The organism is Castellaniella sp. (assembly GCF_004321985.1).
Classification (GTDB): Bacteria; Pseudomonadota; Gammaproteobacteria; order Burkholderiales; family Burkholderiaceae_B; genus Castellaniella.
The window spans coordinates 1-57,079 of sequence record NZ_SCQN01000048.1 but is presented as its reverse complement, the minus strand read 5'-3'; the positions used below and the strand labels follow the sequence as shown (position 1 = coordinate 57,079).

The following is a 57,079-nucleotide window of genomic DNA, read 5'->3' as shown; positions in this document are numbered from 1 at the left end:
TTCGTTTCTCTCGACCCGTGGTTCGTATCCGGCCAAGTCGATTTTGTTATAGACCTGAATCTGCGGAATTTCGTCGGCCTGGATGTCGGCCAGAACCTTGCTGACCTCGGCGGCCTGTTCCTCGCGCTGCGGACTGGCGGCATCAATCACGTGCAGCAGCAAATCGGCGTGAATGGTTTCCTCGAGCGTGGCGCGGAAGGCTGCGATCAGTGTGGGCGGCAGCGCACGGATGAACCCCACCGTATCGGACACAACCACCTGGCCCGCGCCCTCGATCCAGATCCGCCGCGTAGTGGTATCCAGCGTGGCGAACAACTGATCGGCCGTATAGGCTCCGGCACGCGTCAGCGCGTTGAACAGCGTGGACTTCCCGGCGTTCGTGTACCCCACCAGGGACACCGACAGGGTCTGGCCACGAGCCCGCGCTCGGCGCTGCGTGGCGCGCTGGCGCTGCACCCGCCCGAGACGCTCGCGCAGCGCCTTGACCCGGGCTCCGATCAGCCGCCGGTCGGTTTCCAGCTGCGATTCCCCTGGACCGCGCAGGCCGATCCCACCCTTCTGGCGCTCCAGGTGGGTCCACATGCGCGTCAGGCGCGTGGCAAGGTGCTGCAGCTGGGCAAGCTCCACCTGCAGCTTGCCCTCGTGACTTTTGGCGCGTAGCGCGAAGATGTCCAGAATCAGGGCCACCCGGTCCACGACGCGAACCTCGAAATGCCGCTCCAGATTGCGCTGCTGCGCGGGTGACAGTGGTCGGTCGAACAGCACGATCTCGGATTCGGTGGCCTTGACCAAGGCGGCTGCTTCCTCGATTTTGCCCGATCCAATGAAGCCGGCCGCGTCGGGACGCAAGCGCCGGACCGTCAGGACCTGCTGGATCTCGGCGCCGGCGCCAGTCGCCAACATGACGAATTCTTCGGCGTGTGCGGCAAAGTCCGGTTCGCCCAGGTCCACGCTGATCACCAGGGCCTTCATGCACGGCCCCAAAAAGGAATGCCCGCCTGCGCGGACCGCGCGGCGGGCGGAATCGGAAATAACCCGGAGCCAGTGCTATTCAGCAGAATCATCTACCTGGAAGGTCACCGGACGCGCGGGAACGACCGTGGATATGGCATGCTTGTACACCATCTGGGTGACCGTATTGCGCAGCAGCACCACGTATTGATCGAAGGATTCGACCTGGCCCTGGAGTTTGATCCCATTGACCAGATAGATCGAGACAGGCACATGATCCTTGCGCAAGGCGTTCAGGAAGGGGTCTTGAAGAATTTGCCCTTTATTGCTCATGAACGAGACTCCGGTTATATAAGTTATAAGAAGCTATTTTAATGCGATTCGACCCGCGCAAGCAGTGCGGCATGGCGGCCTACGCCTCCAGAATCGCCCTCAGAGTATCGCACAGACGCGTGCATTGCTCGTCAGTACCCACGGTGATACGCAGATATTGACCAATGCGCGGGGCCTGAAAATGGCGCACCAGAATGCCCCGGTCGCGCAACGCCCGCGCGATGATCGCGGCCTCTTCGCGGCGGTGGCGCGCGAACACGAAATTCGTCTGTGACGGCAGCACATCGAAACCCAGTTCCTGCAGCCCTGCCGACAGGCGGCTGCGCGAGTCCATGACGGCCTGGCGGGTATGATCGAACCAGGCTTCATCCTCGATGGCTGCCTGGGCACCGGCAAGCGCCACGCGATCCAGCGGATACGAATTGAAGCTGTCCTTCACACGGAGCAGGCCCTGGATGATCTCTGGGCGAGCCATGGCATATCCTACTCGCAGTCCGGCCAGCGAGCGCGACTTGGAAAAGGTCTGGATCACGACCAGATTCTCGAAGCGGTCAATGAGCGGAACGGCGCTCTCCGCACCAAAATCGACATAGGCCTCGTCCACCACCACGGCGCTGTCCGGACGAGCCTCGGCAATGGCGGCAATCTCATCCAGAGCCAGCGTGCAGCCCGTCGGCGCGTTGGGATTGGCAAAGATGATGCCGCTGGGTTCCTGATCGACTTCGCCGGTGTAATCGGACACGCGCAGCGTGAAGTCGTCAGCCAATGCGATCAGCCGGTGCGGAACGTCATACAGCCTGCACCAGGTGCGATAGAAGCTATATGTCACATCGGGCAACCAGAGCGGGCGCCCGCCGCGCAGGAACAGCGCATTGAAGACATGCGCGAGGATTTCGTCCGAGCCATTGCCCAGGAATACCTGATCAGGCGTGATCCGGTGGTGCCTGGCGATCGTCTGGCGCAGTTCCTGACCGTGCGGGTCCGGGTACAGCCGCATGTCGTCGCCCACAGCCGCCTGCATCGCCTCGATGGCCCGGGGCGATGGTCCATAGGGATTCTCGTTGGTGTTCAGCTTCAGCAGATCCGGGATGTGCGCCTGCTCGCCAGGGGTATACGGTTCCAGACCCGCGACATGGTCACTCCAGAGCATGCTCAAGACGTTTCGTCCTTCAGATAGGGATTGCGCGAGGATTTGAACTCGACGCTCAGCGGCGTGCCGGCAAGCTTGAAGGCCTCGCGGAACTGGCCTTCCAGGTAGCGCCGGTAGGAATCGGGCACGGCATCCAGTGCATTGCCATGGATGATGATGCGTGGCGGATTCTGCCCACCTTGGTGAGCATAGCGCATCTTGGGCCTGAAAATGCCCTTGCGCGGCGGAGGCTGCTGCTCGACCGCCGCCTGCAGTGTACGAGTGAGCTTGGGGGTGGACAGCTTGGCAAAGGCTGCCGCGTGGGCGGCCTCCACCGCCTTGAGTACGGCTGCCACGCCCTGCCCCTTCAGGGCCGACAGATGCAACACCTGGGCAAACGACAGGAATCGCAGCTTACGGTCATATTCGCGCTGCACCCAGTCGCGCTTCTCACGATCGATGGCGTCCCACTTGTTCAGTCCCACCACCAGGGCGCGCCCTGCCTCCAGCGCGAAGCCGGCAATGTGGGCGTCCTGGTCCGAAATGCCGGATTCGGCATCGATGAGCAGCAACACCACATTGGCGGCCTCGATGGCCTGCAGCGTCTTGATGACGGAGAACTTTTCAACGGTTTCAAAGACCTTGCCGCGCCGTCTCAAACCCGCTGTATCGATCAGCGTGTAGCCGCGCTCGCCACGCTGGAATTCGATCTCGATGGCATCGCGCGTGGTGCCCGGCAGATCGTAGGCAATGACCCGTTCTTCGCCGACCAGCGTGTTGATGAGCGTGGACTTGCCCACATTGGGGCGACCCGCGATGGCGAGCTTGATCCGGTGGCCCAACGGCCCTTCAGCCGCATCGGCCGGGTCCGGCACTGACGCCTGATCCGCCACCAGAGGCGCCAGGGCTTCTTCGACCAGGTCGGAGATGCCATCGCCGTGCGCGGCCGAAATCGGGTGCGGTTCACCCAAACCCAGTTCGTGAAACTGGGCCAGCGCAGCGTGATCGCGCATACCTTCGGTCTTGTTGACCGCCAGCATCACGCGCTGGCCGGATTTGCGCAGCAGGCGGGCGATCTCGTGATCATGGGCATTGATGCCGTCACGGCCGTCAACCAGGAAAACCACCACGTCGGATTCAGCGATCGCTTGCTCAGTCTGACGCGCCATCTCGACCAGAATCCCGCGCGTGGCGACCGGCTCGAAACCGCCGGTGTCGACCACGATGAACGGGTGATCACCGACCCGCCCCTCGCCATAATGGCGGTCACGCGTGAGACCCGAAATATTGGCCACCAGCGCCGCTCGCGACCGCGTCAGGCGGTTGAAGAGGGTGGACTTGCCAACGTTGGTGCGACCCACCAGGGCCATCACCGGCTTGAAGCGGAAATCAGCCACGAACACCCACCAGTAGAAGCTTCCCATCCCCTGTCTGCACCAGCACGCCCTGGGGACTGGCAACGAGTGCGGACTGAATGGGACCACTGCCCACTTGCAGGCGAGCCATCAGCTTGCCGTCCGTGCGTGACAAAAAATGCACGTAGCCCTGATAGTCGCCGACCGCCAACGCGGGGCCGACCACGGCCGGCGTGGAGAGGCGCCGGTTGAGGAGCGCAGACTGCTGCCACAAGGGGTGACCGTCCTTCAGATCCAGCGCACGTACCACATCCCGCTGGTCGGCGAGATAGAGATGTTGGCCATCGTTGGTCAGGCCCGTGGCCGAGGAGATGTCCTGAGACCAGACGGCGCGCCCGCCCTGGGAGACGTCAAAGCAGGTGGTGTGACCCTGATAGCTGACGCCGCATAGCATCGGACCGATGATCTGCGGTTTGCCCACCACATCGCTGATGCGCTCCAGATCCGAAGCGCCACGCGACGCGGATATCGTGCCTTCCCAGCGAACGGCGCCGCTGGCCGCATCCAGCACCATCAGGCGCCCGCTGGGCATGCCCACCACCAGCAAGTGCGGCTCCACCGCCATTTGCATGCTGGTGCGCAGTGCCAGCGCCGGCCCCGGGCGCTGCACGTTCCAGCGCAGCTTGCCGCTGGCGGCATCGAAAGCCTGAACCCGGTAGTCCGTGGTACGTACAGCCACGATTCCGTTCCCCACGGCAGGCGGAACATTTACCGCGCTGGCTGCCTGCGAGGCCCACAGCTGCTTGCCCTGGGCATCATAGGCGACCACCATGCCTTCCTGAGTCACCACGGCGGTCACATGGCCATCGCTGCCCACCCCGGCCGACAAGGGCTTGGTAGCAACCTGCCAGCGCACCGCCCCCGAGGCCAGATCCAGCGCAACCACCGAGCCCGACGGAGCAGCTGCATAGACCGTATCGCCCACGACCTGGGGTGCGAAACCATAGCCGCCGCCACTGCCGATAGACGCAGTCCAACGGGCCGCCACCGCCAGAGAAGGCGCGTATTCAGTCAACGGCGCCGGGTCGAAACGGGCATCCTTCTGGGTGAACAGGCCGCAGCCAGCCAAGCTGACCGCCGTCAGACAAAGAACTGCCGCACGCAACAGACGAGTCGTTGATCGCATAAGATGTCAGGCCCCCAGGGCATCGATTTTGAGCTGGACGATCTGGGCCGCCGGATCGGTGCCCAGCGCCTTCAGTGCGTCTTCCCAGGCCTGTCTGGCCTGGGGTTTCTGCCCCTGCGCGGCCAGAATGTCGCCGCGCCGGTCCGCGTAAAGCCCCGCAAAGCCGTCAGGCACCGTGCCCTTCAGCTGGTCCAGCGCCGGTCCGTATTGCTTCTGCGCCAGCAGCACGCCGGCCAGGCGCAGGCGCGCCACCGCCTGAAAGGCGGGGTCCGCCTTGTCGCTCACCAACCACTGGAGCTGCTCGCGCGCACCGTCCAGATCCTTGCGCTGCTGTAGGGCCCAGGCAGCGACGAGTACACCGCGTGCGGTATAGCCCGAACGCGCGTAGTCGTCACGCAGGGCCGTACTGGCGGCCTTGATGCGGGCGACGGCGTCGTCTCCCTGCTGGCCGGCAGCCGATTCGAGCGCCTCGTAGTAACCCATGGCCTGCCCGGCCTGATGCGCCTGGTACCACTGCCAGCCGCGCCAACCTGCGAACGCCACCACGATGGCCAGCAACAATGCCATGCTGGCCGTGCCGTAGCGTTCCCACCAGGCCTTGAGGGCGTCCAGCCTATCCTGTTCTTCGAGATCGAATGCCATGCCAGAGTCAGATCCTTTGTTGCAATTGTGCCGCCAGATCGCCAAAAGCGATCGTTTCCTGTTGCCCTTCGCCCGCCGCATCAGTGCGCAGCCATTTCACCGTAGCGGCTCCGCGCAAGAGCTCGTCGCCGCCGATGACGACCGCCACTACGGCACCACTGGCATCCGCCCGGCGAAACTGTGATTTAAACCCAGTCGAGCCGGCATGGACAAGTACCCTCAGCCCGACATCGCGAAGGGCTTCGGCCAGACGGGCCGCCTGGCGCTGGCCATCGTCGCCCTGGTGCACCATGTAGACTTGGCATTCGGCGGGTGCCTGGGCGTCCGAGCCCTGCTGCCACAAGTCCAGCAACCGTTCCATGCCGATGGCAAATCCCACCGCTGGCGCTGGCTTGCCGCCCAGCAGTTCGATCAGGCCGTCGTAGCGGCCACCGCCGCAGACCGTTCCCTGAGCGCCAAGCCGGTCCGTCACCCACTCAAAAACGGTCAGATTGTAATAGTCCAGCCCGCGCACGAGGCGCGGATTGAGGGTATGAGCGATCCCGGCGTCGTCCAGGCGCGCGCAAAGACCGCGATAATGCGCCAGCGACTCCTCACCCAGGAAATCGAACAGGCGCGGCGCACTGTTGGCCATGTCCTGCATGGCCGGATTCTTGGTGTCCAGCACGCGCAGCGGATTGGTTTGCATCCGCCGGCGGGCTTCTTCATCGAGCACATCGACGTGCTTTTCCAGGTGCGCGACCAGCGCGGCCCGGTGAGCAGCACGTTCCGCCGCCTGCCCCAGGGAATTCAATTCCAGCCGGATGTCGCTCAGGCCCAGCAGCCGCCAGAGCCGGGCCAGCATCACGATCAGCTCGGCATCCACGTCCGGCCCCGGGAAACCCAGCGCCTCGACGTCGATCTGGTGAAACTGACGGTAGCGGCCGCGCTGCGGGCGCTCATGCCGGAACACCGGCCCCATGGAATAGACGCGACGCGGCCGATCATACAGGAAATTGTGTTCAATGGCAGAACGTACGACACCAGCCGTAAATTCCGGCCGCATGGTGAGGCGGTCTTCATTCAGGGGATCGACGAAGGAATACATTTCCTTTTCGACAATGTCGGTGACTTCGCCGATGCCGCGCGTGAACAACCGCGTGTATTCCAGCACCGGCGTGCGCAGGTTCTGATAGCCATAGCCTGCGAGCCACTCCCGCACCAGCGCTTCGAGTTGCTCCCAGCGCCCGCTTTCGGGGGGCAAAGCGTCCTTCATGCCGGACAGACCGGCGACCTTCTTGAATGCAGTCATGGGTTAACCCGCAGAGCGGGCGACAACGCCCGGATGGCGCGCGGCCGGCTCGGCCACAAGGTCCGGCACTGGCTCATGGCCGTAACGCCGCGCCACATAATTTTCGACGATGGCCTGAAATTCGCGCGCGATGTGATCGCCCTTCAGGGTCACGGTGCGCTTGCCATCCACATAGACAGGTGCGGACGGGACCTCGCCCGTCCCGGGCAGACTGATGCCGATGTCGGCGTGCCGGCTTTCGCCCGGACCATTGACCACGCAACCCATCACGGCCACGTTCATGGTCTCCACCCCTGGGTACTTGGTCTTCCAGACTGGCATCTGGGTGCGCAGATAGGCCTGGATGTCGGCCGCCAGTTCCTGGAATACCGTGCTGCTGGTGCGCCCGCAGCCCGGGCAGGACACGACCATGGGCGTAAACGCCCGTAGCCCCATGGTCTGCAGGATCTCCTGGGCCACCACGACTTCACGCGCACGATCGCCGCCCGGCTCGGGTGTGAGGGAAATCCGGATAGTGTCGCCAATGCCCTGCTGCAACAGGACGGCCAGGGCTGCGGTAGAGGCCACGATGCCCTTGGAGCCCATGCCGGCTTCGGTCAGCCCCAGATGCAGTGGATAATCGCAGCGCTGCGACAGGTTCCGATAGACTGCAATCAGGTCCTGGACATGGCTGACCTTGCAGGACAACACGATGGCGTTGCCTGACAGCCCAAGTTCTTCAGCGCGCTGCGCATTGCTGATCGCCGACACCACCAGGGCCTCGCGCATCACCGCGTTGGCGCCCAGTGGCTGCGCGCGCTTGGCGTTTTCGTCCATCATCTGCGCGAGCAGGATCTGATCCAGGCTGCCCCAGTTCACACCGATGCGAACCGGCCGGTCGTTGCGGCAGGCAACCTCGATCATCTGCGCGAAGTTGTCGTCGCGATGCTTGCCCGCCCCCATGTTTCCAGGATTGATGCGGTATTTCGACAGGGCCTGGGCGCACTCCGGAAACTGGGTGAGCAGCTTGTGGCCGTTGTAGTGGAAATCCCCCACGAGCGGTACGGGGACGTTCATGCGATCCAGGCGCTCGCGCAGCGGTGCGACTTGGGCCGCGGCATCCGGCGTGTTGACTGTCACCCGGACGATCTCGGAGCCGGCGTCCCAGAGCTCGCGCACCTGCTGAGCCGTGGCATCCGGGTCGGCCGTGTCAGTATTGGTCATGGACTGCACGACTACCGGTGCACCGCCGCCAATCTGGACGGCATGGCCACCCCAGCGGACGGTCACCGCCCGTGTCGGCCGGCGAGGGGCAACGGATGGCTCAGTGCTTTCGGAAGCGTTGCTCATGACCGCAAGGCCTTCAACCAGTCAAAGATCAGCCACCGGTCCGGCACCCAGCCACGATCGATGGCGTAAAAACCCACAGCACAGAAAAGAATCAGAATGAGCAACAGCCAGGCCCAAGTCCGATGCGCCGGCTCGCCGGCCGGCGTCAGGTCGGCCTGCTGCAAGGCTCGGCGCGCCCCCAGGGCCGTGACCGTCGGGCGCGGGCGCGTGGAACCCACCGCACCATCCAGCGCGCGCAAGATGCCATTCACATCGGCCCCGAGAAAGCGCGCATAGTTGCGCACCAGCCCGCGCAGCGGAACGCCATCCGGCAGCTTGTCCCAGGAGCAGGACTCCAGATGGCCGAGCTGCACTGCGGAATACTTGATACGTGCGGAGACATCGGAAAGCGTCAGCCCCCTGGTTTCACGTAATGCCTTCAGCGTCTCGCCCACGGAATCCACCGCCGGGACCCCGGCGTCAGGGTGATGCAGGCCGTCCTTCAGGAGTTCGCTCATCCATGCTCCTTGTTTCGTATGACGATACGTGCCCGATCGGGCTTGCGCTCGTTGATGCGCGTGCGGTCGCGGACTTCTCCAGCCAACTGTCCGCACGCGGCATCGATGTCGTCGCCCCGCGTCTTGCGCACTGTCGCCACCAAGCCCGCATCAGTCAGCTGCTGCGCGAACAGCCGCACGCGTGCGGGTGGCGATCGCTTCAGGCCCGACTGCGGGAACGGATTGAATGGAATCAGATTGAATTTGCAACGAACCTGCCGGGCCACATCCACCAGGCCACGGACCTGCTCGTCACCGTCATTCACACCATCGAGCATAATGTACTCGAAGGTAATGAAATCACGCGGTGCGACCTGCAAATAGCGGTTGCAGGCCGCCAGCAATTCAGCCAGAGGATACTTGCGATTGAGTGGCACCAGCTCGTCACGCAACTCGTCAGTGGGCGCGTGCAGCGACACCGCCAGCGCCACCGGACAATCCTGGGCCAGGCGGTCGATCATGGGCACCACACCGGAGGTCGATACCGTGACCCGGCGCCGCGACAAGCCATAGGCATGATCGTCCACCATCAGCCGCAGGGCACCCACGACCTGGTCGTAGTTCAACAACGGCTCGCCCATCCCCATCATGACCACGTTGCTCACGGCCTGAGGGGATTCCACCGGTGCACCATCGAGCCGGGCGCCGGCCGGATCCATACGCAACGCCCGATTGGCGTACCAGAGCTGACCGACGATCTCGGCCGTGGTCAGGTTACGGCTGAAGCCCTGGTAGCCCGTCGAGCAGAAGGGACAGCCAACGGCGCAGCCAGCCTGACTGGAGATGCACAGCGTGCCACGATCGTCCTCCGGAATGAAGACGGTCTCGATGGCATTGCCCATGCCCATGTCGAAGAGCCATTTGCGCGTCCCGTCGGCGGAGCGCTTCTCGATATTCAGACGCGGTGCCTGAACGATGCAGTCCGACTGCAAGCGGGCACGGAAGTCCTTGGCCAGGTCGCTCATGTCCTGGAAGTCGTCCACGCCGCGCTGGTGCACCCACTGTGAGAGCTGGCGCGCCCGGAACGGCTTGCCGCCCCACTGCCCGACCAGGGCCGCGAGCGCAGCAGGGTCCAGACCCAGCAGGTTGGTCAGCGCACCCCGTACAGTGGGCGCCTTGGGAGCGTCGCTTAGGACTTCGGCAATCGCCGTATCAAGAGCAGACATGGAGCAGAGTCATCCAGAAAAAAAAGGCTGGCGGCACTTTGCCGCTGGCCCCGCAGCGATCAACGGCTGTGAATGTTGCTTTCCGGGAAGAAGAAGGCAATTTCCACCGCCGCCGTCTCGGGCGCATCGGAACCATGCACAGCATTGGCATCGATGCTGTCGGCAAAATCGGCACGGATGGTACCGGCAGCGGCCTTTTTCGGATCCGTCGCGCCCATCAGGTCGCGGTTCTTCGCAATCGCGTTCTCGCCTTCCAGGACCTGTACGAACACCGGGCCGGAAATCATGAAGTCCACCAGATCCTTATAAAACGGGCGCGCCTTGTGCACCGCGTAGAAGCGCTGGGCCTCGTCGCGCGAGAGCTGCTGCATGCGGGCGGCGATGACCTTCAGGCCCGCCTTTTCGAAACGCGCAACGATCTGGCCGATCGCGTTCTTGGCAACCGCATCGGGCTTGATGATGGAAAGGGTACGTTCAATAGCCATAAAGATTCCAGTGAATGGACGAAGAATGGTGTCTCGCCAACCGTTCAACACGACGATCAGCCAGCCAGGCGAAACGCCGGATGCGTTTCCCAATGAAAACAAGGGTCTTATTCAAACTGACGATAACCCGGCATTTTAACATGCGCAGCTTTTGCACCAAGCGCCTAAAATGGGCGTTTTTCGTGAGCATACCCGCCACCCCGAGCGGCGCCGGCTGGCCGGCGCGGCCACCAGACCCAGACTTTCAAGACCCATGAGCGATTCCCCCACCCCCTCCCTGCCCAAAAGCTTTGAACCCCAGGACATCGAGTCCCGCTGGTATGACGAATGGAATCGCCGAGGCCTGTTCGCCGGGGGGCAGCATGTGGCTACAACCCAGGGCCGGGCTGCCCAACCCTTCGCCATTCAGTTCCCGCCGCCCAACGTCACTGGCACCCTGCACATGGGGCATGCCTTCAACCAGACCATCATGGATGGCCTGATCCGCTATCACCGCATGCGCGGCGATGACACAGTCTTCATCCCAGGCACCGATCACGCGGGGATCGCCACACAGATCGTGGTGGAGCGCCAGCTCGATGCGGAGGGGGTCTCGCGCCACGACCTGGGGCGGGAAAAGTTTCTGGAACGCGTCTGGGCGTGGAAAGAGAAGTCCGGCAGCACCATTACCGGGCAATTCCGCCGGCTGGGGTCTTCGTGCGACTGGTCGCGCGAATACTTCACCATGGACGACAACCTGTCGCGCGGCGTCGTCGAGGTCTTCGTCAAGCTGTACGAACAGGGGCTGATCTACCGCGGCAAGCGGCTCGTCAACTGGGATCCCGTACTGGGTACAGCCGTCTCCGACCTGGAGGTCGTGAGTACCGAAGAAGATGGCCACATGTGGGAGATCCGCTACCCGCTCACCCGGCCGGTGAACGGGCTGACGCACCTGGTGGTGGCCACCACGCGGCCCGAAACCATGCTGGGCGACGTGGCCGTCATGGTGCACCCGGAAGACGAGCGCTACGCGCACCTGGTGGGCCGCACCGTGACGCTGCCGCTGGCCGGCCGCGAGATCCCCATCATCGCCGACGACTATGTAGACCGGGAATTCGGCACCGGCGTGGTGAAAGTCACTCCTGCGCACGACTTCAACGACTACGCCGTGGGACAGCGCCACGACCTGCCCATGATCAGCGTGCTCACCCTGGATGCGAAGATCACGGACGACGCACCTGCCGCCTACTGCGGACTGGACCGCTACGATGCGCGTACGCGCATCGTCGCCGACCTGGATGCCCTGGGCCTGCTGCAGCGGGTACAGGGCCACAAGCTCATGGTGCCGCGAGGCGACCGCACCAACAGCGTGATCGAACCCATGCTCACGGACCAATGGTTTGTCGCCATGAGCAAGCCCGCCCCGGCGGGCAGCCTGCACCCCGGCAAGAGCATCACACAAGTCGCCCTGGAAGTCGTGGCCGACGGCCGGGTGAAATTCGTCCCGGAAAACTGGACCACCACCTACAACCAGTGGCTGGAGAAAATCCAGGACTGGTGCATCTCGCGGCAACTGTGGTGGGGCCACCAGATCCCGGCGTGGCACGCGGCGGACGGCCGGATCTTCGTGGCCCGATCGGCCGAAGACGCCCAGGCGCAGGCCCGTGCCGCCGGCATCACCGGCGCGCTCACCCGCGACCCGGACGTGCTGGACACCTGGTTCTCCTCGGCGCTCGTGCCCTTCACGGATCTGGGCTGGCCGGAAAAGACGCCGGACCTGGCCCGCTACCTGCCTTCGGGCGTGCTGGTCACGGGCTTCGACATCATCTTCTTCTGGGTCGCGCGCATGATCATGATGAGCATGCACCACACCGGCCAGGTACCCTTCCGCACCGTCTATGTGCACGGGCTGGTGTGCGACATGGAAGGCAAGAAAATGTCCAAGTCCAAGGGCAACACGATCGACCCCGTGGACCTGATCGACGGCATTGCGCTAGACCCCCTGATTGCCAAGCGCACCGTAGGGCTCATGAACCCCAAGCAGGCAGACAAGATCGGCAAGCGCACGCGCAAGGACTACCCCGACGGCATCCCGGCCTACGGCGCGGACGCCCTGCGCTTCACCATGGCAGCCTACGCCACGCTGGGGCGCAACATCAACTTCGATCTCAAGCGCTGCGAAGGCTATCGCAACTTCTGCAACAAGCTCTGGAACGCCACGCGCTTCGTACTGATGAACGTCGAGGGCCACGACCTGGGGCAACCCACGCCGGGTGACCTGTCATTTGTCGACCGCTGGATCATCGATGGCCTGCAGCGCCTGATCGACGACGTACACGCGGGGTTCGAACAGTACCGCTTCGACCAGGTCGCCGACCGGCTCTACCACTTTATCTGGGACGAATACTGCGACTGGTATGTGGAGCTGGCCAAAGTCCAGCTCCAGACTGGCAACCCCGTGCAACAGGCGGCCACTCGGCGCACACTGATTCATGTGCTGGAGACGCTGCTGCGCCTGATTCACCCCATCATGCCCTTCATCACCGAGGAACTCTGGCAGAAGGTCTCGGTGGCGGCGGGCGTGCGCGGCGCGGATGCCGAGGCCAGCGTCAGCACCCAGCCCTACCCCGAAGCGCGGGAATCGCTGCGCGACAGCTCTGCTGCGGACCACATGGCGCAGCTCAAGCGGCTGACCGATGCGATCCGCACCCTGCGCGGCGAGATGAATCTGGCCCCCAGCCAGAAGGTTCCGCTGCTGGTGCAGGGCAACTCACCTGACCTGGGCACCATGGGGCCATACCTGATGGCGCTGGCTCGCCTGGAAAGCGTTCAATCGGTGGCTCAGCTACCCGATCTGGGTGCACCGGTTCAGGTCGTGGGCACCACCCAGCTCATGCTGCACGTCGAAATCGACGTGGCAGCCGAGCGGAGCCGGCTGGACAAGGAAATCGAACGCCTGGAAAAGGAAATCGCAAAAGCCACCGCCAAGCTGTCCAACGAAAGCTTCGTGGCGCGCGCACCAGCGGCTGTGGTGGAACAGGAAAAGACGCGGATCGTGCAATTCGGCGAAACGCTGGAGCGCGTGCGCGCACAGCGTACCCGGCTCTGAGCGGATGGCGTCGCACCGCCGGCGTCATCCACGCCGAGCGGTGATTCCCTGCGGTGACCAGACCGTCAGAACGTCGAGGCGCAGTGCCCACCGCTGGGCGCAACCCCCGAGCCGGCCGCGATGAGCGGCGGCTCGGCGCGCACGTTGACCGACGCGCTATGCGCCCAATCCCAGGCAAAAAATCCCACGAAGATCAGCCAGAACACTGTCGCCCAAAATCTGGAGTTCATCACGGGCTCCTATGCGAAAACCCGGCGGCGCACGCGCACCCCGATCAACGATCCCAGGAAGGCCATGGGCACCCAGATCCAGCCGTGCAGGCTGCCGGTGGAGATACCGCTGACCATGGCGCCAATGTTGCAGCCAAAGGCCAAGCGCGAGCTGTAGCCCAGCAGCAACCCGGCTCCCAGCCCGACCGCCCATTGCGTCGCATTGAGCCTTTTGGCCGCCTTCACCGGCTTGCCCAGGCCCACCCAAAGCGCGCCAGCCAGAATGCCGATGTTGGTGATGGAAGTCACGTCCAGAAACACCGACTGCGCCAGCGTCGTGGCATTGGTGGCTTCGCTCCAGAAGGCATTGGCGGCCGGATTGAACAGATGGCCGGCAGCGGCGATCTTGGCCGCCCACAAGCCAAAACCATACACGATGCCCCAAGGCTGGCCCGCAATGACCAAGTTCAGCGCCGCCAGCGCGGCCAGCAGTACGGCCCCGACCAGCAGCTTGCGGTCCCAGAGCCCTGGAAGGACGCGGGCGGTCCCGGCCGGCTGAACGCCGCCGGAGCCGACACCCGCAGCCGTCGTCTTGCCGCCCGCGCGCCGCGTCCAGCGGACGGTACCAAATCCCACCACTGCCAGGCCGGCCAGCGTAATCGCCAGTGCCTCGGGCGCGCCAAAATGCGCGACCAGCCCGTAGGGCGGCAAGGCCCCCAGCGAAAGCCAGTTCTCGAGCGTTGCCGACCCCAGGAAGCTGCCAATGGCAAACAGCGGCAGAATCGCCATATTCATCGTGAAACCCATGCCGGCCTTGTAGAGCGTCCCCGAACCGCAACCGTCCGCCACCTGCATGCAGGCGCCAAACACGAAAGCACCCACGATCAGGCTGATGCTGGGTGGCCCCAGGGCCGCTCCCAAATCAGTCGGATAGGCCGCCAGCAGCGGCATGGAGATGGCGGCCGCAAGCGCCAGCAGCACCAGTTGCGCCACGACACCCGACGGATCACGCTGCTCGATGAGCTTGCGCCAGCCGGTGGTAAAACCGAAACGGGCGCCGGCCAACACCAGGCCCAGGCCGAGCCCCACCAGAAATAGCAAGGCCTGTCGTAGAGCCACCGACCAAGCCAGAAAAAAAGTGAAGGCGACGATTACCGCCGCCAGGGGAATCCGCTTCATGTCAGCCCAACGCGCCCTTGAGTTTGTTCAGGATCTGCGATCCGCGGCTGGGAACGTGGTCCATGGGGCGGGAAGCGTCCTGTGACCACTCAGCCAGCGATTCGGGATAGAGCCGCACGTTCTTCTGGCCCAGGACCTCAGACAGCGCGAACCAGTCCGTGGCCGCCCAGTGCCCGGTATTGCAGAAGGAAATGGTTTCCTTGACAGCCGCGTGAGGCACGATCTGGGCGGCGATCTTGCGCGCCTGGTCCGGCGGCACGAAGATTGACGTTCCCGGCTCGAACCAACGGCCATTTTCCACGTTGACGGCACCCTTGATCGTGCCCGGCACCTGGGCCGTCGGGGCCTTCACCTTGCCCAGATAGAAGTCCAGCGGACGAGCATCAACCAGGCGGGTCTCAGGATTGCCGATCTGGGCGGCGACCTGAGGCGTCGTGGCGATGATGTCCTCGTCCAGATGGGCCACAAAAGCGGTGGGCTTGACCTGCGGGACAGCCTTGTCCCGCTGCAGGCCCGCATCAGTCCAGGCCTTGTATCCGCCGTTGAGGACCGACAACTGGCTGAGTCCAAGATATTTCAGCGTCCAGTACACCCGAGCAGACGCCCCGAAATCGGTGCTGTCTGCACCCGACGAGACGACGACGGCGTGTGTTCCCGCATCCACCCCAAGACTGCGGACCAAGTCAGTCAAGGCCGACACAGTGGGCAACTTGCCCGGGTCGTTGGCCGGCCCACGCCACTTGGCGTAAGGCGCCGAAACCGCGCCCGGCACATGCCCGGCGGCATAAACGTCGGCAGGCCGTATATCGATCACGCGGACTTCTGGTATTTGGCGAGCCGCGTCGAGTTCGGCCGGCGTGAGCAGCGGCTGCGCGGCCCAAGCGGCGGACGACACCCCAGCCGTCAGCGCCAGCAGGCTCAAAGTCTTTAACAAGGATTTCATGATTCAGACCTAGAAAAATCGGTGAATGACGCATTTTCTCAGATAAAAAATATATCTGGGGCTATTTCCTTATAACTACAGATTATTATGAAAAGGTCGTAATGGACCGGCCAGATTGGCCGGAATCACCTGGACGACCCGGGCCGCGCTGTCTGTCGCGGCCGCAAGCGCACTCTGCGGAGCCGTACCGCTCGCCCAGGCATACGCAAAGGCCGAAGCAAAGGCATCCCCCGCGCCGATGGTGGACACGACGGAAACCGGACGCGCCGCATGGAAATGCGCCTGTCCACCGTCGTAAAAGACAGCGCCGGCCGCCCCCAGCGTGACCAGCACGCACTGGCCTGGCGTGCGCACCAACCGCCGCGCCAACGATTCGGCCGTCTGCGGCGACACTGCATCCGCATCCGACAGCTCCTGGTCACACAGGCGGGCTGCCTCGACGGCGTTGACGCACAGCAGATCCGCCCGGTCCCACAGGCCGTGCAGCGCCTGCGGATGGGAAAGCTGGCGCGCGCCCGGTGTCACCACCAACCTGAATCCAGAGGACGGCAAGGTCGACAACGCCCGTCCCAGCCAATCCTGAGATTTCAGCGACAGACCCGTCACATAAATCACATCGGACTGCCCGAGATCAGTGAAGCCCTGCTCGCCAACCCAGGCGCTTGCGCCGCGCTGCGCGTAAGCGCGTGCCGCACCGCTGTCGTCGACCATCACCACCGACTTGCCAGTGGGCAGAGCATGACCGGGAATCATGGCGCGGATGCCATGCCGCTGCAGAAGATCGCGCACCAGCCCGCCCTCCAGGTCCTGGCCCACGCAGGCATGCAGGGTCACATCCGCTCCCTGCGCTGCAACGTTCAAGGCCGCGTTGACAGCGCCACCGCCTGCATACAGCCCGATATGATCCACATCCTGCTTGGCGCCCAGCATGGGGCGCACGCGCGAAACCACGATATCCACGATGGCCGCACCGATCGTCGTAAAACGCATGCTCGATCTACCCAGAGTCTTTTGATCCGCTCACAGTAACGGTCGCCTGGATGCGGCGCAAGCCGCCGCCCCGGATGTGGGTTACCCGCACCGCGTTACACTGGACGGCCTCGCATCCTGCCGCCCCGCCGGCTGTCGCCCCACCCATGGCACTACCCGCCACCCAGCCCGCTCCGTCAGCGTCGCCGCGCGCGCCCATTCGTGCCGGATGGGTGATCTTCGCACTGGCGATTGGCGCCTTTGCCATTGGCACGGCGGAATTCGCCACCATGAGCCTGCTGCCCTACTTCGCGCAGGATCTGGGGATAGATGCACCGACGGCCGGGCACGTCATCAGCGCCTACGCACTGGGTGTGGTGGTCGGGGCACCGCTGCTGACCGTCCTGGCTGCGCGCGTGGCGCGGCGCACGCTGCTCATCGCGCTGATGGGCCTCTTCGCGCTCTTCAACGGCCTGTGCGCGTTCGCACCCAGCTACCATGCGCTGCTGGTGCTGCGGTTTTTGAGCGGCCTGCCCCACGGCGCATATTTCGGTATTGGCTCACTGGTAGCGGTCTCGCTGGTGCCCCACTCGCGGCGCAATCAGGCCGTCGGGCGCATGTTCCTGGGCCTGACGGTCGCGACCATCATCGGCGTCCCTTTCGCCAACTGGCTGGGACACGCGCTTTCATGGCGTTGGGGCTTCGGGCTGGTAAGCCTCTCGGGGCTCACCACCATGGGTCTGGTGGCGTGGCTGGCGCCGCGCACGCCGCCGGCGCCAGGAGCCAGCCCCTGGCGCGAGCTGGGCGCCCTGAAGCATCTGCAGGTCTGGCTGACTCTGGCCGCGGGCGCCGTGGGATTCGGCGGCCTGTTTGCCGTCTACACCTACCTGGCCGACGTCCTGCTGCAGGTCACGCGGGTGTCTCCCGATACCCTGCCGCTGGTGTTGGCCGTATTCGGCATCGGTCTGACGCTGGGCAACATCCTGGTGCCATGGCTCGCGGACAAGGCCCTCATGCCCACGGCGGGCGGCCTGCTGCTCTGGAGCGCTGCGACGACCGCCCTGTTTCCGCTGACCGCGGGCAACGTCTGGGCGCTGTCGATCAACGTGTTTTTCATCGCCTTTTCGGGTGCGCTGGGCACGGTTTTGCAGACCAGGCTCATGGACGTGGCCCGGCACGCCCAAGGCTTGGCCGCCGCGCTCAACCATTCCGCGTTCAATTTCGCCAACGCTCTAGGGCCGCTGCTGGGCGGCATGGCGATTGCCAACGGCTACGGCTGGACATCGCCAGGGCTGGTCGGCAGCGCGCTGGCGCTGGCGGGGTTCGCGATCCTGATGGTGTCGGTCGCGGTAGACCGGTCACGGCGGCAGATACGCGCGGCTGCCTGAGCCAGGCAACCGAACCGGTCGGCGAGTGCCCGCCACCGGGACGGGGCGACGTACCCCGGGGGCGACCGACTCAGGCGATCTTGTCCTGTGTGCGGGTTTCGAAGTCCGACGCGGCATGGCGCTCGCGGAGCTGCCCGGCCGGGTCACCCGAGGTGCGGTTCACAATACGCCCGCGCCGCACGGCGGGACGGTCAGCGATAGCCTGCGCCCAGCGCTGCACATGGGAATAATCCTGAACCGACAGGAACTCGCCCGCGCCATAGACCTGATTGCGCACCAAGCCACCATACCAGGGCCAGATCGCGATATCCGCAATGGTGTAGTCATCTCCCGCGATGAACGGGTGATCGGCCAGTTGCTGATCCAATACATCCAGCTCGCGCTTGACTTCCATCGCGTAGCGATCAATCGCGTATTCGATCTTGAACGGTGCATAGTTGTAGAAATGTCCAAAACCGCCGCCCAGATACGGCGCACTGCCCACCTGCCAGAACAGCCACGACAGGCATTCCGTACGTCCAGCCAGATCCTTGGGCAGAAAAGCACCGAATTTTTCCGCCAGGTAAAGCAGAATGGAACCCGATTCAAAGATCCGAATGGGTTGCGGACCACTGCGATCCACCATGGCCGGGATCTTGGAATTCGGGTTCAAGGCCACGAAACCGCTGCCGAATTGATCCCCCTCGCCGATGCGGATCAGCCAGGCGTCGTACTCGGCCCCAACATGGCCCGCCGCCAGTAGCTCCTCCAGCAGGATCGTGACCTTCTGGCCATTGGGCGTGGCCTGCGAATACAGTTGTAGCGGGTGCTTGCCCACCGGCAACACCTTATCGTGGGTAGGCCCCGACACCGGCCGATTGACATTGGCAAACCGGCCGCCGCTGGGCTTGTCCCAGACCCAGACCTTGGGCGGGACATATTCGGTAGACTGGGTCATGTTGCTCCTTCGACGCACGACAAAAGCCCGCCTGCCGCGCCTGCACAACAGCAAGCGACGGGCTTTGATTCATTTCATCAATAGTGGGGAGGACGCTCGTCAGCCAAAGGAGCCGAGACAGGACCAGCCCCCGCAAGCTGCTGCCGACGGATCTCGACCAGCTCGCGCGTCAGAGCATCCAGGTGCTCTTGTTGCCTGAAGACCGTCCGGTTCAACTCGTCGAGCAGATCCTCGGCCAGTGCCAGCTTGGACTCCAGCGTGATCAGCCGTGCTTCCGGCGTCATTGCGTCATGATTCATGACACCAAGCATACCGCAACGGCGCTACCGGAACTTTGCAGTGGAATCACCCCAGGCAATCCGGGGCAGGCAAAGCCTCAGTGCGGCCCGTCCACGCGACGTCGCTGCCCGGCCTTCCGCAGCCACCACAGAAGCCGTATTCCCAGCAACGCAGCCAGGATCCACGCCGACAAGCGCGGCTCCAGATAATCATTCTTCCCCGCCCGCATCCAGAAGAAATGCCAGATCGACAGAACGGCCGAAGGGTAAATCAGCCAGTGCAGGCGCATCCACCAGCGGCCCAGCCGGCGCATCCAGCCATGGGTGGATGTCAGTGCCAGCGGAATCAGACACAGCACGGCCAGCGCACCAATGCCGATGAAGGTCCGCTGCCATAAATCCATCCACATGGCGGCGGGAACCCCGTCCCGGTCCCAGACCGCCCACGCGATCACGTGCAGAACGGTATAGAAGAACGCATAGAGGCCCAGTTTGCGCCGATGACGCAACAGCGCATTCCAACCAGTCAGGCGCCGAATCGGCGTCACCGCCAGCACGATCAGCAGCAGGATAAGCGCCCAGTCGCCTGAGGACCACGTCAGGAATAGCGGCGGATTGGCCGTCAGCCCGTCAGTCAAGCCCAGAACCACCCAGCGCAGCAGCGGAAACAGGCCAACCAGGTGCATGCATGCGCCCAACAGCCAGCCGGCACCGCCGCGCGCACCCAGCTGTGCCGCGGGCAGACGCCCGCCCCTCACGGCGCCGGTGCGTTCGCTGGGCACAGGGCTGCCGCCCTGGGCCGGTGCGGCCCGGCTCGTGTCGCGATCCACCACATCGGCCTCTTAGAAGTTACGTCGCAGGTCCATCCCCTGGTACAGGCCTGAGACCGCCTCCGCGTATCCATTGAACGGTTGCGTCGGAATCCGCGACGCGAAAAGCCCGGAACCGATGCGCCGCTCGGTCGCCTGGCTCCAGCGCGGGTGCGGCACTGCCGGGTTCACGTTGGCGTAAAAACCGTACTCCTGGGGCGCTGCCCGCATCCAGCTCGTCTCGGGCGGGGTGGACTGCAGGTGAATGCGTACCAATGACTTGCCCGATTTGAAACCGTATTTCCACGGGATGATGACGCGCATGGGCGCACCATTCTGTTTCGGCAGCTCACGTCCGTAGACGCCGAATGTCAGCAACGTCAGCGGATGCATGGCCTCGTCCATCCGCAGGCCCTCCGTATAGGGCCAGTCCAGGATGCGCTCACTGACGCCGGGCATGTTCTTGGGCTGCAAGACGGAGGTGAACACCACGTATTTGGCGTCGCCTGTCGGCTCCACATGCGAGAGCAGGTGCGACAGCGAATACCCGGTCCATGGAATCACCATGGACCAGGCCTCCACGCAACGCAGACGATAGACGCGCTCCTGCAGCGGCGCGAGCTTGCGCAGGTCATCGATGTCCAGCGTCAGCGGCTTGCGTACCGCGCCGTCGATCTGCACCGTCCAGGGCTTGATCTGCATGCGCCCGGCATACTCCGCTGGATCCCCCTTGCCCGTCCCGAATTCATAGAAATTGTTGTAGGTGGTGATGTCCTTCCAGGTGTTCACCGCCTCGACCGTGGGCCAGCGGGAATCCTTGGTCGCCGGAAGCAACGGGCCCATAGGCCCCGCATCGGCCGCAGCTCGCGCCAGCGCAGGGACGCCCAGAGCGAGCGGCGCCAACGCTGCTCCCTGCATGAACCGCCGCCTGGCCCGCCATACGGACTCCGGCGTAATGTCCGAGGGCGATAGGCCTATATCCCAAATCCTGCGCATGATGCACCTCCAGTATCCATGCTACCGCCATGGGCTTTGCGGGGGAAGGAGGCGGCCCCAGGTTGCCCCTCCAAAAATCGACTCTGTCACCGGGATAGTCAGATATTTGCGGTTTTGTTCGAGGAATTGATGAGGACACAAGGTCCATATACTGGACTCGGAGGCACCCATGTCTCAATTCACGAGATACATAAAAAACGCAGCGGTCCAGGATTGGCCTATGCCTATGTCCACGCACATGCAGCAGGAATCATCGCTATGAAAGCCGTCATTTTGGCCGGAGGCCTGGGCACCCGTATTTCGGAGGAGACGCACCTCAAGCCCAAGCCGATGGTGGAGATCGGTGGCAAGCCCATCTTGTGGCATATCCTGAAGATGTATTCGCACCACGATATCAATGACTTCGTTATCTGCTGCGGCTACAAGGGGTACGTGATCAAGGAGTATTTCGCCAATTACTTCCTGCACATGTCGGATGTCACGTTCGACATGTGCAACAACCACATGGAAGTCCATCACCAGCACGCCGAACCCTGGCGAGTCACGCTGGTGGACACCGGTGAGACGACACTTACCGGAGGACGTCTGAAACGCATACGCGACTACGTGCGTGACGACCCCGCCTTTTGCTTTACATACGGTGACGGCGTCAGCGACGTAGATATCGGAGCTTCCGTTCGATTTCACCGCCGGCACGGGCGGATGGCCACGGTGACGGCGGTACAACCGCCAGGGCGCTATGGTGCTTTGAAACTCACGGGTCAACAGGTTTCAGGCTTTACCGAGAAGCCCAGAGGTGATGGAGGACTCATCAACGGGGGCTTCTTTGTACTCTCCCCTAAGTGCCTGGATCGCATCGAGGGTGACCAGACGAGCTGGGAGGCGCAGCCACTGGTGTCACTTGCGCACGATGGGGAACTGATGGCCTTCGAACATAGCGGCTTTTGGCAACCCATGGATACACTGCGTGAAAAAAACATGCTGGAGGACCTATGGGTCCGTGGCAAAGCGCCATGGAAGACGTGGGCATGACGCAAAGACTCGCGCCAGCTGTTTGCGCCCCAGATCCGGAGTTCTGGCAGGGAAGGCGCGTTCTGGTGACGGGCCACACGGGCTTCAAGGGAAGCTGGCTCACCCTCTGGCTTCATCGCCTGGGTGCGAGTGTGACGGGCCTGGCACTACCACCGGCGACCGTGCCAAACCTGTATGCCCTCGCCCGGACCGACGATCTGTGTGAAAGCCGGTTCATCGATATCCGCGACGCTCAGGCGACCGCCAGGCTCGTGCACGACACCCGCCCAGAAGTTGTCTTCCACCTAGCAGCCCAAGCCTTGGTGCGAGCCGGCTATGCCGACCCGATTTCGACCTACGCAACCAATGTCATGGGCACGACCCACGTACTCGATGCATTGCGCAACGCCGACGGCGTCCGAGTGGCCATCATGGTGACGACTGACAAGGTCTATCGGAATCTGGAGCGCCCATACCCCTATCGTGAAGACGATACCTTGGGCGGCTACGACCCCTATAGCGCAAGCAAGGCCGCCAGCGAGCTGGTCATCTCAAGCTACCGCGATGCCTACCTGTCTGGTCGAGGCGTTGCCGTGGCGTCGGCACGGGCAGGCAACGTCATCGGCGGGGGCGATTGGTCCCCCGACCGGCTTATCCCGGATGCCGTGCGCTGCTGGCAGGAAGGCGGGCAGCTTGCGGTGCGTCGCCCCCACGCGACACGACCCTGGCAACACGTACTGGAGCCCGTGAGTGCCTACCTGCGGCTAGCCGAGTGCCTGTACGCCGAGCCGACGCTGGCGGGCGCCTACAATTTTGGTCCCCCTACGCACGAGGCAGCGACTGTGGCTGAAGTCATCGCGCAAGCACAGCAGGCCTATGGGAAGGGATCCATCAAGTGGGGGGATGGCACCGAGGGGCCACATGAGGCCGAGTGGCTAGCGCTGGAAACCGCCAAGGCCCGCACCTGTTTGGCAGTACGTCCGCGCTGGAATCTTCACACGGCGGTTGCCCGTACCATGAACTGGTATCGAGAGCAACGCTGCGGAGCAAACGCACTGGACCTGTGCGAGGCCGACATCAGGGCATTCGAGTCGGTGGGGGTACCTGCATGAGCCGCTTGATGGTAACCAGGACTGCAATCGCGGGCCTTTTTGTCGTCCAGCGCCAGCGCCTGGGAGATGACCGCGGCTTTCTGTCTCGCCTGTTCTGTGCAGAGGAACTGGCCTCCGCTGGTTGGGTCAAGCCGATCGCCCAGATCAATCACACCTCCACCGCCGTCAAGGGGACAGTGCGTGGCATGCATTTTCAACATCCACCCTACACAGAGATGAAGCTGGTGACCTGTCTGCGAGGTGCGGTTTGGGATGTTGGCCTGGATTTGAGGGCAAATTCTGCGACTTTCCTGCAATGGCACGCGACTGAATTGTCGGCCGACAACGGTTGCGCATTACTCATCCCCGAAGGCTGTGCCCATGGCTTTCAGGCGCTCAGCGACGACTGCGAGTTGCTATACCTGCACTCCTCACCCTACGCAGCCAGGGCCGAAGGCGGCCTATCGGCGACCGACGCCAGACTCGCCATCAGCTGGCCTCTGCCAATTACCCTGCAATCACAACGCGATCTCGGTCACCCACGCCTGACTGCCGACTTTAAAGGGCTCGAACTACCGTCATGAAGTGCCGTCACTGCGGTGCAGCCTTGCACCATACCTTTCTGGACCTGGGATTTGCACCGCCTTCAAATGCCTACCTGCAGGCCGAGGACCTGAATCATCCCGAGACCTACTTTCCCTTGAGGATTCTCGTCTGCAACCAATGCTGGCTGGTGCAAACGGAGGACTACGCCCGGGCCGACGAGTTATTCGCGCCCGACTACGCCTATTTCTCCAGCACATCGAAGGGGTGGCTTGCGCACGCCCAGGACTATTGCCGCATGATAACGGATCGTCTTGGACTGTCATCCAACAGCTTTGTGATGGAAGTCGCTTCCAATGACGGGTATCTGCTGAAGAATTTTGTGCAGGCAGGGATACCCTGTCTGGGCATCGAGCCCACGGATGGCACTGCGGATGCGGCTGAAGCCATCGGGGTGTCTACCCTGCGTGAGTTCTTCGGCGAAGCGCTGGCCCGCCGGCTGGCCGCCAGTGGTCAGCAGGCCGACCTGATCGCCGGGAACAACGTCTACGCGCATGTGCCGGATATCAACGACTTCACACGTGGCCTGGCAATGGCTCTAAAGCCCGAGGGCACGGTCACACTGGAGTTCCCGCACCTGTTGCGCCTTATCCAGAACTGTCAGTTCGACACGGTTTACCACGAGCACTTCTCATACCTGTCCATCCACGCCGTGCAGCGGATCTTTCGAGCGGCAGGCTTACGCATCTACGAGATCGAGGAGCTGCCCACACATGGTGGCAGCGTTCGGGTGTATGGCTGTCACGAGAACGCAGCACTTGCCACGCAGCCCAGCGTCAAGCGTCTTCTGCAAATGGAAGTGGAAGGCGGGTTGCTGGCGATCGACACCTATCACAACTTCCAGGTTCGCGCCAACAAAGTGAAGGATGATTTGCTGGAATTTCTGATCCAGCAAAAGGGCCTGGGCAAAGCGGTGGCCGCCTACGGGGCCGCGGCCAAGGGCAACACACTTTTGAACTACGCCGGCGTGAAACAGGACTTGCTGCCGTTCGTCTGCGATGCAGCGCCTTCCAAACAGGGCAAGTACCTGCCCGGCAGCCACATACCGATCCTTGCCCCGCAGGCCTTGAGTGACCATCGTCCTGATTATGTGCTGATACTGCCGTGGAACATTGCAGCGGAGGTCAGAACTCAGAACCAGGAACTCACTGCACGCGGGACAAGATTCGTAGTGGCCGTACCGCACTTGGAGATCATGTGAAGCCGCGTATCTATTACACGAAGCCGTCCATTACGGACTCGGAAGTACGCTACGCCACCGACGCTGCCGCCAACGGGTGGGGCGAGAGGTGCTACGAGTACATTGGACAGTTCGAGCAAGCGTTCAAAGATCATCTGGGAATCGAATACGCCATAGCGACCTCAAGCTGTACAGGAGCATTGCACCTGGGGCTTGCCGCTCTTGACATAGGGCCAGGCGATGAAGTCATTCTCGCGGATACAAACTGGGTGGCAACGGTCTCTCCCATCGTGCACCTGGGTGCCACTCCGATTTTCGTAGACATTCTGCCTGATAGCTGGTGTCTGGATCCAGCTCGCGTGCAAGCAGCAATTTCCCCCAGAACCAAGGCAATCGTCGCCACTCACATCTATGGCAACCTGTGTGACATGGAGCGCCTGCTTGCCATTGGCGGGACTTGCGGAATCCCGATCATCGAAGACGCTGCGGAGGCGCTGGGCTCCGTCTATCACGGCAAGCGCGCCGGAACCATGGGACGATTCGGCGCCTTCTCCTTCCATGGCTCCAAAACGGTGACGACCGGTGAAGGCGGAATGTTTGTCACCAGAGACCCCGACCTGTACGAACGGGTGCTGACGCTCAGCAATCATGGCAGAGCCCGGAACCAAAAGAAGCAGTTCTGGCCCGACATGACGGGCTACAAGTACAAAATGTCGAATATTCAGGCCGCCATCGGGTGTGCCCAGATGGAACGCATCGAATCTCTCGTGGAACGAAAACGAGAGATTCTTGCTACTTATCGCGAAGCGCTCCTGTCTCTCAAGGGCGCATCGATGAACCCCGAGCCACCAGGGACCATCAATGGCGCCTGGATGCCAACTGTGGTGTTCGACGAACCCAGCGGAGTGACACGCGAGATGCTCCAACAGGCGCTCGGGGCGGAGAACGTAGACGCCAGGGTGTTTTTCTGGCCGCTCTCGGGCATGGACATGTTCGAGCCGGTGCCCCAGAACCACAACGCATGGTCCATCCCAGGGCGCGCCATCAACCTCCCAAGCTACCACGACATCGACGCGAACGACATCGACCGAGTGATCGACGTGATCCGCCGAATCAGTCACGGAGGCTGAGCATGGTGCACTACATCCTGTGGGGCAGTGCCGGCCATGCGCTGGTTCTGTCCGATCTCCTGAGCCTGCGGCAGGCAAGCGTGATCGCTTTGTTTGACAACGATATTCAGGCCCGGTCGGTGCTCGAGGGCGTTCCTATCCATTATGGTGAACAGGGATTCCTGGCCTGGAAGGGTTCATGCGACAACACGACTGAAGTCCAGGCGGCGGTAGCCATTGGAGGCAGCAGAGGCATTGATCGGCGGAAAGTCGCGGACCTCTTCAGGACACATGGGATCACTGTGCCGATCCTGATTCACCCACACGCTTATGTGGCAGCCTCCGCCCGCATCGGCGAAGGGAGCCAGATCCTGGCAAACAGCATGGTCGGATCGAAGGCGATCCTCGGGGCGGACTGTATCGTCAACAGCAGCGCTAACGTAGATCACGAATGCGAATTGGCGAGCGGAGTCCACGTTGCCCCAGGTGCAACGCTTTGTGGCTGCGTATCAGTCGGAGAGAATTCGTTCATCGGAGCTGGCGCCTGCGTGTTGCCGCGGGTGGTTATTGGCCGTGGTGCCATTGTCGGGGCCGGTGCGGTCGTGACCAAGGACGTGCCGGATCGAGCAGTCGTCGCAGGAAACCCTGCCAGAGTGGTCAGGTACCAGTAACCACGCACCCGCCTGGCAGGTGCATACGAGCGTCTCGCGGCATCCACCGCCGTGGCCAGAAATTCATTCTAGACAAAGAAAGCGAGAATCCAATGAGCAAGGATATTCAGTTCGAAAAGGAATGCATTGCAGAGATTGCTGCCATGTCGGCCGATGAGCAGCTGAGGGAGAAGACCCGTGAATGGATCACCCGGGCAAACGCCAAGAAATATTCGTACCATTTCGACTGGCTGGGCAGGCCAATCATCCAGTATCCGCAGGATATCGTGGCGATGCAGGAGCTGATATGGACCGTCAAGCCGGATCTGATTATCGAGACCGGGATCGCCCGAGGGGGCTCACTGATGTTCAGCGCCTCTATGCTCGCATTGCTGGACATCGAAGACGCCGCATCCCACGCGTCGATCATGGATCCCCGGAAATCGAAACGGAAGGTTCTGGGCCTGGACATCGATATCCGAGCCCACAACCGTGATGCCATCGAGCGCCACCCATTCTTCTCCTATATCCAGATGATCGAGGGCTCGAGCATCGACCAGGCGGTCGTGGCCAAAGTCCGTGAGGTGGCCGCCGGCCATAAAAGGATACTGGTATGCCTGGATAGCAACCACACGCATGCACATGTTCTGGCCGAGCTGAAGGCTTACGCTCCGCTCGTCAGCCCAGCCAGTTACTGTGTCGTGTTCGACACCATCATCGAAGACATGGAGCCCGACGCCTTTCCGGACCGCCCGTGGGGACAGGGGAATAATCCGAAGACTGCGGTGAAGGAATATCTTGCCCATCACGCCGAGTTCCGGATCGACGACAGCATACAAAACAAGCTACAGATCACCGTGGCGCCCGACGGATATCTGAAGCGGATCGGCTAGTCTGTCGGCGGGGGCGAGTTGCCTCAGGCCCCCCGCCCCGACCAGGATGAAAACATGCTGCGGTAGCACGCCTCGAGCTTTTGCGTGAATGCCGCAGGGTTCATGATATTGCTGTCCTGGAACGCCTTTGGCAGACTCTGACGAAGCACGCTGAGCTCGTCTTTTCGATTGGCCAAGTCAACAGCCTTAGCCACATAGTCCTGCTCGTCTTTTGCAATCAATTCCGGATGACCGACATCATGTAGTGGGGCTGAGCCAATGCGCCCAACGCTGGGCCGCCCCGCCATGGTGATGTAGGGGATGCCAAGAGCCAGCATATCCAGCAGAGTCGTGCCAGCATTATGCGGGAAACAATCCAGACCGATATCCGAATGCTGCAAGGAATGCCACGGCGGACTGGTATAGCCCAGCATGACGCGATGCCCTTCGATCCCATACTTCTCGAATCGGGCACGAAAATCGGCGCATGTGTCGTCGTCGGCAAAATCACCACTATTGATCACGAGGCGCGAATTTCTGACCAAAGACAGGATCTGGGCCCACACACGGATGACGCGATCATTGATCCTGATGACACGCGACAGGCTCACAAAAGTGATGCGATTCTCCGAAAGCGCAGGGAGTGGCCCAGCGTCCGGTGGCGTCAGCCACCCAGGATCATAGGTCATCCAGGTATCCGGCAGACGCCATGGCTTCTCGGCGAACAGGTGGTCAGAACCCTCAGGGCACAAGATCTCATTACCCAAAAAATAATCGATCGCGGATACCCCGGTCGTATACCCATATCCCAGCCATGTAAGCGATACCGGAGCCGGCTTGCGCGCGAATATGCCAAGCCTGTTTCCACCCGTGTGACCCGAAAGATCCACCAGGACGTCGATCCCGTCATCCCGGATCCGGTCAGCCACTTCATCATCCTTGATCCCGAACACATCGACCCAGTGATCGGCCAAGCTGCGGTAACGCGCTGTCTTCCCGTCTCCAACGGACATGTTCGCATATACGAATATCTCAAAACTGCTTTTGTCGTGGTGTTCGAACACCGGCAGCAGAAATTTCGAGACTGCATGGTCTTTGAAGTCTGCAGACACATAGCCAATCTTCAGTCTTCGGTTGACACTTCTGGGATTCTTATGCGTCTTCCACCTGCAATACAGAGGTCTGCAGAGCTCGTCCTCAAAATGCCGATAGTCCTGGAGGATTTCTTCCGCAGCGAGGTCCGGGTGGTAGTTCAAGAAGAACAGGAGGTTGTGGTAAACGGCAGTCCGGTAATCATCAAGAGTATCCGGGCGCGAAAGCAGGTCTCTGCACAGCGTGATTCCATCATTGACCCTCCCTTGGCGGCTCAGCGCCGAGATCAGGTTGATGGCGAGGGGCCGAAAGCCAGAATCCACCTCCATGCCGCGCCTGAAGAACCGCTCCGCTGCCGTGGTGTGAAGCGAATGCATGCAGGCCAGCCCAAGTGCGTTGAGCAACACACCCGACATCGCGTTCTCACCCAAGGCAAGCACAACCTTCCCCGTGTGGGCAGCCACATCGTTCTTGCCAGCCATCGAGAGCGTGATCGCGATCAGGCGATAATACTCAGGAAGTTGCTTGAACTCCTCCACAACCTGGCTTAGCGTATCGAGCGCTTCCGCGTATCTTCCGAGACCTGAGAGTGAGTTCACCAGCGCCGACCAGCCTTCAAAGCGCATGGGCAGCCGCTCGATGGCGTGCCGGGCAAGAGACTCCGTCGCGGTATAGGCAAGCTGGTCAAGCTGCACCTGCAGGTGATCGAGCTGCGCTTGTTGCTGGGGAGTGATGGTCGGTATCTCTGCACACCGATCACTCAGGGCAGATTCCAGAACACGAGTACGAACAAACGGCGGCCAATAGACAGCCTGACCCCGTGCGGTCTGCACCATTTTCGTCAACAGCGTTCGCCAACTCGACTCGGAATATGCGAGCAGTCCAAGGTGCGAGAGCTTGTCCAGCAGGCTCACCGAGAGTGCGGCATTTCCCTCTGCCACTTCGATGACGCCACCGGCGTCTGCAGAACCGCCCGCGAATCTCAGGATGGAATCAGCCAGATCGCTTGGAACACCCCCTTCCGGAAACAGCAGGCCCAAGTCGAAGTCCGACAGTTCCAGGCTGACCGGCGTTCCCCACAGGTCTGTTAACACGAGCGGTTCAGGCAACTGACTTTCTGGATCCCGGGTGGCGATCCGGGCAGAGGACGCTGCGATCCCGGGAGCCAGGTAGCAGTGATCATCGTACAGATGGTCGCAGGGTCCCTGGCCTACGCAATATTGCAACAGATCGGCACTGAACATCAGGTTCAGTGCCGCCAGCACATCGCGTTCGGATCCTCCGGTGATCTTGCATAGTTGTGCCACAGACAGTGTGCGTGGCCAGCTCAGGGCCAGGCCGTCCAGTATCCGCGCAGATAGAACATCAGGAACTTGCCAATGCAATCCGCGAACATCTTTGTAAACCTGTCCAGCATGGATGGGGCCAAAGTCATCGGACTCCCAATGACCTGCCCAGCGCAGACTTCCCAGACGCTCCAGTGAAGGGAAGAACCGTCCGCCCGTGTGACGAGCCGTACGGATCAGGAGCGTGTGGCGGCAAGCGCGACAACTTGCGAAATCCAGGTATTGTTGACGCACGACGTCAGCCTGGCCCAACCCCAGCAAGCTATTGGTCGTGCGCACGGCATCTCCCCAATGCCTGGCCATGTCCAGATGCGGGCGCGCGTCACCCACGCAGGTCAGACCCGCTCGCATGGCACGCTGCGCAAATTCCACAAAATAGCTACCCGCGCTCGTCGGCCCCCGAAGGATCGTATCCAGATGCCCTTGCATGATGATGGCACGAAGGTCGCAAGCCGCTTCGCGCAGTGCGACACCCATCGGATTGGCCGGAGCAATGCCCTCTTCAAAGATCGCGAGGGCGGCCAGAGCCTGCCCGTCCCGCGCATCCGACGTGGCTGTACTCTGATCGTGTAAATGCAGCAGAACGGCATCCCGTACGGTCTCGAATGCCTTTGCCCCGGGATAGGCCCGATGACCAATGCAGATCAGCCCTTCGGGCGACAACAGACCTTCGCATGTCTGAAGCAGGTACGTCGCAGCTGCTTCAGGCAGATAGCTATACAGGTCCGGCACAATGATGTAGTCGAACGCCCCCAGATTGGTGTCGATCCGATCCAGGCTCGTGACGACGCGATACAAATTGGCCGGTGCCGGCAGGCCGGGACGGACATCCTCCTGCGGCTGACCCGTCACACAGACGGATATCTCGAGGATCTCCACCCCTTCCTGGGTCACCGCGAACGTTTCCAGGGCGGAGGAGTAACCCATCCCCATGCACAAGACTCGACCTTGCGTGGGCACCGGCGCATCGATTCCATAGAGGGAAGCAGCCGCATGCAACCGAAAGGGGGTGAGTGCGAGTCGATCCTGGAGGTGATGCAGGTCCTGGGAATGTGTTTCGGTAGCCATGATGCGGCGGGTAGTGGGAGATCGCAACGATCTTACCGGCATTCGGATCGATTGAAACGTCGGAATAGAAGGTGTTCGTGACGTTCCAATTTGGAACTGACGGCAGTCCTGATCGGCAGCAAGAAGCGACGGGAACGCTGCCCAGGGTTGGCGGCTTCCGGACCCGCTAAAGATTCCGGAGTGGCCTCCGTTAACGAGGCAGAACAGGAGGTCACTTGGTTTGTCATCCTGGGCAAAAAGTGCGAGATCCTCGCCATAAACACTTAGGAGTCTTTCATGGCTGTTATCAACACCAACTACTTGTCCCTGGTTGCCCAGGGCAATCTGACCAAGTCCCAGTCAGCTCTGGGTACCGCAATCGAGCGCCTGTCCTCCGGTTTGCGCATCAACAGCGCCAAGGATGACGCTGCCGGCCAGGCCATCGCCAACCGATTCACGGCCAACATCACGGGTCTGACCCAGGCCGGTCGTAACGCAAACGACGGGATCTCCATCGCGCAAACGACTGAAGGTGCGCTGAACGAAATCAACAACAACCTGCAGCGCATTCGCGAGTTGTCGGTCCAGGCCGCCAACGGCACGAATTCCTCGTCTGATCTGGCTTCGATCCAGGGTGAAATCCAGCAGCGCCTGAGCGAGATCGACCGCGTGTCGGCGCAGACCCAGTTCAACGGCGTGCACGTCCTCGCCAAAGACGGTAACCTCACGATTCAGGTCGGTGCCAACGACAACGAAACGATCAACATCAACCTGAAACAGATCACGGCGGGAACGCTGGGTCTGGGCGGTTTCAGCGTCTCGGGCCCGACGATCAACAGCTCCGGGCAGATCGTGCAGGCTGACGGGACGACGACTGCTAGCGCTGTTGCGACAGCTGATTTCCAAAAGGTTTTTGGCAGCAGCACGCAGTTCACCGCGTCTTCCGTCAGCTTTGGTTCGGGTGCTCAGGCCAGCTTTGCGCAGCAACTCGGTATTGCTTCGGGCAGCGTCTCCCTGGGTTCCACCCTGACGGCGGATGGTCGCGGAAACTGGTATGCAAGTGTCAGCATCACTCCCTCCAACGCGACCGAGGTCCAGAACCTGGCCAGCCGCGGCATCACGGTCGGCGCCAATGGCCAGCCGCTGGCCTCGGGTACGGCTTCGACCTTCTACGTCGCCGTCAGCCCACAATCCACCACGTCTACCGGTACCGCAACGGCTGCGTACACGCTGAACTCCAGCGACCTCAGTGTGGCTTCCCTGACCACCGGCTCGACCGCCAATCCGCTGAACAAACTGGACCAGGCGCTGGCCCAGGTCGACAGCCTTCGGGGTGGACTCGGTGCCGTCCAGAACCGTTTCGAATCCACGATTGCGAACCTGAACAACACCGTCACCAACCTGTCGGCCGCACGGTCCCGCATCCAGGATGCCGACTACGCGACGGAAGTCTCCAACATGACGCGTTCCCAGATCCTGCAGCAGGCAGGTACCGCCGTGCTGGCTCAAGCCAACCAGGTCCCGCAGACCGTGCTGTCGCTGTTGAAGTAATTGCGACCCATCCGGAGCTGGTCCCCCAACTCCGGATCACAGAGGCCACCAGGATCTTCTGGTGGCCTCTGTCGTTTCAATCGACGCTGCCCACCAAAACATGCCACCCAACGGCGGAGATCATCCTGCTCCGAAAGTCAGGACAGAAAATCCGCGAGCAGCCCCGCCACGACCTTGGTCGCACCGCGCAGGTCGGACAACAGCACGTGTTCGTCGGCCTGCTTGGCGCACGACTCCTGAACCGTGCGGGGGCCAGCACCATACATGACCACGGGGATGCTGTGCTCAGCGTAAAGGCGCGCATCGGCATACAGGGGCGTGCCCACGGCGGGGATGTCTTCACCGAAGACCGCCTTCGCGTGGTGCTGCAGGCTTTCCACCAGCCTCTCGTGCCCCGGCAGCGGCTTCAACGCACGCGCGAACAACAGTCGCCGGACCTCCACCGAAATGCCCGGCAAATCGGCAACCGCCTGCTGGATGAAGCCACGCACCTCGACCTCGACCTTGGCCGGGTCTTCCTCGGGGATCATGCGCCGGTCCATCTTCAGGGTGACCGTGCCAGGCACCACGTTCGTGTTCGTGCCGCCATCGATACGGCCCACGATCATCGTGGGGTTGGTGATGCCCGGAACACCCGAATGGATCTCGTCCAGACGGGCGGCCCGGCGATAGATCTCGGTCAGGATCTGGTTGGCCGCGAACAAGGCGTCATGGCCGGTCTTGGGCGCCGACCCATGGGCGGCCTTGCCACGCACGGTGACCTCGAACTGCAGGCAGCCGTTGTGCGCGATGACGACGGCATGGCTGAAGCTCGCACAGACGACATAGTCGGGCCGTGTCGTTCCCCGCGACAGCAGCCAGCCAGGTCCCTTGAGCCCGCCGAACTCCTCGTCGTAGGTGAAGTGCAGCTCGACGGCCCCTCTCAGCGGTACCCGGGCCGCCTCCAACGCGCGCACGGCATGCAGGTAGGTCGTGAAATCGGATTTGGAAACGGCTGAAGCGCGCCCGTACAGACGGCCGTCCGCCACCTCGCCGCCATAAGGGTCATGTGTCCATCCCTCGCCGGGCGGCACTACATCGCCGTGAGCATTCAGCGCCACGACGAAGCCGTCAGCCGAATAGCGGCGCCGCACGATGAGGTTGGTGATGCTGCGCATCCCATAGGCCTGCACGTCGGCTTGCGGCACGGCGTGGCGCTCGACCTCCCACCCCAAGTCTTCCACCAGATGTGCAACGGCTTCGGCATGCGGTGCGGTATCGCCAGGCGGGGTATCAGTGGGAATCGCGACCAGGCGCTGCAGCAGCGCCACCTGTTCATCGAAGTGGGCATCAATCCAGTCATTCATCAACGCAGGCACGGACGCCTTGCCGGAATGGGGAACAGCGGACATTCAACCCTCCTCAAACAGAGCTGCCACGTCGTCAGCCCGATGGAAAACGGGCGCTCGCCAGCGCCTGTCGCGAATGGAGTCGCGCCTTATTTTGTCAACCTCCCCCAGATGCGCACACGGCTGATGCCGCCATCGGGAAACATGTTGACGCGCACATGAGATACCGGCTCCTTGAACTGGATGGCGTCGCCTTCGAAGAAGTGCTGCTTGTCCATCTCGGTCTTCTGCTCGCCCAGTAATGTAGGCCAGAACATGGCCTGCGTCACCAGCGACTGGTCCGTGGACTCGGCCACCCGGGCGCCCAGCACCGAGACACGGTCGGGGTAGTTGCCCTTGAAGTGTGCCGTATCGATCTCGATCTTGTCGACCGTGACCGCGTGCCCCAGCTCAATGATGATCCAGTCATTGCCGGGCTCGCGGCGGCGGCGGGTCTCCCAACCGTCGCCCATGTTGGTGCCGCGCCCGGCGTGGAGGAGCACCGTGGGCGTGCCATAGTGCGCATCGCTGTAGGCCACGATGCGGCCACCGTTGGCCAGCGCCGAGACTTCGTAGGACACGTTTGGATCACGCTTGCCCCAGTTGCAGGCGGGCTGGCCGTACACCCGCAGGCGCGCCACGCCGCCATCTGGGAAGATGCTCAGGCGCACATGCGTCCAGACGCGCCTATCGTCGATTTCGACGAAATGATGCGAGTTGCCCTGCAGCGAGCGTGCGGGGACCAACTCCACCCATTGCGTGTCTTCGGCGGGCTCGCCTTCGCAGTAGGCGACGTGCACGGATGCGGCCGGTGGGAAGTTTCCCGTGAAGTGGCTGGTGTTGATGTCCAGACCTCGGATAGTGCCCGGCAGCCCGAGCTTCACGACAGCGTAGTCGTGCCCGCCGTTGCGGCGGCGGCGCGTTTCCCAGCCATCCATCCACTTGCCGTGATCATCGAACTTGCCCACGATGAAGACCGGCTCGGAGTCCTGCAGCATGCGCGTCGCCTCGGCGAAGAACTGATCCGTGCAGGACAGGATCGTGGTGCCCAGGCTCGCACTGGCCAGATTGGGATGACGGGTGGCGAAGGCCGGCAACTCGACGGCGGGGGCGTCCACGATAGTGCCGATGGGCAGATTGGGGGTTGCCATGACAGAAGCTCCTGAAATCAAGGTTGAGGGCCGCGCGGTTCAGGCGGCCTTGAAGGGATGTTCCCGGGCCCAGTGGCGCGCGATGTCGGCACGCGTAGCGATCCACACACGGTCGTGCTTCTGGACGTAGTCCAGGAACCGCTGCAGGCCCGCCAGCCGCGCCGGCCGACCGGAGATCCGGCAGTGAATGCCCACCGACAGCATTTTGGGGGATGTATCGCCTTCCGCATAGAGCACGTCAAAGGCGTCGCGCAAGTAGTGGAAGAAATGATCCGCAGTGTTGAACCCCTGGGGCGAGGCAAAGCGCATATCATTGGTGTCCAGGGTATAGGGCACCATGAGCTGGGGGTGGGTCTTGCCGCCGCCCAGATCGACTTCGGTCCAGAACGGCAGGTCGTCGCCGTAGTAGTCGGCGTCGTACAGGAATTTGCCTTCTTCGGCAACGATCCTCAAGGTATTCGGGCTGTCGCGACCGGTGTACCAGCCGTCGGGGTGGCGCCCCAGAATGCGGGTGACGATGTCCAGGCAGCGCTGGAAATGCTCGCGCTCTACCGTCTCGGAGACCTTCTGATAGTGGATCCAGCGGTAGCCGTGGCATGCGATTTCGTGCCCGGCCTCGACAATCGCCCGCGCCACGTCGGGGTTGCGCTCCAGCGCCAGGCCGACGCCAAAGACGGTCAGCGGCAGCTTGCGCCGCTCGAACTCGCGCAGAATGCGCCAGACACCTGCCCGCGAACCGTATTCGTAGATCGACTCCATCGATAAGTGCCGGTCTGGATACGATTCAGCACCGATGATCTCGGACAGGAACTGCTCGGAACCGGCATCGCCATTGAGCACGCAGTTTTCGCCGCCCTCCTCGTAATTCATCACGAACTGCACAGCAATGCGCGCCTTGCCCGGCCAGTTGGCCTGCGGTGGCGTACGCCCATAGCCAACCAGGTCACGTGGATATTTTTTGTCTGGCATGGAGTGTCTCCCGAAAATGTGCTCAGAGTTTCACGCTGAAGGCGGACCAGGGATCCGGGGCTCCGGCAACCGGGTCCTCCATCCGAAGTTCGCAGTCCTGCAAATGATGGTCCATGGCGGCCCGCGCGCTGGCAGCGTCGCCGCGTGCGAGATGATCCAGGATATCGCGATGCTCGACATACGAGCAGGTGCTGCCCGCCGTACGGTCGCCCAACGCGATGATGAGCGTGGTGCGCGCGCACAGCCCACTCAACAGCTCGGTCAGCACCTGGTTGTCCAGCAGCTGCGCCAGCTCCACATGAAAGGCGTTCGACAGCCGAATCCAGCTGATGCGATCGCCCTGCTCGAAGGCCTGCTGCTCACGATCCACCATGTCCCGCAGAGGAACGAGGCGCTGGGCGACATCCGGCGACGCAGCCAGCATGTCCAGCGTGATGCCTTCCAAGGCGCGGCGCATGGCGAACACGTCTCGCACTTCCTTGGGCGTCGCCTGCCAGACGCGTGCCCCTCGATTGGGCTCGATGACCACGATCTTGTCATGCGCCAGCCGGGCCAGGGCCGCCCGCACCGTGCTGCGCGAGCAGGCGAAGACGGTGCACAGCGTCGCCTCGATCAGCTTGGCTCCCGGGAGCAGGCGGCGGTCCATGGCAGCGTCGAAGATTTCGCCATAAACGCGATCAACCTCTGGACGCTCGGCGGCCGGCCTGGGATCACGAAGCGAAGAAGCCCGGGGCGCCTTCAAATCGCGCAGGGCGGCACCAACGGGTTTGAGCTCGAGCATGGGTATCAGTGTCCTGTTCGGCCGATCGGTAACGGAGTGGGCGAACGAACCAACGGGACACCAGAATTAGGTTCATTGAAATTGTTGACAATTATTGTGGACCAGACGAAAATCGTCAACACAAATTGTTGACAACAATTCCAACCGTCCTGCCCCGAGTACCGTCGGACATCCGTCCGGGGTCTCGCGAACCGGCACCAAAAGCCGGTCCGGCCATACCGGGGGCCTTCTGGCAGGATACTGACCGGAGACAAATCCCATGGGAAAACTTTCCACCCATGTCCTGGACACGGTGCACGGTGTTCCAGCCCAGGGCGTCGCCCTGGAACTGTATCGTCTGCAAGGCGATACTCGCACTCTGCTCGCCCAGACCACCACGAATGCGGACGGCCGCTGCGACGCCCCGCTGCTCAGCGGCCCGGCGCTGACCAGAGGCACCTACGAGCTGGTCTTCCATGCCGGTGACTACTTTGCCCACAAGGGCCTGTCGTTGCCGGAACCCCGCTTTGTCGACCAGGTCGTTCTGCGGTTCGGCATTGCCAATCCCGACGAGAACTATCACGTCCCGCTGGTCGTGACCCCGTGGACCTGGTCCACCTATCGCGGCAGCTGATGTTCCACCGCCGCGCGCGGGCTCAGGCCTGACCACGGCGCACCGTTGCATCGGACTTTTTCGACGAGATCGTGGAGACCCTCATGGAAGGATTCATTCTGGATTATGGCAATCTGCTGCTGCGTTGGCTGCACGTGATTGCCGCCATCGCCTGGATCGGCGAATCGATTTACTTCGTGATGCTGGACCTGAGCCTGCACAAGCCGCACACCGAACGCGCAAAGCAGCTTGGCGTATTCGGCGAACTGTGGGCTGTGCACGGCGGCGGCTTCTATCACAATGAAAAATACTTGACCAACCCCGCCGAGCTGCCCGACGATCTGCACTGGTCGTTCTGGAAGGCCTACACCACCTGGCTGTCGGGTTTCGGCCTGTTCGTGCTGATGTACTGCCTGAACGCCAACATCTATCTGGTGAACCCCAGCAGCCCCTGGACCTGGGTGCGCGGCATGAATGGCACGGAAGCCAGCCTGGTGGCTGTCGCGTTCCTGGTCGTGGGCTACAACGTCTATTCGCAGCTATGCCGCCTCATCAGCCCCACTGTAAACCACGACGGATGGCTGAGCGTGGCCGTGGGCGTGATGATGGTGTTCGCGTCCTGGCTGTCCACGCAGATCTTCCCGGGTCGCGCCGCCTTCCTGCTGGTCGGCGGCCTCATGGCCACCTGCATGGCCTGGAGCGTGTTCTTCTGGATCATCCCCGGCCAGCGCCGCATGGTCAAGGCGCTGAAAGCCGGCGAAAAACCCAATCCGCTCGATGGCGCCTGGGGCAAGCAGCGCTCGGTGCACAACACCTATTTCACGCTGCCGGTGATCTTCCTGATGCTCAGTAACCACTACTCGTTCACCTACACGAATGAGTATGCCTGGGTCATCATGAGCCTCTTCATCTTCGCCGGCGCGGCCATCCGCCAGTACTTCGTGCTGCGCCATACTGGCAAGAACGACCTGCGCTACCCCGCAGCCGGCATCATCCTGCTGGTCATCATCGGCTGGCTGGCGGCGCCCTCGCCTGCTGCGGCCCCCACGCCGACTCCGGCGGCTGCAGCTCAGACAGCACCGGCCGGCGCTGCGGCAGCGGGCGCCACAGCCGCGGGCGCAACCCCGGCCGGCGTCACGCTGGCGCAAGTACACGGGATCCTGCAGGCGCGCTGCATCGAATGCCACTCCGCCAAACCCACGCAACCAGGCTTCTCCTCGGCACCCGCCGGCATCATGCTGGACACCACGGCGCAGGCCATTCAGCACGCCGCCCAGATCAAGCAGGTCGTGGGCAGCAAGTACATGCCGCTCGCCAACCTGACCAAAATGACGGACGACGAACGCGCCGTGATCGCGGGCTGGAGCGGGAAGTAGCGTAGGTGGCAAAGGGACCGCACCGGCCGCTCACGCGGCCAACGGGGCCCTGCTTTCAGTTCGGAATGCACAAATACCCCATGGTGAGCCCTTCGGGCGCAGTCATGGAACCGCTCTCGGAGACCTGCAGGACCGAGAACCCCGCCGGACACAGGCATTCCCCAGTGTAAGGATTGGGCGTGGGCGTACCCAGGATATTTTTGCATCCTCGGCGGCTGTTCAACATGTAGCCACCGCCGGTCGCCCGAGCCACCAAGTTCCACTTGCCCTGACGACAGATCAGGACGCCGGCATAGTTTTGATCCCGTCCCACCGCCCCCTCGATCGGGCAAGCGGTCCCACCCTTCCAGCCGTCTTCGAGCACGATGCTCTCGCGTGCGACCACACGGGTACCGCTGCGCACCTCGCCTGCGGCAGTCACCCCATTCTGGAAGTCGGGATCACGCGTGTCCCGCACCCGCAGGAAGTCCTCTGTTTCACTCGAACCGCCGCCTCCAGCGGCCGCTTCGCGCACGACCGCCTGCGCCACAAAGAGAGCAACCGTCCCCGGCACCCATTGCGCCGGACCGCCTACCGGTAAAGGAACCCGTTCGCCTGCGCCGCTGAACACGTCGGGCTTGTGCGGCCACAACACGAGCCCGCGCCCGTCAGCCGCCAGCAGCCACTCAGCCACCAACGCAGTGTCGAACTGACCGGAGCGGCGCAGCAGGGCGCTGCGCGTGTACACCAGTGCATTCAGGCGGCAGGTCTCGCCCACACAATCACCGCTTTGCCAGAGATGCAGCCCCAGCTCATGGCCCATCGGGCCGCGCGCCTGCCAACCCCCGGGCAGGAACCCCTGCGCCTGAAGATCCTGCCAGCCGGGCGCTGACAGGGATCCGCCGGCCGACCCGTCGGCGGCGAGCCCCTGGGCAAGACGGGCAGACTCCTGCGACAGATAGGCCTGAACGGCGTCCCGCGCCGTCCCCATCCAGGCGGCCAGGCTGCGGGCCTGCAGGACGCGCGTGCGCTCGGCCCACTCATGGCTGCCCCAGACGGCCAGAGCCAGGGCTACAGCCGCCACGATCATGAGTTCAACGAGCAGCATTCCACGCTGCGCGGAGTGGGCCGCGCCAGCCACACCCGACAGCCGGCAGCCCGGCAGAACGCACACCCGGCTAGTGGACATGAAACACGAACTGATTGACGTCTCCCTTGGTGCAGGCCGACTCGGCCGCCAGCGCGCTATAGACGATGTTGGCGTCCTTCACCGTCTGTGCCGGCCCGGCATCCGAACTGACGATGATGCGGTCGGCCACACGCTGCAGGACTGAAGCGATGGACGGGCAGGCCACATGGTTGACCTGCCGCAGACGCAGCAAAAAGCCGGTGCCTCCGTCTGTCGGTTCAATCTCGACCGATCCGCCACTACCCAGGCCATGCAGCACGGAACCATCTGTCGTCATGGTCAGCACGGTGGAATCGGCCACCAACGCGGCCAGGTTCTGGGTACTGATGCCATCGTAGGGCGCCTCGCCCGAAGTCCCGGCATTGACGCGCGTGTGCATGACGAATCGGGCCAGTTCCTGGCCGACCTTTGGAACCTTGTTCTCCATCACATAACCGCCAATGGCCGGAATCCCGATGACTGCAATGAGCAGCACGATGGCCGTGACGATGGAGACTTCGATGAGCGAAAATCCTCGCTGATCCCGCCGCATGGCGGACCGCCTCCCGTTCTGTCGCTGTCTGACTTGCATGGTTCCCCCTTGCCGGCTTTCCGGCCCAAACCGCCGTCCCTCATTGGCCGGCGTGAAACATCATCCAGCTGCGCCTGAGTTCGTCGATGGCGGCGTAGTGCCAAAGGCCGATGCCCAGCACGACCGCCAACCCGCACAGCAACACCAGCCAGCGCAGCGTCTGCGCCTGCAACCGGATGCGCGACAGCCAGACGCGTGCCATGCGTGCATGTGTCATGCGCAGCGCTTCAGGCAGCCCGCAGGCAAGCGTCATGTCCTCCAGATACCAATACAGATCGGGATCCAGCAAGCCGGTATCGAAGGCGGCGGCACCCGCCAGTCCGTGATCGATCCGCCGGACGATGCGCTGCAGGTACATGGACAGCCAGGGGCTGGCCTGACCCAGGAACAGTGCCACCACCGGTCGCAACTGATGCGATCCGCCTGTCCCGGGCTGCAGCAGGATGGCCACCAAAGCCAGCAGGCGCAGGGCCTGGACCTGGCGATAGAGTTTCCACGGGCCATACTGGTCCAGACGTCGCCGCCAGTCACCACGCGCACGAGGCAAGGCGTACACCAGCCAGCCAGTCGCCCCGGCCACCGACACGGGCAGCACCAGCCCCCAGTCCCGTAGCCAGCCGGCCACCGCAAACAGAGCCCTAGCCTGGCCCCTCAGATACTCTGGCGGCAGGCCCTGGAAGGCCTGCTGCAAGGCAGGAACCGTCCACGCCGGCAGGGCCAGCACCAACAGGCTGGCAACCCCTGCGGCTACCGCCGCTACACCCAGCGAGGCCCAGAGCAGCCGCTGTGCCGCCATGAGCAGGTTCAGGTGGCCAGCCAGCGCATGGAAGCAGGCCAGCAGCCGCGCATTGCCATGCGCTTGTGCGGCACGAATCAAAGCCAGCTCATCGACCGGAAGGCTGCCCAGCCAGGTTCCGTACAAGTCGCCTCCACTCGCCTCGCAGGCCCGAGACCAGGCGCGCGACAGCCGTCCGCGCACCGTTCGCGGGCCATGACGCAGCGCATCGCGATCAAAAAGCTCGCGGATCGTCAGCCGCCCGCCGGCACCCTGCAGTACGGCGTGCAGGTACTCGAAATAATCGGCACGCCGGCTGGCGAAGCGCCAGGCGTCCAAACGCAATTCCAGGTCGCGCCAATGAACCGAATCAGTCACCGGGCACCTCCTGCGAGCCGCAGCCCGCCGTGGAGCGACCGACGCGACCGGAGGCGCAGCGCCAGCGTTTCAAACGCCATGAAACGGGGTTCAACATCGCGCGGATCGATCAGCCCGGCAGCAACCTTCTCCATGGCGTGCGCCATGGCGCTATCGATGCGATCCGGGCGATAGGGATCATCTGCCGCGTCGGTTGCCCAGAGGCCGGGCTCGCGCAATTCGGCAGCGACAGTACGCCCCTCGTAACCCGCCAGCTCGGGCAACTGTGGTCGCCGGCAGCTTGGGCAACCGGCGGGGTTGCGCAAGCGCAGTTTTTCTGGGGTGATGTGCCAGCAGTGTTCAATCCAGCCCAGCCAGGTACGCCAATGGTCCGGATTGCCACCCTGCTGGCGTGCGAGTTCGCCCGGTGCGGCCTCACTGGCACATGCCGGACACAGGCGTGGGAGCAGCACCTGGAATACCAGCAGCTTCAGTACCCCAGGTGTTTCCAGAAAATCCCGGGGTACCCCGACAAACCGGGACGCCAATCGATCGACGATCGCGCGAGCCGAGGGAGCATGCACCGTGGTGTAGACGTTCACCCCCGATCCCGCCAGGTCCATGAAGGCCAGCCCGCTTTCGGCGTCACGGATCTCACCAAGCAAGACATCGGACATGGCCGACCGCTTGAGTGTGCGCAGCTTGGTGGCGTAGCGATCGTGCGCCTGACGGTCCAGATCCCGCGAAATGGTGTTCTGGATGGCACCGTCAATGCGGTATTCCACCGGCTCCTCCAGCGTGATGATCTTGCGGTGATCGGGCAGGCTGCGGACCACGGTGGCCAGCGTCGTCGACTTTCCCGAACCCACCGTACCGGCCAGCACCACTGCGCCGCCCTCCGCGCACAGGACGCGCTCGAACTGCGCGACATGACGTGCCTGGTACCCCAGCGCCTGCAGCGTCACGGCACGCAGGCCGGCATCGCGTTCGAGGATGCGAAGGCACACGCTGGGCCCGCGATCCGAAGCCAGGGAGGCCCAACGCAACAGCAGGTCCCGGCCCTCGGCACGGCGTAGCAAACTACCCTGCTGTTCGATCAGCGGGTCGAAGACTGCGCCGTTGCCACCCTGGATGTCCATCCACACGACCGACAGCATGTCCATGAGCAGGTCGGTCGGCATGTGACGGAAGCGTTCAGGCGCCACATATCGACCCGCAACCGTATAGCGCACCTCGGATTGTGGTGCGCTCCTGTCCACGTTCAGATGCAGGTCGGTCGCCCCATGGCGCACACCCCACTCCAGCAAATCCTGGAAGACTCCTGACAGCGCCGTGGGCGTCCGGTCCGCTGCAGGCGCGGCCGATCCTGATAGCCAAGCCCTGTCCTCGCCGCGCGACAGACTCAAGAGCAGCGCAGCCGGCAGCACGTAGCGATCCGGCGCCGACAGCCGATGGCCTGCATCCCTGATCCGGCGCAACAGCGCTTCGGCCTGATCGCCGCCCACATGCTCGGCACGTGTGAAGAGCGTAACCGTGCCGTCCTCGCGTTCCACCGGACAGAACCGGTCGGCCAGCGTCGACATCCCCAGGGGCCGGAGCAGCAACCGGCGCACGGCAGGCTGCAGCGCCGCAATCTGCTCGGGATGGTCAATCGCGCCGGCGAGCGCCGGATTGAACGGTGCGGGCGGTTCGGCCAGCAGCCAGGAGGACACCGGTGCCTTCATGGCTGCACCTCGCCCAGCAGCATGCGCAGGCACAGGGAATGCCGATCTTCGCCCCGCTCGAGCTGGATACACGCGCCATTCATGCCGCGCAACTGATAGACCGTCCGGTCGCCCGCGTGTCCTGCGGGATAGGCCTGCCCGCGAACATACAGATACGAGTCACGTCCTACCTGAACCTCGGCCATCAGCGCGCGGCCCACCCCATACAATGCCACCAGACGCGGGGCAAGCAACGGACGAACCGGTGCGGGTGTGGGGCGCGCCCCGCCACCTGATCCTGAGGGGCTGGAACGCGCGACCTCATCCAGTGCCTGCCGCAAGTCCTGCTGCATGAGCTCGCGAACGGACAGGGTCTCCCAGTCTTCGTCCGACTGGGCTCCCGCAGCACCGGCAAGGCAGCTGGCGACCACCAGAAAGACTGTTGCGGCTCGCGCAGATCGGAACCAGCGGCGCCAGTGCCCCACGCACGGCCATTGGCGGAGCAGGTCATATGCCTTCATAGGCCATTCCCTCCAGGTGCAAAATCAGTCGGCTGTCACGCACACCGGTGCGAGCGCCGGGTGTGAAGGTCAAGCTGACCCTGCGCCAGGACACCGCCTGCGCCAAGGGCACCAGCAGCGAGGCGGACTGCAGAGGTCCCTGAACCTGCAGGGCACGGGTGGCCAGTGCCGGCAGATCGGCGGGGCGCGGAAGTTCATGGCCATGCGCATCGCGGGGCACGGAGATGGCGAGTGGGCGCGGGGGCTCGACCTGAATCTTCGAGAACGCGGGGAGGATCCCCTGCAGGGCGCTCACCCAGTCCCGGGCGAGTATCCTACTGGCCGGAAGCTTGTCGAGCTGCACCGGCATGGCTGCCGGGGTCAGCGGCCACCGGCTCCGCGCCCGATCGATGGACGGAAAATCAAGCTGCCAATCAGCGGGAGCAGCCGCCAACAGGCCTCGATTGTCGGCTGCAGCATGGTCGCGCCGATAATCGCCCACACAGCGCCAGCGGAGACTTTCAGATCCCGGCTCGCATCGGAGGGATTGCAGCCGCCAGCCCGCCAGATGAACGGGTTGACGATACAGGGCCTGCAAAAGATCCCGGGTGCCGGCAGGACCGTGAACCGGCTGACGGGCAAGGGTCTGATCCAGCGCCAGCGTCCACGCGGCCTGGGCAGTCGGCAGCGGCGGTGCGAGTGGCGACGCTGCCCGCCAGAATCCAGCCGTGAACACGGCGGCGACCAACGCTAACAGGGCCAGCACCACCCACCTGACCGCACGCCGACGGACCCGCTGCAGAGGCGGTATTGAGGCCGACAGTTTCGCCAAATCCTGCAAACCGGTTGTGCGTCCGTCTTCTGCGCTCCCCGACAGCGAATCCTCGTGAAGTGACAGATGCGGATAACTCATGCGCAGTACCTCGACCGCCTGACGGGCGAGCGCATGATCGAGATAACTACGATCCGCGCGGACCAGGGCAACGCCTTCGTGACAGGCCAGCACATGCCAGACGCCCTCCTCCAGCGAAATTACCCGCACGACGGTTCCGATCGGGTGCTGGGAAGCCATGAGGACGGCTGCCGACCAATAGGTGGACCGGCGCGACAGGTCCATGGCCATTCCGAGCGCTGCGGGCGGATTGCCAGACAGTGCCAAGTGACTGGCCCCATGGCGGCCAGCGACGTCGGCCGCCCGGCCTTCGTCGCCCAGCAGCGGAACCCAATCCAGTCCGAACACCAGAGATACATCGCCGACCTGAATGACGCGCGAGAGCTGCATGGGTCAGGGGCCCTCCTCGACCTGTGCCGTGATGATCAGGATCGTGGCCAGCCGCTGCTCGTTGAGCGCATTGCCGCCCCCCAGAATCGCTGGTAACCCCGGGTTCAAGCGCCGCTCGGCCGACTCGGACTGGCGCCGCTCGAACCCAGATACCACCAGAGGCTGGCCGGGCTGCAAGGCAAGCTGCTGGACAGTACCGTTGCCCTCTACGGTGAGCTGCTGCAACTGCAGCGGATTCGATTTGTCACCGAAGGTCACGGTCTTCAGTGGCTGCGCTACCGTGTTGTCGTAGGCCAGCGACAGCAAAATCTGACCGTCTTCCTGGGCATCCGGCACCAAGGTAAGCAAGGACCCTACGGTCTCTTCCTTCTGGTTGACGGATACCGCCGGGACCGCCAGGCCGGTGGCACCAACCACGGGAGTGGTTTCCACCCGATCGATATACGAAAATGTGGTACGCACAGCGTGCGTGACAGGTCGCCGGCTCAATGTCAGCATTGGCACGCTGCTGCGCCGGACCAATCGTACAGACTCGCCCAGCGCCTGGATGACTGCCTCGCTGCCGGACATCGGACCCCGGGTCACACCAACGGCCAGCCGGCCGGCCGGACCAGTGGCCAGCGCCGGTACCGTCAAGCCGGCGGCGAGGCGCGCGCCGGAGAAGACCAGGTTCCAGTCCAGACTGGCGTGAGCCTGCTCACTCAAGGCCACGGTCAGTTCCTCGAAAACCAGCCGCACCCGCCGGGTGAGCGCCCGGTTCTCTTGTTCCAGATACCGGCCGATCCGCGCCAGGACTTCCGGCGTGTCGGTGACCACGACCGAGGAACTGGCTCCGGGCTCGGCTACCAGCACGCCCGAGCGCGAGAGGAAGGGCTCAATACGCGCCCGGATGGATTTCATCACGTCCTGGTCGCTACCCGACAGACGCGTGCTGGAGGCACTGATGAAGCCACCCTCCGTCTGATTGCGCCCCAGGCCCAACGAAGCCTGCGCCCGGGCGTCCAACGTCAGCGCCTGGACATTGAAGACGCGCGTTTCAGTCCGGAAGAACTCGATCCCGTCCGGACCATGGCGCCAGCGGATGCCCCGGTGCGCTGCCAGGCGATCCAGGATCTGTGGCAGCGGCGCTGGCCCCGGCGCCAGATCAAACGGCTGTTCGCTGTCTGCCAAAACCTGTTGCCCATGGCCCATTTGCCCGGCCAGGCGCGGCAGGAAATGGTTGTCTGGCAACAGCGCATCCGGCTGCACCCGAACCGGGATCCCGGTAACGGTGGCGATACGCCGTGCAATCCTGCGCAAATCGTCGGTGCCATCCGCAAACAGCAGCGTGGTCTGCACATTCGCACGCAGCGCGGGCGGGAGGCTGAGCTCACGCTCCAGCGGCTGCGCGCGGCCGGCAATCCAGGGCTTGTCGACCTGCTGGGCGGCACGGCGCAGATCCGGATCCGTGATTGCGCTGGAAAATTCCTGATGACTGCGGGTTACGGTCTGTGCCACATCGCGGTGCCGCGCGGCAGCCTGCCGCACGCGGTCCGCCAGCGCACACCCTGAAAGTGCACCGAAGACCCCTACCAGGACCAGCCAGCGAAGGCTGCGACCGTGCGGACTCCGGCGGCCAGACGATCGGCGTGCCAAGGCGCCGCCAGCATTCATGAGGAAGCCCCCGGCACCTGGGTGCGATCACAGCGCTGCGCCAGCGGCACGACGCGCAGTACCTGGTTGGCGTAAAAGCACGGCTGCAGCGGCCTATCCCCCAGTTCCGTGGCTGCCAGCAGGCTCCTGACGGCGGGAACGAACTCTTCACCGAAGGCTGCGGAACCCGCCAGCGGAATATCCACGTCTACCGCCCAGTGCTCCGATTCGAACAGCCAACCGGCCGACCGCGCCCAACGACCCAAGACCCGGCGGATATTGCCATCCGCCGGTGTGGCCTCGAAGAAACCGCGCGAACGGGGCCGACCAGTAGCGGGAGAGCCCTGGCTGGACGATCGGCGCACCGACGAGATGTCAGCCTGGCCTGGTACCGACACGTCCGGCGCCAGCGAAACGGGAGGTGGGGGTAGCGGCAATGACGGTGGCGGGGGTGGTGGAGAAGGCAGTAGCGCTGGCGCCTGCGCCGTTGGCGGGGGCGATGCCACAGCCGCTATCGGAACGGGCACAAAAGCCTGCGCCGGAGCGGCTGACACCGCCGCGGGAGAAACAGGCGAAAGAGTGACGGGTGCATGTTCGGCCGATGCCGGAATCGGCGCAGCAGAATCAACCCCAGGCTCGCGCCAGATCTGTGCCTGCAGTTGCCCGCCACGCACCAGCAGGCGCGTCGGGACGCCTGTGATGACCAAGTAGTCGCCTTCACGCCCGGGATGCAGCAGCCGGTCGCCACCCGCGGTGCGCTCGAACACGGCCGGCGCTGGTTGGCCCACGGGATACTGCAGCCAGGTCCGCCGCCCGTCATCAAACACCTGTAGTGGCGCCAGGGACGGATCGCCGTCCATGTGCCAGTCGAAGCGGAAATGCCCCGGCACCGGCGACAGACCAGCCAGCGTGCGCCACCACTGCGGCCCGCTGGAAGTGGCGCAACCGGCCAGCGTCAGGACGAGAACCCCCGCACCCAAGAGTCTGAACATCGCCACCCCCAAAGAAAAAGGCACCTGACCGGATCGATCAGGTGCCTATGGTGGCGGGGTGGCGCGCAGCGCGCCAGATCGGAAACTACGAATGGAGCAAAGTATCTACTTCTTCGCGTGCGAGGTGCGGCGGTGGTGGACCGGCCGCTCGCTCTTGCTGGCAGGCGCCTGAGCCATGCCTTGGTGCGCCAGACTGTTGCCTTCCACAGCGGCCATGCTCAATGCCGTTACGGCCGACTGCTTGCCGTCCAGTGCGGAATCCAGGATCTGGCGGAACCGTGCGTGAATGGCCGGATAATTCTGAATGCGGAAGCCCTGCGCCGTGGACGCCGTGTGGCCGGCATACACCGCGACCAATTGCCGCCATTGGCCCAGATCGCCGTAATAGCTGTTCGGCGTCTGGTCGAACGCGGCCTGGGTCAGCGGCAGGAACCCCGTCTGCTGATACCAGGAAGCAGCCTGCTTGGGCTGAGCCAGCCATCCCAGGAACGCGACGGTTGCGTCGGTCACCGGCTTGGCGGACTTCATCACCCACAGGCCCGAACCGCTCACGAAGGGATTCCCGGGCGTATGTGTCACATCCGGGTAATACGGTAGCCCGCTCACGCCATAATGCAGCTTGCGCTGGCTGCTGAAGTCGCCAATGTGGCCGGAGCTGGACATCAGCACCGCACATTCACCCTGGCCGAAGCGCCCAATGGAATGCATGCCGGCATCGGGGCGCACCATGATCTGGGACCGTACCCAGGTCACCATCAGCGACAGGTGACGCACATACGTGGAATCAAAGGAGAAGCTCGGCAGGCCTTTGGCCTTCAGGCCGTTTTCTGCGCTCGCATAGAGCTGGTTGTTCACGGCCGCCAGGTTTTCCAGGTTGATGGACACCGGCAGGTCGGAGGTCAGCGGGCAGCTGCGCGAGCCGTTGTTGGCGAGCGTCACGAGCTGCGCCTGCAGTTCCATCCAGGTCCGCTGTGGCACCGCAGGATTCAGACCGGCCTTCTTGAAGGCATCCTGGTTGTAGTACATGACCGGCACCTGCAGCATGGCCGGGAAGGCCATGAGGCGGCCCTTGGGGTCACGGATGAAGGCATTGTCCGGCGACACGAACCAGCGCACATTCTTCAGCTCGGCGGATTTCTCCAACGTGTAGAAGGGCTGTACATAAGAGCGGCTGGCGATCTCGTCCAGGCTGTGCGTATCGCCCATCTGCGCGAGCGCCGGCAGTTTCTTGGCCGCGGCAGCCGCCGCCAGCGCCTGGTCCAGGGCCTCCGGTGTATCGAAGGCCTTCAGCGTGACCTGCACGGCGGACTGACTACGGTTGTAGTTCTTCACCAGCGTCTGGAAGGCCTCGGCGTTGTGACCGGTCAGGGAGTACCACAGCGGGACCTCGGTCGCTGCCAGGGCCGGCACAGTGATCGAAGCTGCCGCCAAAGCACAGACAACACGAAACCCCGGGCGAAACGCGCCGGGGCCAAAAGTATGCTTCATCTCAAATTAATCCAAAAAAGGAAAATCGACGTCGGGCAGCCGCCCCGACACCAGATCCGCCAGAGCCCGGCCGGAGCCAGCACCCATGGCCCAACCCAACGGACCATGACCGGTATTCAGGTACAGATTGCGTAGCCGGGTGCGCCCGATCAAAGGCACGCCAGACGGAGTGGCCGGCCGCAACCCGGACCAGAACTGAACATTATCAAAATCCAGTGCACTTGGGAACAAGGCCCGGGCTTGTTCCACGAGCTGATTGCAACGAGCTGTATTCAGCGCGCGGGAATAATTGCCAATCTCTGCCGTACCGGTGATCCGCAGGCGATCCCCCAGCCGGGTGACGGTCACCCCGGCCGCCTCATCCACCAGACCGATTCCCGGCGCAGCGGATGCATCCCGCACCCCGAAGGTCGCCGAATAGCCCTTGGCCGGGTAAACCGCGCACGACACCCCCAGTGGCCGGGTCAGCATGGGCGTGAAGCTGCCCAGCGCCAGCACGAAGGCATCGGCATTCAAAGGCCTGAAAAACCCGTCCGGGTCGACCAGCTCTGCCACCGACACACGGCCGTTCACCGGCACCAGCCGATTCACGCGCGTGTTGAAATGAAAGTCCACCCCGGCGGCACGCGCGTGTTCGGCTAGCGCACGGGTGAACAGATACGCGTCGCCGGCCTCGTCGTCAGCCCAATAATCGGCACCCACTATGTTCTCGATCGCCGGGCTCAGGGCTGGCTCCAGACGCAGGATCTCATCCCTGTCGACGGCACGCCGCTGCACGCCCCACTCCGCCAGGTCCGGTACCGCGGCCCGCGCACGTGCCATCATCCCCGCATCCCGGTAGAGCGTCAGCACACCCCGCGCCGAATGATCACAGGCGATATCCAGATCGGTGCGCAGCGATCGGAGAACCCCCCGACTGTATTGCACCAGGTTCACCAGAGCCTGCCGATTGGCAGAAAGCCGCGCGTGGCGGCACTGGGCCAGAAATCGCAGGCACCAGAGCCACTGATGAGGGCTCAGACGCAACGCGACGCTGAATGGCGCATCGATCCGGCCGGAACCATGCAGCAACGGCCGCAAGGCGTGCGGACTGGCCCAGGGTTGCGCATGGCCAGCGGGAACCAGGCCTGCACCGGCGCGGCTAGTCTCCAGGGCCGGTCCCGCGCGGCGGTCGACCACCACGACCTCATGGCCGGACTTCGCCAGCCACCAAGCGCTGCAAACTCCGATCACGCCCGCACCGAATACCGCCACCTTCATGATCCCGCTCCCGCAGCCTCGTTCGCTCCGCCCTGGCCTCAGGCGCCGGACAACGCGCTCGCCCGATCCGCCTCGGACGTGAAGGCGTCGGCGAAGAAGGCATCGGGCGGCAGGCCGCAGCCCTGCACGAAGTCTCGCCGTGCGGCCTCCACCATCACCGGCGCCCCGCATGCATAAACCTGGTGGGCCGACAGATCCGGCAAGTCCTGCATCACGGCCTGATGGACCCATCCGGTGCGTCCCGTCCAATGATCCTCAGTGTGCGCCTCCGAAACCACCGGGACGAACCGGAAGTCCGGCAGAATCTTTTGCCAGCTCTCGGCGAGTGCGGCCTGATAGAGGTCTCCCGGGCGCCGGCCGCCCCAGTACAGCACGGCGGGGCGCGTGTCACCGCGCGCTATCATGGCCTCCAGCATGGCTTTGATTGGCGCGAAGCCGGTGCCGCTGGCCAGAAACACAATGGGACGCGCAATGTCGTCGCGCACGAAGAACGAGCCCAACGGCCCTTCGACGCGCAGAATATCGCGAACCTTCAGGGGAATATCGCCCACACCGAAAACGCGGCTGGTGAACGTGCCGCCCGGCGTGTGCCGCACATGGAGCTCCACCCGGTGGCCATCGGCCGTGGGGCAGGCCATGGAGTAACTGCGCCGCACACCGTCCTTGAGCAGAAATTCCAGATACTGCCCGGGATAGAAATGAAAGGGTTCGGCGCTCGGAAGCTGCAGAACGACCCGCATCACATCAGGGCCCAGCGGCTCCAGCGCCTGGACCCGCACGGGCATTCTACGGACTACCACGTCGCTGGACAGGCGCACTTCCTGTGCCTCGATCACCAGATCAGAAGCCGGACGAGCCTGGCACAGCAGCGTGTAGCCCTGCGCTAGATCGGCGGCATCCAGGATCCGGGCTGGCGCCGGGCCAGCATCATAGTCGCCCGATACGATCCTCGCCCGGCAGGTCGAGCAGGTGCCGGTGCGGCAGCTGTAAGGCAGCACCAGACCAGCGGCGAGCGCGGCATCCAGCACAGTCTGCCCTGGCTCGACCTGGAATTCCCGACCAGCAGGCTGCACCAATACCCTGAAGCTCATGATTCTTCCCTTCGCAGCGTTCCCGGTCCTATTTTAGGCCCCACCCGACGCAGGACCGGACCAGAGACTGGGCTGCTTGAGCCGGGTCGCCAGGAGCTTCCCCTTGCGCGCCCGACGACCGGCATATTCCAGCAGTTCGTCGTGCGACAGAACGAGTTCCGTGTCGCGTGCTCGGTAAACCCCGCGCAACACGATGCCGCCTGGCCCCACGCCAGCCCACTGCTCCAGGCCGTCGTCCGCATCCAGACCCATGAGGATGGTCCCTCGGCCGCCGCCCGCCAGCGTCTTGAGTTCATCCAGTGCCACCACGAGGAACTTGCCCTTGCGAGTGAGCAGCGCCACGGCCGCATCGTCCGCGCGCAGCGCCAGCGGTCTGAGCAGATGATCCCCCTTGTCCACCGTCACGAACTGTTTGCCCGCCCGCTGCCGGGTGGACAGATCCCCCAGCCGGGCCACAAAACCGTAGCCAGAAACCACCCCCAGCAACAGACGCTCGTCGGGTGCACCCGCCACCACATGCACGATGCGGCTGCCGGGCTCCAGGTCGACCATGGAAGTGATGGGCTGGCCATCGCCGCGCGCCGAGGGCAGCCCGGAGACCGCTACGCTGTACGACCGCCCAGTATCGGACAATGCCACCAGCTCCTGGGTCGAACGGCACTCCAGCGTGGCATACAGGCCATCGCCTGCCTTGAAGCTGAATTGCGCCGAATCATGGCCATGTCCCTGGCGCACGCGCAGCCAGCCCTTTTGCGACACCACCACGGTGACAGGCTCGTCCACCACCTGCGTTTCCATCACCGCACGCTCGGCCGTCTCGATCAGTGTGCGCCGGTCGTCGCCAAACTGCTTCGCATCAGCCTCGATCTCGCGGATCACCAGGCGACGGAAGGCGTTCGGATTGTCCAGCAGACCCTGCAGCTCAGCCTGTTCCGTGCGTTTCTGGGCGAGTTCCTGTTCGATACGAATGCCCTCCAGACGCGCGAGCTGCCGCAGCCGCATCTCCAGAATGTCGTCGGCCTGCCGCGCGCTCAGGCTGAAGCGCTGCATCAGCGCCGCACGCGGCTCGTCAGCCTCGCGGATGGTGCGAATCACCTCGTCCACGTTCAAGTAGACGATGCTGCGGCCTTCCAGAATATGGATGCGGTCCAGCACCTTGTCCAGGCGATGCCGCGTGCGGCGCAGCACTGTCTGCGAGCGGAACACCAGCCAGGACTCCAGAATCTGGCGCAGGCTGCGTTGGCCAGGCCGCCCGTCGGTATCGATGCACACGAGGTTCACGGGCACATTGCCTTCCAGACCCGTGCGCACCAGCAGCAGATTGACGAATTCATCGCGGTCGATACGGCTGGTCTTGGGTTCGAACACCAGCCGGACGGCGGCCTGCTTGCCGGATTCATCGCGCACGGAGTCCAGCATGTTGAGCACCAGCGCGCGGGTCTGCTGCTGTTCGGCCGACAGCGACTTCTTGCCGGCCCGGGGCTTCGGATTGGTGAGCTCCTCGATGGCCTCCAGGATCTTTTGCGACGAAGCGCCCGGCGGAAGCTCGGTGACCACCCACTGCCACTGGCCCCGTGCCAGGTCCTCGAAATGCCAACGGGCGCGGGCTTTCAGCGTCCCCCGGCCACTGGAATAGATTTGCGCAATCTCATCGGCGGACGAGATGATCTGGCCGCCACCCGGAAAATCGGGCCCCGGCACCATGGCGTGAAGCTCCGCATCGGGCAGCCCGGGTGTGCGCAACAAGGCGACGCAGGCGCGGGCGATCTCGCGCAGGTTGTGCGAGGGAATCTCGGTCGCCATGCCCACGGCAATGCCCGAAGCGCCATTGAGCAGCATGATGGGCAGGCGCGCCGGCAAGCACACCGGCTCCTGCTGGCTGCCGTCGTAATTGGCGACGAAATCCACCGTGCCCTCGTCCAGCTCGTCGAGCAGCAGACGCGAAAACGGCGTCAGGCGGGCTTCGGTATAGCGCATGGCGGCCGGGTTGTCGCCATCGCGCGAGCCGAAATTGCCTTGGCCGTCCACCAGCGGGTAGCGCAGCACGAAGTCCTGGGCCATGCGCACCATCGCGTCGTAAGCCGCCTGGTCGCCATGTGGATGGTATTTGCCCAGCACATCGCCCACCACGCGTGCGGATTTCACCGGCCGGGCGGTGGGCCCCAGGCCCATTGCATCCATCGCATACAGGATGCGGCGCTGCACGGGCTTCTGCCCGTCGGAGACCTCGGGCAGCGCACGGCCGCGCACGACCGAAACGGCATAGTCCAGATAGGCCTGTTCGGCGTACTGCGCGAGCACCAGACTTTCATCATCGCCCGCAACGAGCAGATCGGGGGTATTTGCGTCCATCACGATTCCTTAAACATCCAGATCGGCCAGATTGCCCTTTTCTTCCAGCCAGGCGCGGCGCTGGGCGGCTTCACCGCGTGCCATCAGCAGCTCGAACATCGTGGCGGACGCCAAAACGCCGTCGCCGCCATGGCGGACCCGCGCCAGCCGGCGCGTATCCGGGTTCAACGTCGTGTCCCAAAGCTGCTCGGCGTTCATCTCGCCCAGACCCTTGAAGCGGCTGATGCGCCAGGCACCTTCGCGCAGCCCCTCGCCGCGCAGCTTTTCCTGCACGGCATCCAGCTCCGATTGGTCCAGACAGTACAGCTTGCGCGCTGGCCGCTTGCCAGCGGAAGGGACGTCCACGCGAAACAGCGGCGGACGGGCGACATAGACGTGGCCTTCTTCGATGAGACGCGGAAAGTGACGCAGAAACAGCGTGAGCAGCAGTACCTGGATATGTGCCCCGTCCACGTCGGCATCCGACAGGATGCAGATGCGGCCATAGCGCAACCCGGACAAATCCGCCGCATCCCCGCGCGCATGGGGATCCACGCCAATCGCCACGGAAATATCGTGGATCTCCTGGTTGGCGAACAGGCGGTCGCGATCGACTTCCCAGGCATTCAGGATCTTGCCGCGCAGCGGCAAGATCGCCTGGAATTCCTTGTCGCGCCCCATTTTGGCCGAACCGCCGGCGGAATCGCCTTCGACCAGAAACACCTCGGTGCGGGTCGCGTCCGATGATTCGCAATCGGTGAGCTTGCCCGGCAGCACAGCCACCCCCGAGCCCTTGCGCTTCTCGATCTTGCGCGCGGCCCGGCTGCGCGCCTGAGCCTGACCGATGGCCAGTTCGGCGAGCTGCTTGCCGTATTCCACATTGGCGTGCAGCCAGAGCTCCAGCGCGTTTCGCAGAAAGCCGCCGACCAGCCGCACCGCATCGCGGCTGTTGAGCCGCTCCTTGATCTGGCCCTGGAACTGTGGATCCAGAACCTTCGCCGACAACACGAAGCTGGCACGGGTAAAAACGTCCTCAGGCAGCAGGCGGATCCCCTTGGGCAACAGGTTGTGCAGCTCGGCAAAGGACTTGACGGCATTGAACAGGCCCTCGCGCAAGCCCGATTCGTGCGTGCCGCCCGCCGTGGTCGCGATCAGGTTCACATAGGACTCGCGCACCGTCGGCCCCTCGGCCGTCCAGGCCACGACCCACTGCGCGCCCTCGCCACGGGCAAAATGCTCGTCATCCTCGGCCGCATATTGCTGGCCCTCGAAGAGCGGCACCAGCACAGGTACATCGCCCAGCTCTTCCGACAGATAATCGCGCAACCCGGCGGCGTAGTGCCATTCCCGGGTCTGCCCAGTCTTCTCCAGCGCCAGGGTCACCCGCGTGCCCGGCAGCAGCACCGCCTTGCTGCGCAGGGCATGTTCCAGATCCGCCAGCGGAATCCCCGCATGGTCAAAGTAGCGGCCATCAGGCCAGGCGCGGACCCGCGTACCAGTGCGGCGCTTGCCCACGGAGGCAACGCGCACCAGGGGCTCAATCACGTCGCCGTCACCAAAGACCACCCGGTACTCGCCGCCATCGCGCCAGACCGTGACCTCCAGCCGCGTGGACAAGGCATTGGTGACCGATACCCCCACGCCGTGCAGGCCGCCCGAGAACGCATACGCGCCGCCATCCGCCTTGTTGAATTTGCCACCTGTATGCAAGCGTGTGAAGACCAGTTCGACGACCGGTGTGTGCTCTTCCGGGTGATCCCCCACGGGAATCCCTCGCCCATCATCCTCGACCGTCACGCTTCCATCGGTGTGCAGAATGACGTCGATACCGTGCGCAAAACCCGCCAGCGCCTCGTCGGCTGCGTTATCGATGACTTCCTGGATGATGTGCAGCGGATTATCGGTGCGCGTGTACATCCCCGGACGCTGGCGCACCGGCTCCAGCCCCTTCAGAACCCGGATCGAAGACTCGTCGTATGAAGCAATGGTCACTGTAATGCCCGCCGTGGGTACGAAAAAAACGACTATTTTACGGAGTTAATGGTATGCTTATCTGCATCGGGCCAGACGCGCCCTGCGCGCAGCGATCCATCCATGGCCTGCAGACTCCCATTCTTCGCACTTGCGCCTACCTATGAGTGACTCCATCAAGCACGTTAGCGACGCGTCCTTCGAGACCGACGTGCTCCAATCCGATTTGCCTGTTCTGGTCGACTACTGGGCCGAATGGTGCGGCCCCTGTAAGATGATCGCGCCGCTTCTCGAAGAAGCCGCCACCAAATTCCAGGGCCGCGTGACCGTGGCCAAACTGAACGTCGACGAAAATCCCGAAATCGCCGCAAAATACGGCATCCGCGGCATTCCGACGCTGATGCTGTTCAAAAACGGCAAGGTCGACACCACCAAAGTCGGCGCTCTTTCACGCACACAACTTCAGGCTTTTCTCGACGAAGCCGTCTGACTTCGCCCCTTTCCCACTCCGATTCCACACGCGCGAGCCCGGCTCCGGGCTCGCCATCGATCCCACGATCCTCTCTTACCCTTTCCCATGCACCTGAACGAACTCAAAGCGCTGCACGTCTCGCAGCTGCTCGACATGGCTGCCGAACTCGAAATCGACAACGCCAACCGGCTGCGCAAGCAGGAACTGATGTTTGCCATCATGAAGCGGCGCGCCAAGCAGGGCGAACAGATCTTCGGCGACGGAGTCCTGGAGGTCCTGCCTGACGGCTTCGGGTTCTTGCGTTCGCCCGAAACATCCTACCTGGCCAGTACGGACGACATCTACATTTCGCCCTCGCAGATCCGGCGCTTCAACCTGCATACCGGCGACTCGATCGAGGGCGAGGTGCGCGAGCTTTTCCAAGGCACGAATCGCTTCAAAGACTTGGTCGAACGCCTCCACGGCATCCCGCGCAACCTTCTGGCCCAGCGGCTCGCCC

General features: G+C 63.5%; 51 protein-coding genes (1 of these 51 cut by a window edge). 14 read left to right on the top strand and 37 right to left on the bottom strand.

Going from position 1 to position 57,079, the window contains the following annotated elements; genetic code table 11:
• The 11 genes from hflX to ndk all read right to left on the bottom strand — a co-directional run.
• Window positions 1-972, bottom strand: the 5' portion of a protein-coding gene (hflX, locus tag EPN31_RS13265; protein WP_291773993.1) for a GTPase HflX. 132 nt of this gene lie to the left of the window's left edge; 972 of the gene's 1,104 nt are visible here — the first part of the coding sequence; the start codon lies at window positions 970-972; the stop codon falls past the left edge of the window.
• Window positions 973-1,047: 75 nt separating this feature from the next.
• The gene (gene hfq, locus EPN31_RS13260; RefSeq protein ID WP_291773991.1) at window positions 1,048-1,284 is read right to left on the bottom strand and encodes an RNA chaperone Hfq; all 237 of its coding nucleotides are present in this window, start codon (window positions 1,282-1,284) and stop codon (window positions 1,048-1,050) included.
• Between the two features lie 79 nt (window positions 1,285-1,363).
• Entirely contained in the window at window positions 1,364-2,434 is a 1,071-nt protein-coding gene (gene hisC, locus EPN31_RS13255) for a histidinol-phosphate transaminase (protein ID WP_291774169.1), read from the bottom strand.
• 2 nt (window positions 2,435-2,436) lie between these two features.
• Window positions 2,437-3,837: a ribosome biogenesis GTPase Der gene (der, locus tag EPN31_RS13250; protein ID WP_291773989.1), complete on the bottom strand. Its 1,401-nt coding sequence runs from the start codon at window positions 3,835-3,837 to the stop codon at window positions 2,437-2,439.
• The gene (gene bamB, locus EPN31_RS13245; RefSeq protein WP_291773987.1) at window positions 3,803-4,954 is read right to left on the bottom strand and encodes an outer membrane protein assembly factor BamB; all 1,152 of its coding nucleotides are present in this window, start codon (window positions 4,952-4,954) and stop codon (window positions 3,803-3,805) included. The genes der and bamB overlap by 35 nt, the downstream gene beginning before the upstream one ends.
• A gap of 6 nt (window positions 4,955-4,960) precedes the next feature.
• The gene (locus tag EPN31_RS13240) at window positions 4,961-5,596 is read right to left on the bottom strand and encodes a tetratricopeptide repeat protein (protein WP_291773985.1); all 636 of its coding nucleotides are present in this window, start codon (window positions 5,594-5,596) and stop codon (window positions 4,961-4,963) included.
• A 7-nt stretch (window positions 5,597-5,603) separates the two neighbouring features.
• Complete coding sequence (hisS, locus tag EPN31_RS13235) at window positions 5,604-6,887, bottom strand: histidine--tRNA ligase (RefSeq protein WP_291773983.1); 1,284 nt, start codon at window positions 6,885-6,887, stop codon at window positions 5,604-5,606.
• A 3-nt stretch (window positions 6,888-6,890) separates the two neighbouring features.
• Entirely contained in the window at window positions 6,891-8,216 is a 1,326-nt protein-coding gene (gene ispG / locus EPN31_RS13230) for a flavodoxin-dependent (E)-4-hydroxy-3-methylbut-2-enyl-diphosphate synthase (protein WP_291773981.1), read from the bottom strand.
• Entirely contained in the window at window positions 8,213-8,713 is a 501-nt protein-coding gene (locus EPN31_RS13225) for a helix-turn-helix transcriptional regulator (protein WP_291773979.1), read from the bottom strand. Before EPN31_RS13225 ends, ispG begins: the two co-directional genes overlap by 4 nt.
• A complete protein-coding gene (gene rlmN / locus EPN31_RS13220) occupies window positions 8,710-9,918 on the bottom strand; it encodes a 23S rRNA (adenine(2503)-C(2))-methyltransferase RlmN (RefSeq protein WP_291773978.1) in 1,209 nt (402 codons plus the stop codon). Before rlmN ends, EPN31_RS13225 begins: the two co-directional genes overlap by 4 nt.
• A gap of 59 nt (window positions 9,919-9,977) precedes the next feature.
• Complete coding sequence (ndk, locus tag EPN31_RS13215) at window positions 9,978-10,403, bottom strand: nucleoside-diphosphate kinase (protein ID WP_291773975.1); 426 nt, start codon at window positions 10,401-10,403, stop codon at window positions 9,978-9,980.
• Between the two features lie 253 nt (window positions 10,404-10,656).
• On the opposite strand from ndk, the gene EPN31_RS13210 reads away from it, so the two are divergent.
• On the top strand, window positions 10,657-13,491 hold the full coding sequence (locus tag EPN31_RS13210) for a valine--tRNA ligase (protein ID WP_291773973.1): 2,835 nt from the start codon (window positions 10,657-10,659) through the stop codon (window positions 13,489-13,491).
• A gap of 65 nt (window positions 13,492-13,556) precedes the next feature.
• Here the strand turns inward: EPN31_RS13210 and EPN31_RS13205 are convergent, their stop codons facing one another.
• The 4 genes from EPN31_RS13205 to EPN31_RS13190 all read right to left on the bottom strand — a co-directional run bounded on the left by EPN31_RS13205 (window position 13,557) and on the right by EPN31_RS13190 (window position 16,812).
• Window positions 13,557-13,721 (bottom strand): hypothetical protein, encoded by a 165-nt coding sequence (locus tag EPN31_RS13205; RefSeq protein ID WP_291773971.1) that lies wholly within the window; start codon window positions 13,719-13,721, stop codon window positions 13,557-13,559.
• 9 nt (window positions 13,722-13,730) lie between these two features.
• Complete coding sequence (locus EPN31_RS13200) at window positions 13,731-14,879, bottom strand: YeeE/YedE thiosulfate transporter family protein (protein WP_291773969.1); 1,149 nt, start codon at window positions 14,877-14,879, stop codon at window positions 13,731-13,733.
• Between the two features lies 1 nt (window position 14,880).
• Window positions 14,881-15,822, bottom strand: coding sequence for a sulfurtransferase (locus tag EPN31_RS13195; protein ID WP_291773967.1), 942 nt, complete (start codon window positions 15,820-15,822; stop codon window positions 14,881-14,883).
• A 75-nt stretch (window positions 15,823-15,897) separates the two neighbouring features.
• Entirely contained in the window at window positions 15,898-16,812 is a 915-nt protein-coding gene (locus tag EPN31_RS13190; protein WP_291773965.1) for a carbohydrate kinase family protein, read from the bottom strand.
• A gap of 146 nt (window positions 16,813-16,958) precedes the next feature.
• Here EPN31_RS13190 and EPN31_RS13185 point away from each other — a divergent pair, with 146 nt between their 5' ends.
• Window positions 16,959-18,179 (top strand): MFS transporter, encoded by a 1,221-nt coding sequence (locus EPN31_RS13185; protein WP_291773963.1) that lies wholly within the window; start codon window positions 16,959-16,961, stop codon window positions 18,177-18,179.
• Window positions 18,180-18,249: 70 nt separating this feature from the next.
• Here the strand turns inward: EPN31_RS13185 and yghU are convergent, their stop codons facing one another.
• The 4 genes from yghU to msrP all read right to left on the bottom strand — a co-directional run bounded on the left by yghU (window position 18,250) and on the right by msrP (window position 21,199).
• Window positions 18,250-19,116: a glutathione-dependent disulfide-bond oxidoreductase gene (gene yghU / locus EPN31_RS13180; RefSeq protein WP_291773961.1), complete on the bottom strand. Its 867-nt coding sequence runs from the start codon at window positions 19,114-19,116 to the stop codon at window positions 18,250-18,252.
• 77 nt (window positions 19,117-19,193) lie between these two features.
• Window positions 19,194-19,415: a SlyX family protein gene (locus EPN31_RS13175; protein WP_291773959.1), complete on the bottom strand. Its 222-nt coding sequence runs from the start codon at window positions 19,413-19,415 to the stop codon at window positions 19,194-19,196.
• A 77-nt stretch (window positions 19,416-19,492) separates the two neighbouring features.
• On the bottom strand, window positions 19,493-20,224 hold the full coding sequence (locus EPN31_RS13170) for a sulfite oxidase heme-binding subunit YedZ (RefSeq protein WP_291773957.1): 732 nt from the start codon (window positions 20,222-20,224) through the stop codon (window positions 19,493-19,495).
• Between the two features lie 12 nt (window positions 20,225-20,236).
• Window positions 20,237-21,199, bottom strand: coding sequence for a protein-methionine-sulfoxide reductase catalytic subunit MsrP (gene msrP / locus EPN31_RS13165; RefSeq protein ID WP_291773955.1), 963 nt, complete (start codon window positions 21,197-21,199; stop codon window positions 20,237-20,239).
• Window positions 21,200-21,457: 258 nt separating this feature from the next.
• On the opposite strand from msrP, the gene rfbF reads away from it, so the two are divergent.
• The 7 genes from rfbF (at window position 21,458) to EPN31_RS13130 (ending at window position 27,736) form a co-directional block, all read left to right on the top strand.
• Window positions 21,458-22,231: a glucose-1-phosphate cytidylyltransferase gene (gene rfbF / locus EPN31_RS13160; protein WP_291773953.1), complete on the top strand. Its 774-nt coding sequence runs from the start codon at window positions 21,458-21,460 to the stop codon at window positions 22,229-22,231.
• Window positions 22,192-23,322: a CDP-glucose 4,6-dehydratase gene (rfbG, locus tag EPN31_RS13155; protein ID WP_291773951.1), complete on the top strand. Its 1,131-nt coding sequence runs from the start codon at window positions 22,192-22,194 to the stop codon at window positions 23,320-23,322. The genes rfbF and rfbG overlap by 40 nt, the downstream gene beginning before the upstream one ends.
• Window positions 23,319-23,885, top strand: coding sequence for a dTDP-4-dehydrorhamnose 3,5-epimerase family protein (locus EPN31_RS13150; RefSeq protein ID WP_291773948.1), 567 nt, complete (start codon window positions 23,319-23,321; stop codon window positions 23,883-23,885). Before rfbG ends, EPN31_RS13150 begins: the two co-directional genes overlap by 4 nt.
• Window positions 23,882-25,105, top strand: a complete 1,224-nt coding sequence (locus tag EPN31_RS13145) for a class I SAM-dependent methyltransferase (RefSeq protein ID WP_291773945.1) — start codon at window positions 23,882-23,884, stop codon at window positions 25,103-25,105. Before EPN31_RS13150 ends, EPN31_RS13145 begins: the two co-directional genes overlap by 4 nt.
• Window positions 25,102-26,214, top strand: coding sequence for a DegT/DnrJ/EryC1/StrS aminotransferase family protein (locus EPN31_RS13140; protein WP_291773943.1), 1,113 nt, complete (start codon window positions 25,102-25,104; stop codon window positions 26,212-26,214). The genes EPN31_RS13145 and EPN31_RS13140 overlap by 4 nt, the downstream gene beginning before the upstream one ends.
• 5 nt (window positions 26,215-26,219) lie before the next feature.
• Complete coding sequence (locus EPN31_RS13135; protein WP_291773941.1) at window positions 26,220-26,864, top strand: acetyltransferase; 645 nt, start codon at window positions 26,220-26,222, stop codon at window positions 26,862-26,864.
• 92 nt (window positions 26,865-26,956) lie between these two features.
• Window positions 26,957-27,736, top strand: coding sequence for a cephalosporin hydroxylase family protein (locus EPN31_RS13130; protein WP_291773939.1), 780 nt, complete (start codon window positions 26,957-26,959; stop codon window positions 27,734-27,736).
• Between the two features lie 23 nt (window positions 27,737-27,759).
• On the opposite strand, the gene EPN31_RS13125 is transcribed toward EPN31_RS13130, so the two are convergent.
• Entirely contained in the window at window positions 27,760-31,032 is a 3,273-nt protein-coding gene (locus tag EPN31_RS13125; RefSeq protein ID WP_291773938.1) for a methyltransferase regulatory domain-containing protein, read from the bottom strand.
• Window positions 31,033-31,497: 465 nt separating this feature from the next.
• Between EPN31_RS13125 and EPN31_RS13120 the strand changes: the two genes are divergently transcribed.
• Window positions 31,498-32,751, top strand: coding sequence for a FliC/FljB family flagellin (locus tag EPN31_RS13120; RefSeq protein WP_291773936.1), 1,254 nt, complete (start codon window positions 31,498-31,500; stop codon window positions 32,749-32,751).
• Window positions 32,752-32,888: 137 nt separating this feature from the next.
• On the opposite strand, the gene EPN31_RS13115 is transcribed toward EPN31_RS13120, so the two are convergent.
• The 4 genes from EPN31_RS13115 to EPN31_RS13100 form a co-directional block, all read right to left on the bottom strand.
• Window positions 32,889-34,142 carry a M20/M25/M40 family metallo-hydrolase gene (locus EPN31_RS13115; RefSeq protein WP_291773933.1) on the bottom strand — a complete coding sequence of 418 codons (1,254 nt, stop codon included), beginning with the start codon at window positions 34,140-34,142 and terminating at the stop codon, window positions 32,889-32,891.
• 86 nt (window positions 34,143-34,228) lie between these two features.
• Window positions 34,229-35,269 (bottom strand): allantoicase, encoded by a 1,041-nt coding sequence (gene alc, locus EPN31_RS13110; RefSeq protein ID WP_291773931.1) that lies wholly within the window; start codon window positions 35,267-35,269, stop codon window positions 34,229-34,231.
• 39 nt (window positions 35,270-35,308) lie between these two features.
• Window positions 35,309-36,238: an allantoinase PuuE gene (gene puuE, locus EPN31_RS13105; RefSeq protein ID WP_291773930.1), complete on the bottom strand. Its 930-nt coding sequence runs from the start codon at window positions 36,236-36,238 to the stop codon at window positions 35,309-35,311.
• Window positions 36,239-36,260: 22 nt separating this feature from the next.
• The gene (locus EPN31_RS13100) at window positions 36,261-37,019 is read right to left on the bottom strand and encodes a GntR family transcriptional regulator (RefSeq protein ID WP_291773927.1); all 759 of its coding nucleotides are present in this window, start codon (window positions 37,017-37,019) and stop codon (window positions 36,261-36,263) included.
• 259 nt (window positions 37,020-37,278) lie between these two features.
• Between EPN31_RS13100 and uraH the strand changes: the two genes are divergently transcribed.
• On the top strand, window positions 37,279-37,632 hold the full coding sequence (gene uraH, locus EPN31_RS13095) for a hydroxyisourate hydrolase (RefSeq protein WP_291773925.1): 354 nt from the start codon (window positions 37,279-37,281) through the stop codon (window positions 37,630-37,632).
• An 83-nt stretch (window positions 37,633-37,715) separates the two neighbouring features.
• Window positions 37,716-38,987: a urate hydroxylase PuuD gene (locus tag EPN31_RS13090; protein ID WP_291773923.1), complete on the top strand. Its 1,272-nt coding sequence runs from the start codon at window positions 37,716-37,718 to the stop codon at window positions 38,985-38,987.
• A 55-nt stretch (window positions 38,988-39,042) separates the two neighbouring features.
• On the opposite strand, the gene EPN31_RS13085 is transcribed toward EPN31_RS13090, so the two are convergent.
• The 13 genes from EPN31_RS13085 to EPN31_RS13025 all read right to left on the bottom strand — a co-directional run bounded on the left by EPN31_RS13085 (window position 39,043) and on the right by EPN31_RS13025 (window position 56,054).
• Window positions 39,043-40,155: a hypothetical protein gene (locus tag EPN31_RS13085; protein WP_291773921.1), complete on the bottom strand. Its 1,113-nt coding sequence runs from the start codon at window positions 40,153-40,155 to the stop codon at window positions 39,043-39,045.
• Window positions 40,145-40,687, bottom strand: coding sequence for a type 4 pilus major pilin (locus tag EPN31_RS13080; protein ID WP_291773919.1), 543 nt, complete (start codon window positions 40,685-40,687; stop codon window positions 40,145-40,147). Before EPN31_RS13080 ends, EPN31_RS13085 begins: the two co-directional genes overlap by 11 nt.
• A 79-nt stretch (window positions 40,688-40,766) precedes the next feature.
• Entirely contained in the window at window positions 40,767-41,879 is a 1,113-nt protein-coding gene (locus tag EPN31_RS13075; protein WP_291773917.1) for a hypothetical protein, read from the bottom strand.
• Window positions 41,876-43,582 carry an ATPase, T2SS/T4P/T4SS family gene (locus tag EPN31_RS13070; RefSeq protein WP_291773915.1) on the bottom strand — a complete coding sequence of 569 codons (1,707 nt, stop codon included), beginning with the start codon at window positions 43,580-43,582 and terminating at the stop codon, window positions 41,876-41,878. The genes EPN31_RS13075 and EPN31_RS13070 overlap by 4 nt, the downstream gene beginning before the upstream one ends.
• Window positions 43,579-44,082: a hypothetical protein gene (locus tag EPN31_RS13065; protein ID WP_291773913.1), complete on the bottom strand. Its 504-nt coding sequence runs from the start codon at window positions 44,080-44,082 to the stop codon at window positions 43,579-43,581. The genes EPN31_RS13070 and EPN31_RS13065 overlap by 4 nt, the downstream gene beginning before the upstream one ends.
• Window positions 44,069-45,343, bottom strand: coding sequence for a hypothetical protein (locus EPN31_RS13060; RefSeq protein WP_291773911.1), 1,275 nt, complete (start codon window positions 45,341-45,343; stop codon window positions 44,069-44,071). Before EPN31_RS13060 ends, EPN31_RS13065 begins: the two co-directional genes overlap by 14 nt.
• 3 nt (window positions 45,344-45,346) lie before the next feature.
• Complete coding sequence (locus EPN31_RS13055) at window positions 45,347-46,996, bottom strand: hypothetical protein (protein WP_291773909.1); 1,650 nt, start codon at window positions 46,994-46,996, stop codon at window positions 45,347-45,349.
• Window positions 46,993-47,967, bottom strand: a complete 975-nt coding sequence (locus EPN31_RS13050; protein ID WP_291773907.1) for a TcpQ domain-containing protein — start codon at window positions 47,965-47,967, stop codon at window positions 46,993-46,995. The genes EPN31_RS13055 and EPN31_RS13050 overlap by 4 nt, the downstream gene beginning before the upstream one ends.
• A gap of 105 nt (window positions 47,968-48,072) precedes the next feature.
• On the bottom strand, window positions 48,073-49,455 hold the full coding sequence (locus EPN31_RS13045; RefSeq protein WP_291773905.1) for an extracellular solute-binding protein: 1,383 nt from the start codon (window positions 49,453-49,455) through the stop codon (window positions 48,073-48,075).
• Between the two features lie 6 nt (window positions 49,456-49,461).
• Entirely contained in the window at window positions 49,462-50,715 is a 1,254-nt protein-coding gene (locus EPN31_RS13040; protein WP_291773903.1) for a D-amino acid dehydrogenase, read from the bottom strand.
• Window positions 50,716-50,753: 38 nt separating this feature from the next.
• The gene (locus EPN31_RS13035; RefSeq protein ID WP_291773901.1) at window positions 50,754-51,806 is read right to left on the bottom strand and encodes a CDP-6-deoxy-delta-3,4-glucoseen reductase; all 1,053 of its coding nucleotides are present in this window, start codon (window positions 51,804-51,806) and stop codon (window positions 50,754-50,756) included.
• A gap of 33 nt (window positions 51,807-51,839) precedes the next feature.
• Window positions 51,840-54,158 carry a DNA topoisomerase IV subunit A gene (gene parC, locus EPN31_RS13030; RefSeq protein ID WP_291773898.1) on the bottom strand — a complete coding sequence of 773 codons (2,319 nt, stop codon included), beginning with the start codon at window positions 54,156-54,158 and terminating at the stop codon, window positions 51,840-51,842.
• Window positions 54,159-54,167: 9 nt separating this feature from the next.
• Window positions 54,168-56,054, bottom strand: a complete 1,887-nt coding sequence (locus EPN31_RS13025) for a DNA topoisomerase IV subunit B (protein WP_291774167.1) — start codon at window positions 56,052-56,054, stop codon at window positions 54,168-54,170.
• A gap of 217 nt (window positions 56,055-56,271) precedes the next feature.
• Between EPN31_RS13025 and trxA the strand changes: the two genes are divergently transcribed.
• Window positions 56,272-56,598: a thioredoxin TrxA gene (gene trxA, locus EPN31_RS13020; RefSeq protein WP_291773896.1), complete on the top strand. Its 327-nt coding sequence runs from the start codon at window positions 56,272-56,274 to the stop codon at window positions 56,596-56,598.
• Between the two features lie 87 nt (window positions 56,599-56,685).
• Window positions 56,686-57,079 (top strand): Rho termination factor N-terminal domain-containing protein (locus EPN31_RS13015; protein WP_291773894.1); only part of this gene is annotated, 394 nt, incomplete at its 3' end.

What these genes read in the sequence shown, in the direction of transcription:
- EPN31_RS13035 (WP_291773901.1), bottom strand. Translation starts at nt 51,806, where the DNA reads ATGAGCTTCAGGGTATTGGTGCAGCCTGCTGGTCGGGAATTCCAGGTC.
- EPN31_RS13240 (WP_291773985.1), bottom strand. Translation starts at nt 5,596, where the DNA reads ATGGCATTCGATCTCGAAGAACAGGATAGGCTGGACGCCCTCAAGGCC.
- EPN31_RS13060 (WP_291773911.1), bottom strand. Translation starts at nt 45,343, where the DNA reads ATGCAGCTCTCGCGCGTCATTCAGGTCGGCGATGTATCTCTGGTGTTC.
- EPN31_RS13225 (WP_291773979.1), bottom strand. Translation starts at nt 8,713, where the DNA reads ATGAGCGAACTCCTGAAGGACGGCCTGCATCACCCTGACGCCGGGGTC.
- EPN31_RS13085 (WP_291773921.1), bottom strand. Translation starts at nt 40,155, where the DNA reads ATGTCCACTAGCCGGGTGTGCGTTCTGCCGGGCTGCCGGCTGTCGGGT.
- ispG (WP_291773981.1), bottom strand. Translation starts at nt 8,216, where the DNA reads ATGAGCAACGCTTCCGAAAGCACTGAGCCATCCGTTGCCCCTCGCCGG.
- hfq (WP_291773991.1), bottom strand. Translation starts at nt 1,284, where the DNA reads ATGAGCAATAAAGGGCAAATTCTTCAAGACCCCTTCCTGAACGCCTTG.
- EPN31_RS13100 (WP_291773927.1), bottom strand. Translation starts at nt 37,019, where the DNA reads ATGCTCGAGCTCAAACCCGTTGGTGCCGCCCTGCGCGATTTGAAGGCG.
- EPN31_RS13120 (WP_291773936.1), top strand. Translation starts at nt 31,498, where the DNA reads ATGGCTGTTATCAACACCAACTACTTGTCCCTGGTTGCCCAGGGCAAT.
- EPN31_RS13145 (WP_291773945.1), top strand. Translation starts at nt 23,882, where the DNA reads ATGAAGTGCCGTCACTGCGGTGCAGCCTTGCACCATACCTTTCTGGAC.
- EPN31_RS13175 (WP_291773959.1), bottom strand. Translation starts at nt 19,415, where the DNA reads ATGAATCATGACGCAATGACGCCGGAAGCACGGCTGATCACGCTGGAG.
- EPN31_RS13080 (WP_291773919.1), bottom strand. Translation starts at nt 40,687, where the DNA reads ATGCGGCGGGATCAGCGAGGATTTTCGCTCATCGAAGTCTCCATCGTC.
- hisS (WP_291773983.1), bottom strand. Translation starts at nt 6,887, where the DNA reads ATGACTGCATTCAAGAAGGTCGCCGGTCTGTCCGGCATGAAGGACGCT.
- EPN31_RS13200 (WP_291773969.1), bottom strand. Translation starts at nt 14,879, where the DNA reads ATGAAGCGGATTCCCCTGGCGGCGGTAATCGTCGCCTTCACTTTTTTT.
- EPN31_RS13210 (WP_291773973.1), top strand. Translation starts at nt 10,657, where the DNA reads ATGAGCGATTCCCCCACCCCCTCCCTGCCCAAAAGCTTTGAACCCCAG.
- puuE (WP_291773930.1), bottom strand. Translation starts at nt 36,238, where the DNA reads ATGCCAGACAAAAAATATCCACGTGACCTGGTTGGCTATGGGCGTACG.
- yghU (WP_291773961.1), bottom strand. Translation starts at nt 19,116, where the DNA reads ATGACCCAGTCTACCGAATATGTCCCGCCCAAGGTCTGGGTCTGGGAC.
- parC (WP_291773898.1), bottom strand. Translation starts at nt 54,158, where the DNA reads ATGGACGCAAATACCCCCGATCTGCTCGTTGCGGGCGATGATGAAAGT.
- EPN31_RS13050 (WP_291773907.1), bottom strand. Translation starts at nt 47,967, where the DNA reads ATGTTCAGACTCTTGGGTGCGGGGGTTCTCGTCCTGACGCTGGCCGGT.
- EPN31_RS13040 (WP_291773903.1), bottom strand. Translation starts at nt 50,715, where the DNA reads ATGAAGGTGGCGGTATTCGGTGCGGGCGTGATCGGAGTTTGCAGCGCT.
- EPN31_RS13130 (WP_291773939.1), top strand. Translation starts at nt 26,957, where the DNA reads ATGAGCAAGGATATTCAGTTCGAAAAGGAATGCATTGCAGAGATTGCT.
- EPN31_RS13055 (WP_291773909.1), bottom strand. Translation starts at nt 46,996, where the DNA reads ATGAATGCTGGCGGCGCCTTGGCACGCCGATCGTCTGGCCGCCGGAGT.
- EPN31_RS13185 (WP_291773963.1), top strand. Translation starts at nt 16,959, where the DNA reads ATGGCACTACCCGCCACCCAGCCCGCTCCGTCAGCGTCGCCGCGCGCG.
- trxA (WP_291773896.1), top strand. Translation starts at nt 56,272, where the DNA reads ATGAGTGACTCCATCAAGCACGTTAGCGACGCGTCCTTCGAGACCGAC.
- rfbG (WP_291773951.1), top strand. Translation starts at nt 22,192, where the DNA reads ATGGGTCCGTGGCAAAGCGCCATGGAAGACGTGGGCATGACGCAAAGA.
- EPN31_RS13195 (WP_291773967.1), bottom strand. Translation starts at nt 15,822, where the DNA reads ATGAAATCCTTGTTAAAGACTTTGAGCCTGCTGGCGCTGACGGCTGGG.
- EPN31_RS13070 (WP_291773915.1), bottom strand. Translation starts at nt 43,582, where the DNA reads ATGAAGGCACCGGTGTCCTCCTGGCTGCTGGCCGAACCGCCCGCACCG.
- der (WP_291773989.1), bottom strand. Translation starts at nt 3,837, where the DNA reads ATGGGAAGCTTCTACTGGTGGGTGTTCGTGGCTGATTTCCGCTTCAAG.
- EPN31_RS13090 (WP_291773923.1), top strand. Translation starts at nt 37,716, where the DNA reads ATGGAAGGATTCATTCTGGATTATGGCAATCTGCTGCTGCGTTGGCTG.
- hisC (WP_291774169.1), bottom strand. Translation starts at nt 2,434, where the DNA reads ATGCTCTGGAGTGACCATGTCGCGGGTCTGGAACCGTATACCCCTGGC.
- ndk (WP_291773975.1), bottom strand. Translation starts at nt 10,403, where the DNA reads ATGGCTATTGAACGTACCCTTTCCATCATCAAGCCCGATGCGGTTGCC.
- alc (WP_291773931.1), bottom strand. Translation starts at nt 35,269, where the DNA reads ATGGCAACCCCCAATCTGCCCATCGGCACTATCGTGGACGCCCCCGCC.
- rlmN (WP_291773978.1), bottom strand. Translation starts at nt 9,918, where the DNA reads ATGTCTGCTCTTGATACGGCGATTGCCGAAGTCCTAAGCGACGCTCCC.
- EPN31_RS13025 (WP_291774167.1), bottom strand. Translation starts at nt 56,054, where the DNA reads ATGTACACGCGCACCGATAATCCGCTGCACATCATCCAGGAAGTCATC.
- bamB (WP_291773987.1), bottom strand. Translation starts at nt 4,954, where the DNA reads ATGCGATCAACGACTCGTCTGTTGCGTGCGGCAGTTCTTTGTCTGACG.
- EPN31_RS13115 (WP_291773933.1), bottom strand. Translation starts at nt 34,142, where the DNA reads ATGTCCGCTGTTCCCCATTCCGGCAAGGCGTCCGTGCCTGCGTTGATG.
- EPN31_RS13045 (WP_291773905.1), bottom strand. Translation starts at nt 49,455, where the DNA reads ATGAAGCATACTTTTGGCCCCGGCGCGTTTCGCCCGGGGTTTCGTGTT.
- EPN31_RS13065 (WP_291773913.1), bottom strand. Translation starts at nt 44,082, where the DNA reads ATGAAGGCATATGACCTGCTCCGCCAATGGCCGTGCGTGGGGCACTGG.
- rfbF (WP_291773953.1), top strand. Translation starts at nt 21,458, where the DNA reads ATGAAAGCCGTCATTTTGGCCGGAGGCCTGGGCACCCGTATTTCGGAG.
- uraH (WP_291773925.1), top strand. Translation starts at nt 37,279, where the DNA reads ATGGGAAAACTTTCCACCCATGTCCTGGACACGGTGCACGGTGTTCCA.
- EPN31_RS13205 (WP_291773971.1), bottom strand. Translation starts at nt 13,721, where the DNA reads ATGAACTCCAGATTTTGGGCGACAGTGTTCTGGCTGATCTTCGTGGGA.
- EPN31_RS13190 (WP_291773965.1), bottom strand. Translation starts at nt 16,812, where the DNA reads ATGCGTTTTACGACGATCGGTGCGGCCATCGTGGATATCGTGGTTTCG.
- EPN31_RS13150 (WP_291773948.1), top strand. Translation starts at nt 23,319, where the DNA reads ATGAGCCGCTTGATGGTAACCAGGACTGCAATCGCGGGCCTTTTTGTC.
- msrP (WP_291773955.1), bottom strand. Translation starts at nt 21,199, where the DNA reads ATGCGCAGGATTTGGGATATAGGCCTATCGCCCTCGGACATTACGCCG.